Here is a 54,127-nt window from a genome sequence, read left to right as displayed (position 1 = left end):
AAAGTACAATTTTGATAATCTTAAACATATCAGGTAAGACTGATAAAATACTCTATTCTTAATAACATAACAAATGTGAAATAAGTATGAAAAAATGTTTAACGGGGGGGGGGGGTAAATATACTCCTATATTAAAGTCCACACTTCCATTATTACTTTTAAGCATGCTCTCAGGAGCAAATGTATATGCGGCTAATGACTCCAATTTGAAGGATGTGTCAATAACAATTAGTCAGCAACAAAAGAAAATTACGGGTGTTGTAACAGACAAAGAGGGAGTACCGGTTATCGGTGCCAATGTCTTGGAGAAGGGGACAACAAACGGAACTGTTACAGATGCAGACGGACGATTTTCTTTGGATATTTCTCGTAATGCAACACTACAAATTTCTTATCTTGGTTATAATACACAAAACATCGTGGTTGGTAATCAAACTACTTTTGCAGTAAAGCTCTCGGAAGATTCAGAAGCTCTGGATGAGGTTGTTGTTGTGGCCTATGGTACTCAGAAAGCCCGTGCGGTAACTGGTTCCATGAGCAAATTGAATAATGAGGAGCTGGAAGATATCCCAGTTCCGAATATCAGTCAGAAAATGCAGGGGAAATTCTCTGGAGTACAGATTACACAGGCAAACGGTGAACCCGGTGGTGGTATGGCTATCCGTATCCGTGGCGCTGCTTCAGTGAATGGCGGTAATAGCCCTCTTGTAGTAATAGATGGATTCCCGATCACTCCGAATGAAGGTACAGGACTGGAGTCGATAAGTCCTGAAGAAATCGAAAATATTACAATCCTTAAAGATGCTGCTTCTACCTCTTTGTACGGTTCCAGGGCTGCCAACGGTGTTATCCTGGTAACGACTAAAAGAGCAAAAGAAGGAAAAACTGATGTAGAGTTCAGTGCTTATTTCGGTGCAACACAAGTATCAAAAAGAGGACGTCCCGATGTAATGAATGCACAGGAATTTGCCCAGTTCAAAAAAGAGTATTATGAAGACCAGGCTAAGTATGAAGGCTATACCGGAGGAGTTCCCGAATGTTATCAGAATCCTTCTTCATTGCAGAATGGTACGGACTGGTACGATGTACTTTTGCAGACTGCATTGACGCAGAATTATAACCTGAGTTTGCAGTCAGGAACTACAAAAGTGAAATCGGCTGTGAACCTGAACTACAATAAGCAGGATGGTGTTATTATCAATACCTATTCGGAACGCTTCTCGGCACGTGCCAATAATGTCTATGAAGCTTCGGACCGTGTAACGTTTGGCTTGAATTTATCAGGTTCTTATATGAGCGGGCAGATTATTCCCGGATTGGGCGGCGGACGTAATATAATTGGTTCTGCCTTCTTGATGGATCCACAGTTGAAATACAAGAATGATGACGGGACATATCCGATATCTTATTCACAACCGGGTATGTTTGCCAATCCGAACTTCTATCTCGTGCTGAATGAACGCGACGATCCGAAAAAGAGAATGAGAGGTACTCTCAATACCTATGCAGATGTCAAAATTATAGACGGATTGAAATATCGTATCAGCGCAAATGCTGATTTGGGATCGGATCAAACCGAATCATGGGTTCCTTCTATTGCAAATGGTGCCATGTTCACTGCTCCTCCTCAACCGGCTGTCGGTTCTTATGGTACCAGTAAATATGTGAATTGGTTGATCGAGAATATGTTGACCTACAATAAGACATTTGCGGATAAGCATAATGTTGATCTTTTGCTCGGATATTCAACTCAGAAGACGACCTCTGAAAATGCAAAAATCAATGCATCAGATTATCCTGATGATGAAGTGGGTTGGTTCAATGCCGCCACAACAAAGGTCGGTGAAGGTGATAGAAGTTCATGGGCAATGATCTCTTATCTGGCACGTGCCAATTATGATTATATGGGTAAATACTTACTGTCTGTATCTTTCCGTCGGGATGGTTGTTCTCGTTTTGGTATGAATGCGAAGTGGGCTAATTTCCCCTCTGTTTCTGCCGGTTGGATTGCTTCGGATGAAAGCTTCATGGAGAGATTCGATAGGTTGAGCTATTTAAAATTACGTGGAAGTTATGGTATCGTAGGTAACTATAATATCGGTAACTATAATCATTTGGCTACAATCGGAACTTACAACTATGTCTTCAATAACGGAATTTCTGCCGGACGTGGAACAAGTGGTATCGGTAATGCGGACCTTACCTGGGAAACAACCAAACAGCTCGACTTCGGTGTGGATTTAGGATTATTCAATGACCGTGTATTCTTGGTTTATGACTACTATTGGAAGAAAACGGATGGTTTGTTGTATCAGATTGATATTCCTTATTCTTCCGGATTCGAAAACATCCAATCCAATATTGGTGAATTCAGATTCTGGGGACATGAAGTTGGCTTGGAAACGAAGAATATGACAGGCAAGTTTAAATGGAATACCAGCTTGAATTTGACATTTAACCGTAATAAAGCAATGAAGCTGGGTACGAACAATACGCCGATTGGCGGTAATAACAATCAGGAAGATTACAACCGTACGGAAGTCGGTAAACCATTAGGTCTGTTCTACGGCTACGTCTATGATGGCGTTTTCATGACTCAGGAAGAATATGAAGCCGGACCTAAACATGCCTCTTCTATGGTCGGTACTGTTCGTATGAAGGACTTGAATGGCGATAATGTTATTGATAATAATGACCGTACTTTTATCGGCGACCCGAATCCGGATTGTATTTTTGGTATGACTAATACTTTCTCATGGAAAGATTTTGATGCAAGTGTTGTATTTACCGGTTCATTAGGTGGAGACATTATAGACGGAACTTATGAATGGACGGAAAATATAGACGGTGTATTCAATGTTCGTAAGGAAGTTGCAGAACGTTGGCGCTCAGAAGATAATCCAGGTAACGGTAATATTCCGAGAACAAGAACAGGTACGACGGAATTATTCCGATATACCAATTCTCGTTGGGTATTCAAGAATAATTACATAACATTGAAGAATATCACGTTAGGATATACGATTCCGATGAAATCAAATCCTTATATCAAGGGAATACGTGTTTATGGAAGTGCTCAAAACCTGTTTACTGTAGGTTCTTATCCGGGAATGAATCCGGAAGTAAATAAGAATACAAGCGGATTATATCAGGGAGTGGATCATACAACATATCCTGTTGCCAGAATTTATACAATTGGCTTGAATGTTAAATTTTAAAGAGCATTAGAATATGAAAAAGTTAAATATATATATTTTTGCGGCAAGTGTGTTGTCTCTTTCTTCTTGCAGTGACTCTTTCCTGAATCTGACTCCTGAGACAACTATTACGACGGAAACGTTCTATAAGACTGCAGATCATTTCGAGCAAGCTACGGTTGCTTCGTATACAGGTTTGAGAAATATCGCCTTGAGTGGTATATTTATGGATGAGATGCGTTCAGATAATACATTCTATACCTACTATAGCGGTGATAGAGGTCCTTATAACTCGACTGAAAAACTAGCTTTGTTTTTAGATGACGAAACTGTCGGTTGGAGTCCGGACCGTTATAAAGGCGTTTATTCTAGTATTGCCAAGGTAAATACGATTTTGGGTAGACTGGATGCTTCCGAATTGACGGAAGAAGAAAAGAAAACGGTAAAAGCAGAAGCTTTGTTCCTGAGAGCCTTCTATTATTTCGATTTGGTACAGCATTGGGGCGGTGTTCCTCTTATGTTGCAAGAGGTTACTACCGAAGCAGAAGCTTTTGCTGCTAAATCTCCGGCAGAAGATGTTTATAAACAAGTACTTACCGATGTCTCGGAAGCGATTTCTTTGGGATTGCCGGTAGCAAGCACTTTCCCGCAGAGTGGCCGGGCAACGATGGGAGCTGCTAAAATGCTGCGTGCTTATTGTTATATGTCACAGCCTACTCGTGATTACAAAGCTGCTGAACAGGATTTGAAAGATATCACACAGATGAATTACGGTCTTTTGGACAGTTATGAAGCTGTATTTAATCCTGCCAATAAAAACTCGAAAGAATCTATTTTTGAAATACAGTACATCGAAGATGGCTCTAATGCAGGCGTACATAATGATATTCCTTGGCGTTTGATTCCGAAATGTAGTAATAATGACTTCCTGATGGGTATCACTTTTTCGAACTATGCAGGTACAAGCGGTGGCTGGTGCGTTCCTACGGAAGAGATGATCCAGTCTTACGAACCGGGTGATAAGCGTTTGGATGCTTCCATTGCTGTAGCAGAAGGTAAGACAGATGACGCTGAACAGTTTACTTGCGAAGAAGTCAAGACGGTATCGGATTTTACTCCGACAACTGGAAAAAATTTCTACTATTTCATCCGGAAGTATTATCATCCTCCTTATCAGTATGCTGGACGTGCTGGAGATAACTTCCCGGTTTACCGTTATGCGGGGGCATTGTTGTTGCTGGCAGAGAACTTGGTAGCACAAAATCGGAATGTAGAGGCTTTGCCTTATATTAACGAGGTAAGAACCCGTGCCGGATTGGAATCGCTGACCAGTGTTACAGCAGAGGATGTGGCTGATGAAATGCGTCATGAACTGGCCTTTGAAAACCATCGTTGGACAGATTTGATTCGTACGGGTAAAGCTATAGAAACAATGACTGAATTTGGAAAGACGATGAAGGCGAAGTATCAGTGGATTCTTCCTTCCGCATTTGAGGTAACGGGAAACCGTTTGGTATTCGCTTTCCCGTTAAGAGAAAGACAGATCAATTATTTGCTGGAACAGAATCCGGGATATTGATAAATAGGTAGTAGTGAGGAGATTGTTCTTTGTAACAATCTCCTTGTTTTGTTAATATTTTTATTAGAAAAATACCATGAAACATACTGGATTAAGGTTTATCTTCTTTTTACTGGTCATATTTCTTTGCTGCAATTCGGTTGCAGGTCAAAGAGTAGGTGACCTTAGTGACCTGTTTGTCTCACCACCGGATCATGCAAAGCCAAGGGTCTATTGGTGGTGGCTCTATAATCGTGTAAATGAAGGCTCTATTACTCGTGACCTGGAAGAGTTTAAGGCAAAAGGAATCAGTGGTGTCAATCTGATATGTACGGGTGGATATGCTGGGGAAGGGGCTTTATTAGGTGTTGAATGGCTGAGTCCTGAGTGGCGTGCTCTTTACCGGCATGCTGTCCGGGAAGCTAAACGTTTGAATATTGAAATAGGATTTAACCTGGCGGGAGGCTGGACCATGATGGGACCTTGGGTTACTCCCGACAAGGCTATGAAAAAAGTAGTTCAAAGTGAGCTGATTGTTATTGGTTCTTCGACCTTTACCGGGAAATTGGTTCAGCCTGAAACTGTTGACGATTATTATCATGATGTATGGGTTCAGGCATTTAAAGTAGATCGTGCAACAAAGGTGGTAGATATCAGGACTGCAATAGATCTTACAGATCGTATGAAGTCTGGTGGTGAATTGAGTTGGGAGGTACCGGAAGGTGACTGGCTGGTTCTCCGGACCAGATATACATTGACGGGACATCCTTGGAGCAGATGGTATGCGTATCCTAAAGGGGATACATTTGAAGGAGGAGACGGATATGAAATAGATTATCTGAGTACGGAGGCCTTAGATGAACATTTTGACCATTTAGGGGAATTAATTATCGAAGAAACCCGGCAGGCTGGCGGTAAGTTGGCTTACCTGTGGTCGGATAGCTGGGAATGTGGAAAACTAACATGGACGCAGGATTTTCCGGGTCAGTTTAAACGTTTCCGTGGATATGACTTAAAGCCGTATATGGCTGTATTAGCCGGATATACAATTCATGATTCTATCTTTTCAGCTCGTTTCCGGGAAGATTTTGACAGGACAATACAGGATTGTGTGGCAGAGAATTTTTATGGGCATTTTTATGATCTGTGTCATAAGAATGGAATGGATGTAGGAAATGAAGCCGGAGGTCCTAATGATACACCTCCCCAGGATGCACTGAAAAACCTGGGACGTTGTGATATTCCGGCAGGGGAGTTCTGGGTACATTATAAATTGCCGGAAGATGGAATGAATTCCCGTAAAAGTGCAAGACTTAATTTGAAACAAACAGCTTCGGCTGCACATATATATGGCCGGGGGGAAGCCCAGGCAGAAGCATTTACACAAATGGAACAGGACCGTACGCACTGGTCGCTGGGACCATATGACTTGAAGCCTTATGCAAATGATGCCTTCTGCGAAGGAATTAACCGGTTTATGTTACATCAGGCTACGAGCCAGCCGCCGGAAGATGGAAAACCGGGATTTGAATTTTGTGCCGGGCAGCATTTTACACCTAATCTAACCTGGTGGGAACAGTCTTCTTCCTTTTTCTCTTATTTATCTCGTTGCCAGTATTTATTACAGGAGGGTAAGTTTGTTGGCGATGTCTGTTTCTTTCTGGGAGAGCGGCCGCCGCTATTGGTCCCGCCTAAATATGTTGTACCGACTCTTGGTCCGGGATATGATTGTGATTATGCGAATGCAGAAGTTTTACTTACGCGGATGTCTGTCAAAGATGGAAGGATCGTTTTGCCTGATGGTATGAGTTATCATCTTTTATATCTTCAGAATTGCGTATCACCTCTGGAGGATATATGCAAGGCTGTAGGGCATTACCAGCAACTGGAAGTTTCGTCGGATCCATCGGATGCAATGTCTCCGGAGGTAATCAAAAAACTTCGACAACTGATAAAGGACGGAGCAACGGTAATCGGAGCACCTCCTAAAAGGTCGGCGGAACTTAAAGGATATCCGGATTGTGACGGGGAAGTACAGACGATTGCTGCAGAAATTTGGGGTGACTTGGATGGGAAAAACCGTACGGAGCGAAAATTTGGAAAAGGACGTATCATTTGGGGGAAAACAGCTCGGGAAGTCTTACTTGAAGACGGCATTTTACCTGATTTTTCTTATGTGGGACAGGATAATGAACCGGAAAAATTTGATTATATTCACCGCACAGATAAGGAATCGGAAATTTATTTTGTGATTAATCGTACGGGGCGTACGGAGATCGGGGACTTTTCTTTCAGGGTTACCGGAAAACAGCCTGAGATATGGGATCCGGTTACAGGAGAAATGAAAGAGGCCGGTTCTTTCATGCAAAAGGATGGAGTTACCAGTTTATCATTGGAACTGGCTCCATATGGATCATATTTCATTGTATTCCGCAAATCGATATCTGTGACCTGTTCAGGTAAAGATGGATTTAACTTCTTAAAATATCAAAAGATCGGAGATTTAAGTGAGTCGTGGCAGGTTATATTTGATCAGGCTTGGGGCGGACCGGGTAAAATTCATTTTGACAAACTTTCCAACTGGATAAACAGACAGGAGGAAGGAATTAAGTATTATTCGGGTAAAGCAACTTATCGGAAAGTATTTGATCTTGATAAGAAGAAAGCTGGATTGACTCATGCGGGTGAAAGACTTATTCTTGATTTGGGGGATGTTAAACATGTTGCAGTCGTTCGTCTGAATGGGGAGGAATTGGGTACCTTGTGGTGTTCCCCCTGGCGGATTGATATTACTGACTGGGTACAGGAAACAGGAAATATACTTGAGATAGATATAGTCAATTTATGGGCAAACCGGGTGATCGGAGACTGGAAACTACCGGTAGAGAAGCGTTTTACGAAAACACATGATGTTTTCCGTTTTGATATGCTTAGGGAAAGTACTCCATTGACCGATGCCGGGTTATTAGGACCGGTTAGTCTATTGAAGGGATTTTGATATGGATAACTTTTGGATTAGGTATGCTTGGTGTGTATCTGTATTCTTTGTTAACTAAATTCATTTTAAAGATGAGAAAAGATAATGTTTATTGGATGATGATTATGGCTCTCTTATGTTTCGTAAACATCCGGGTGTTAAGGTCTCAGGAAGGAACCTCTGGTTGTATGCCTGTAAATTTAAAGTGTGAGCATCTGATAGCTCCATTGGGTATTGATCGTCAGCTCCCTCGTTTTTCATGGTTTTTGAACGATGATAGGGAAGGAGCGAAGCAGACGGCTTATAAGATTACTGTAGGAAAGGATTCTGTCGCACTGGCTAAAGGGCGGAAGATAGTATGGCAGGAGGAAAAAAAGAACGGAGAGACAATGACTTGCTATAAGGGAAAAGCCCTGGAACCTTTTACTAAATATTATTGGGGTATTACTGTCTGGGACAAAAACAAGCAGAAATCCCGGAAAGTAATATCTTCTTTTGAGACCGGAATGCTGGAGCCTTCTAACTGGAAAGGTTCATTTATTTCAGACGGGCAGGATATGGAATCCCGTGAGACCCCTTATTTTCGTAAAATAATAAGGTTGGATAAGGATATTGAATCTGCAAAGGCTTATATTGTTGCTGCCGGATTATATGAATTGTCTGTCAACGGAAGTAAGGTCGGTGACCATTTCTTAGACCCGGCTTTTACCGATTATGACAAACGGTTATTGTATGTTACATATGATGTCACCGATCTTTTAAGTAAAGGAGATAATGCAGTGGGGATAATTCTCGGGAATGGATGGTACAACCATCAGCCGGTAGCTGAATGGTCGTTCCATAAAGCTCCGTGGCGTAGCAGACCTTCTTTTTGCCTGAACCTACATATAACGTATGCCGATGGGACAAAAGAGGTGCTGGTTTCTGATAAGGATTTTAAAGTTAAAGCCGGGCCGATTACATTCAATGCAATTTATCTGGCGGAGAATTATGATTTCAGGAAAGAACTGTCAGGTTGGAATACGGTCTCTTATGATGATTCTTCCTGGAAAAACGCAACGGAAGTTGTTTGGCCGAGTGCAAATATAACATCGCAGACCATGCATCCGATTCGTGCTACGGAATATTGTAAGCCTGTCGATCTGAAAAAGTTGAATGATACGCTTTACTTGTACGACTTTGGGCAAAACTGGTCAGGTGTGACGACGTTTAAGGCGAAGGGTGCGCCTGGAACAAAAGTGAAAATACGTCATGGCGAACAACTGGATTCCCGCAGGAAACGATTGTTTGATGATAATAATACCCAGTTTTATCAAAATGTAAACGAGCCTTTGAAATATGGTGTTCATCCTGAAGATGAATTGTTTCAGACGGATGTATTGATATTGGACGGCAAGGAAAACGAATTTACACCCCGTTTTAACTATAAAGGATTCCAATATGTGGAAGTCTCCTCGGATAAGCCTCTGCATCTGACGACAGAAAATATAACATCTCATTTTATCCATACGGATTCACCGGCAAACGGATCTTTTGAATGTTCGGATACGTTGATCAACAGATTATTGAGGGCTACGAATTATTCTTATTTATCGAATCTGGTCGGATATCCGACCGATTGTCCTCATCGTGAGAAAAATGGCTGGACAGGTGATGCCCATCTGGCTATTGAAACGGGCTTGTATAGTTTTGATGCAATTACCCTGTATGAAAAATGGATGGCAGACCATCGGGATAATATGTATGATGGAGGTAGGCTGCGTTGTATCATTCCTTCCGGAGGTGGGGAGGCGATATCGCTGACTGGACTTGCTCGATGACCCTTATTCCCTGGACCCTGTATGAATTTTACGGTGATCCGACTTGCCTGAAAGATAATTATGAAGCAATGAAGATGCATACGGATTATTGGCTGAATAAGTATCCGGAAGGGTTGATCGGAGATTACTGTCTGGGTGACTGGGTTCCTCATAAGTCGGTTGCAGATAAGGAACTGACAGCTTCTATTTATCATTACAAAAATGCAGACATCGTTTCCCGTACGGCCAAATTGTTTGGTTTCGAAAAGGATTATGAACATTATAAAGCGGCGGCCGAAAAAATAAAGAATGCGATTAATGAAAAGTTCCTGAACAGGGAAACCGGTATGTATGCAAATGGTTATCAGACAGAGTTGAGTATGCCTTTGTATTGGGGAATAGTGCCGGAAGAATGCACGCAGAAAGTGGCAGAACAATTAGCTAAACGTGTAAGTGCCGACAAGGATCATCTGGATGTCGGCATTATGGGATGTAAAACGATCCTCAACGCATTGACGGAAACGGGAAATGTAGAGCAGGCATTCCGTATGGTAACCCAACAGGATTATCCTTCATGGGGAAACTGGTTGCGCCAGGGAGCAACGACTCTTTACGAAAACTGGGATTACAACGGACTTGCTTGGGGATATTCCCAGAATCACATAATGTATGGTGAGATCGGTGCATGGTTTTATAAAGCCTTAGGTGGAATTAATGTCGATCCGCAGAACCCTGGATTCAAGAATGTGATACTGAAACCCCGTTTCGTGAAAGAACTGACCTATGTAAAAGCCTCTTATAATTCTCCTTACGGATTGATAAAGTCTGCATGGGAGAGAGTTGGCAACAACGTAATTTATAAAGTGACGGTTCCTCCCGGTTCAACCGCTACATTGTATCTAGAAGGAACGGATACGCCCAAAGAGTTGGTGTCAGGTTCTTATAGGTTTGAAATAAATAAATAATTATGGATATGAAAGGTATTTATTTACGACTGTTGTTTGTGTGTTTTTCTCTGATGGCCGTATCCTGTGGCTCCCGCTCATCGTTGGAGATTACCTGCTTGCAGTGTGAGAAGCTAAATGACCCGTTAGGGATCGATAATGTTTCTCCTCATTTCAGTTGGGTTTTAAGTTCGAAAGATCAGGGAGCCCGGCAAACTGCTTATCAGATATTGGTTGCTTCCGATAAAAAGTATTTATTGGAAGATAAAGCAGACCTGTGGGATTCGGGGAAGATAGATTCGGAGGCCTCCAATTGGATTTTGTATCAGGGGAATGCATTGAAATCCAAATCGTTTTCTTATTGGAAAGTTCGTGTTTGGGATGGAGAAGGAAATGTTACGGCATGGAGTGAACCGGCCTGTTTTGGAATAGGATTGCTGAATCCGGAAGATTGGAGCGCCCGGTATATCGGTATGGACCAGGATGGGGATAAGATGGAGTCTCCCTTATTGCGGAAAACGTTCCAAAGCAATGTTATTGGAGAAAAGATGTTGTTTCATGTCAATTCACTGGGGTATCACGAAGTTTATGTGAATGGGAAACCGGTAAGTGATGCGGTATTGACACCGGCCGTTTCCCAGTTTGATAAACGTTCCCTGATTGTGACTTATGATATTACACCATTTTTGCAGAAGGGCAGTAATGAGATCGTCATCTGGCTGGGCAAGGGCTGGTATCGGGACGGATTGCCGGGCGTGGTGGAAGGCGGTCCGTTTGTACGTGCCCAATTGGAATGCCGGGAAAATGGCAGTTGGACCACGGTTTTGGTTACGGATGATTCCTGGATGGCTTCTGAAAGCGGTTATGTGTCGACGGGAAACTGGAGGCCGCATCAGTTTGGCGGAGAGGTCGTGAATGCCGCCGGATTGCTTCCTGACTTAACCTCTTCTTCTTTGGATCGTCTGGAATGGGCGAAAGCGAAAGTTGCAGAAATACCGGCTCACAAAGTGACACCCCAGATGGCCGAGTTGAATCGGATTCAACAGGAATTTCATCCGGTCTTATGCCAGGCTGCCGGAGACACCGCCTGGATTTTCGACATGGGAAAGAACTTTACGGGATGGACGAAAATTAAATTCCCGATGTTGTCTTCCGGTCAGAAGGTAAGGATCAGCTATTGTGATTTTCTGGATGGGGATGGACAGTTCAGGGATGGACTTTATGAAGATTATTACATAGCCTCCGGTGAGGCAGGGGAACGTTTTGTTAATAAGTTCAATTATCATGCTTACAGATATTTGAAGTTGACGAATCTCGCCCAAGCTCCGGCTTTGTCTGATATAACAGCCTGCCTGGTTCATACGGATTATAGCGGAAGTTCTTCCTTCAGCTGTTCGGATGAAGATCTGAATGCGATTCATGACATGGTTCAATATACGCTCCGTTGTTTGACATTGGGTGGCTATATGGTGGATTGCCCGCAGATTGAACGCTTGGGTTATGGTGGAGATGGAAATGCCTCGACACAGACTGTCCAGACAATGTATAATCTGTCCCCTCTCTATATGAACTGGATGCAGGCATGGGCCGATTGCATGCGGGAATATGGTAGTATGCCCCATACGGCCCCCAATCCCTATAATGCGGGAGGCGGACCGTATTGGTGTGGGTTTATAATCACGGCATCTTGGCAAACGTATGTGAATTATGGTGATTCCCGTTTGTTGGAGCGTTATTATCCGTATATGAAAAAGTGGCTGGAGTATGTGGATAAATATACGGTGGACGGTTTACTTAAAACATGGCCGAATACGGAATACAGAAACTGGTATCTGGGTGATTGGGCCACTCCTGTCGGGGTAGACCAAACTAATATTTTGTCGGTAGATGCGGTTAATAACTGTTTTATATCCGTTTGCTATCAGACAATGAGCAAAATTGCCGGCATATTGGGTAAGGAACAGGATAAACAGGTGTATGCAACAAAGTACAAAGAACTGAACCCTCTTATCCATAAGACCTTTTATGATCCTCAGCAGAAAAGTTATGCCACAGGTACCCAGATCGATCTGATATATCCGATGTTGGTCGGGGTGACGCCGGACGATAAACAGCCTGATGTGCGGAATACTTTGTATCGCGTAACGGAAGAACGTTTTAAAGGACATCTGGCAACTGGTTTGGTCGGAGTTCCTGTGATAACAGAATGGGCTGTCAGGAATAAACAATCTGACTTTATCTATGGGATGTTGAAAAAAAGAGATTATCCGGGTTATCTGTATATGCTGGACAACGGTGCGACTACCACCTGGGAGCATTGGAACGGAGAACGTAGCCACATTCATAATTGCTACAATGGCATCGGCTCCTGGTTCTATCAGGCTTTGGCAGGAATTAATACGGATGAAGAGAATCCGGGTTATAAACATGTTATTATTCAGCCTCAATTGGTTAAAGGACTTTCATGGGTAAAAGCGGCAAAAGAAACGCCTTTAGGCTTGCTGGAGGTGAAATGGGAGAAAACCGATGCTTCTTTTGTCCTGGAACTGAATATTCCTGTCGGATGTGAAGCAACTGTTATGTTACCGGTTCGGGCAAAAACAGTTTTGGTTAACAATGAAATCTCCGGTAAATCGGATGCTTTGGAAATACCGTCCGGTCGCTATCGGATTACTTGTACTTTGTAAATGATAACGAAGGAATCGATAAATATCATTTTTATAAACTAAATTGTCAATTAATATATGAAAACACGAAATGTAATTAAATACTTGTCCTGTGCGATTGCGGGAAGTGCCTTGTCATTCGGTCTGACCGGTTGTCAGAGAAACAATGTGCAGACTAAGGATTCTTTTGCAACTATAGAAAAGGAATTTAAAGACCCGTCTGCGGATTTCAGAAGTGCCCCGCTTGCTGTGTGGAATAGTAAAGTTACCGAAGCGGAGGTAGAACGTACGATGCGTGAATTGAAAGATGCTGGCTTCGGAGGACTTTTTATACATCCCCGTCCGGGTATGATTACAGAATATCTGGGAGATGAATGGTTCTCTTTGTATAAGCATGCTGTCGAATTCGGAAAAGAACTGGGTATAAATGTCTGGATATATGATGAAAATTCGTATCCGAGCGGATTTGCAGGTGGTCACGTCCCGGCTGAAATGCCCGAGTCCTGTAATCAAGGACAAGGGTTGGCATTGACGAAGGTCGACTTGCTTCCGGAAGATACGAAGCCTTATTATATGTGTTTGAGAAAGGAAGGTGATACCTGGAAGGATATTACGACGGAAATAGCTAAATATAAAGGAACTAAAGGCGAATATTATCTGTATAAGAAAACTTATATGGGTAAGTCTGACTGGTACGGAGGTTATTCATATGTGGACCTGTTGGTTCCGGGAGTGACGGAAAAGTTCCTGGAAGTAACGATGAAGAACGGATATGAGAAAAAGTTCAAAGAAGATTTCGGCTCATCCATCAAAGGTATCTTTTCTGATGAACCGAACATCAGCAGTCCGGGCGGATTACGTTGGACGCCCGATTTATTTGAAGTCTTTCAGCAGAAGTGGGGATATGACCTGAAACCGTTATTGCCGTTGCTGGAGGAAGAAACAGGTGATTGGAAGAAGGTGCGCCATAATTATATGGAGACTTTGTTGCAGTTGTTTATCGACCGTTGGTCAAAACCTTTCCACCAGTATTGTGAAGAAAACAACCTGGAATGGACCGGTCACTATTGGGAACACGGATGGCCTTATATGAATGACGGACCGGATAATATGGCCATGTATGCCTGGCATCAGATGCCTGCGATCGATATGCTGTTCAACCAGTTTGATGAGAAAAGTCCTGTAGCGCAGTTTGGTAATGTCCGTTCGGTAAAAGAGTTGCGTAGTGTGGCTAACCAGATGGGATATTCCCGTACATTGAGTGAAACATATGGTGGCGGAGGCTGGGATGAAACCTTCAAGGATTTCAAACGGCTTGGCGATTGGGAATATGTCCTGGGTGTGAACTTTATGAACCAGCATCTGGCACATATGACACTGACCGGTGCCCGTAAATACGACTATCCGCCGGTATTTACTTATCATTCACCCTGGTGGGCCGATTATAAGTCGCAGAATGATTATTTTGCGCGCCTGTCACTGTTGATGAGTAAAGGGGCCCAGCAAAATGATATATTGATTATAGAGCCGAATGCCACTTTGTGGAGTTATTATTCACATACGAAGAGCAGTCCGAAACTGATGGAAGTAGGCCAGGCTTTCCAGGATTTTATCACGACTCTGGAAAAAGGCCAGGTAGAATATGACCTTGGTTCTGAGAATATCATAAAAGACCATGGGGCTGTTACCGATGGCAAGTTCGTTGTAGGTAAGGTCGCTTATACGACCGTTGTATTGCCTCCGATGATGGAGACATTGAATAAGCCGACATTTGATTTATTACAGAATTTTGTGCAACAAGGTGGCCGTGTGATAACTTTTTCTTCTCCGACGTTGGTTGACGGAGCAGAGAATGCTGCCTGGAAGACTTTGCTTGGCGGTCAGTCTGTAACGTCTGTTCCCCGGTTGACGAACGAGGTTATCCAAAACACATTTACTGATGCAGATTGCAAGTTCTCATTTAGTGGTGGTAATTTATTCCACCAGCGTCGTCAGTTTACCGACGGGGAATTATTGTTCCTGGTTAATTCTTCCATGGATGAGGCAGTGGACGGTACGGTTACCGTTAACGGAAAATCGGCTGTGCAAATGGATGCCATGAGTGGGAATATTTATACGTACCCATCGACAAAGGCGGATGGCAAACTGACCATGAAGTTCCATCTGGAACCGGCCGGAAGTTTATTGTTATATAGTTCGAAAGGTTCATTGAAATCTTATCCGGAAACACCGGCTGTTGCCGGCTCTACTCCGGTTCAGGCTGTTAGTCCGGTTCAGGTTACCCGCTTGAAGGACAATGCGCTGAATGTCGATTTCTGTGATGTGAGTGTAAACGGGAAAACTACAAAGAATGTCTATTTTGCACAGGCTGCCGATATCGCTTTCCGCGAATATGGTTTTGCGAATGGTAATCCCTGGAATACTTCGGTACAGTATAAACGGAATATTTTAGACCGGGATACGTTTAAAACCGGAGGTTTCACAACAACTTACCGTTTTAAAGTAAATGACAAGTTCGATTATTCAAACATGAAACTGGTATCGGAACGTCCCGAATTGTTTACTGTTAAGATCAACGGCGAACAGGTGAAACCGATACCGGGAGAATGGTGGCTGGACCGCTCCTTTGGTGTCTATTCGATAGGCAGTCAGGTGAAAACAGGTATAAATACCGTAGAACTGAGTGTGAGTCCGATGAGTATTTTTGCAGAGATAGAGCCGGTTTATATAGTGGGTGATTTTGCTGTTGTTCCTGAACAAACAGGATGGAGCATCAGTGCTCCGGTTGAGAATCTTACGTTAGGTAGCTGGAAGGCACAGAAACAACCATTCTATTCCTGGGGAGTAAGCTATTCCAAAGAATATGAGGTGAAGTCTCTTTCAACCCCGTATGCCGTTCAGTTGAATGACTGGAAAGGTACTTTGGCTGAAGTGTATGTAAATGATCAGAAAGCCGGAATAATCGCTTATGATCCGTATCGTCTGGATATAACACCTTATCTGAAGGAGGGTAAGAATAAAGTAGATGTCCGGGTGATCGGTAGCCATAAGAACCTGTTAGGCCCGCACTATCGCGATCCGGCTCCGGGCCTGGCTTCTCCGTGGCATTGGAAAGGTATAGAAAAACCTATTCCAGGTGATGAGTATCAGATGTTGGATTATGGTTTGATGACGGATTTTGATTTGGTATATTAATGGGCTTTTCTTAATTTGCGGAGACCTTTCAGAAAGTCATTAATTGTGAGGCCTTTTGAGGAGGCTTACTCTTCTCATGTGATGCTAATGACGACCTCGTATCGCTGCCGAGATAAAAGCGGACATCCTGTATCTGGTAATACGGTCTAAGTGCATTATCGTAAAGGTCGCTGTTGGAACAAATAAGGAGTAAAAAAGAATGCGGGGAAGAGTGGTAACACATCTTCCCTGCATTTGTTTATTTGGTCGATATTTGATCTTACAATGGTTCAGATTGGAGCATGCCTATTGATACGGAACAATCGGTTGTCCGGTAATTCTTATCCGATAACTCTTTTAAAAGCATCTCCATTGAATAATAGGAGTCTAATTTGAAAGTATCCTTTTTAACCGTATTGTTTTCCCAGATAAGCAGTTGGGGATTATCGGATGTCTTCCCTATGCCTATGAACCGATTGCCGGTAATTCTATTTCGCTTCGGTAAACTGTCATTCGGAATGTAATCTTTCAGATACGGATAAGTGGAAGAATAAGGCTCCTCCTTATAATTAATTTCTTTCAACCTCTTTTCAAACAGGCCGTCTTGGGCAATTAATGATTTTCCCCAGTTCTGTAATCTGTTGTCGGCATGAATTCCGATTTGTCCGTTGATGAAAAGATTGTTCTTATAAGTATTATCGGATCCACCTCCCATTAGAACTGCGTATTTGCCGGCCCGATAGAAAATATTATTCTCCACGGTTAATCCACCGGCTCCGTCATCGTGGTAGATAGCACAGGTGCTATATGTGTCGGGAATATCGGCAAACAGGTTGTTTCGTATTATTGTTCCGCATTCGGAAGGATTGCGGCCATAATAAAAAGCGCCTTGGTCTTCTACTTCCAGACAAACATCGTGAATGTAATTATTTTCAATCAGATGGTTATTTCCGTGCATCAGGATTGCCATACTTGGTGAATCATACATTTCACAATGTACGATTCGATTTCCGACTCCTGTTATATGCACTGCAGGACGGTAAGATTTTGCAATGCGGTTATTTGCATGGAAAAGACAGTTGCTAACAATGTTGTTTCCGGCTTGCAATGTTTTTCTGTCACCTCCTCCCATAGAAACTCCTCCGGCTCCCAGATTATAAAAAATGCAATGATCGATCTGGTTGTTATGTCCACCCTGCCGGTTAAAAGTCTGATTGGCGTAAAGATGTTGTTGCAGGCTTCCGGCTGTGCCGCGTACTGGTTTTCCATTACCTTCATGCAGGTACTCTTTGAAAGGACTGATTCCGTTTCCGATAATTACACCTAAATCTCCTGAGTTCCTGAAGGTACAGCCGCTGATGCAAACATTCTCTGTTTCGCTAAGCGAAAGGATTGTGCCCCGTGAATATTCGAAAGTAATATTCTTTATCTGTATATTTTCGGCTTGCCAGATATCAAAGAATGGCTCCTCCAGAATACTTAAATGTAATGAACCGATTTCAGAGTCCGGTGAGATAAAATAGAGTTTACCGGTAGTTCGTTCCAGAAAATACTCGCCGGGTTCATCTGTCTCTTCTTTTATATTAAAGGCAAACCATTTGTTCCAGGCATAGCCGGAATAGAATCCGTATAAAGTAGGTCCGGCGGTGGTGATTGTCTTTTTTTCTTTATTCAGGCTGGCAATTCTCAACGCATCGTCAGCATACCCATATTTGAAATAACCACTAATCCACATATCGTCGGTGAACTCCCAGGAAGATACCCGCAGGGAGTCATACTCCATAATTGCACCACGGTTTTTGAAATCATTATTACGGGGCACGGAGCCTTCATCAATGATTTTACCCATTCGGATCATCCCTTTGTTAGGCCATCGGGAGAGGTGCATGGGTTTATTGTTTATAAAAAATTCTCCCCACGAGTTGGAGAATGGTCGGGAAAAGCCGGTATTTTTAATTTTACCGTAATCGTGGATACCTGCTTTTTTTAAATCGATAACTTGTACTTCATTGTCTCCGATCCGGGATTGCCGGATGAGATTTACCGGTATCGGTTTCCCTCCCGAAAAAATAACACTCTCTTCCGGGTAGGCTGTAATTATCAGGTTCGATAAGGATTGGTCGATAAGAAATCCTTTATCGAAATAATATGTGCCTTTGCGGAAAATTATTTTGATTTGTTGCGTTCCGTCTTTTCCGCGTATTTTGTGAACTGCGTTTAAGGCTGATTCAACGTCCCGGAAAGGAGATTCGATGCTACCGTTGGCATTGGGTGTTGTTTCTATTGACTGGTCTACATATAAGATCGCTTCCTGTCGGCAAGACAGGAGCAAGATCAATAAACAGCTTATAACCGGATAATTTTTAAGATACATAACTCTTTCTCGTTTTTGTACAAAAGTAGTTTTCTTTACCGGAAATGAATAGCAAATTCTCGGTCAAACAATAGTACATATTTGTCTTGTTCGTATTTCCTGTTGTATTTATATTATTTTTGCATCAATATCAAAAAAGATAGAAGGGGATATCATTATGTTACAGAGGATACATATGAAATTTGTAATTTGTTGTTTGTTCTTATTGTCGGGCTGTCTTCACGGATTTGCTTTTAACGGAGATTTCCGGCAGCTGATCTATAATCAACAGGATGGATTGGCTTCGAATACGATCGATTTTATCGGACAGGATGCCGAGGGATATCTTTATTTCTGTACGAATAGAGGTTTGTCTATTTTCGATGGGAATATTTTTACCAATTATAATGCGCAGAATACTCCGGGGTTTTCTAATAATCTTACCGTTATTGTCGAATTGGATAATTATCATTTATTAATAGGCTCGCGCGATAAGGGACTGTTCCTTTTCGATAAGTATAAGAGTAGTATTCGCTCTGTCAAAGGTTGTAATGCCCAGATACAAAGTGTTAATACTATGTTGAAAACAGGAAAAGGGGAGATTTGGTTCGGAGGGGATGACGGTGCTTTGTGGTATGTGGAAGATTACAGGACATTACTGGCAGATTCTGATGGAATCGTATTTCATCGGGTCACTTACTCTTTCCCCTCTATAAATGCGTTGGCGGAGATCGATGGTATATTATTGGTCGCAACTCAATCGAATCAGTTAGCAATTATACATCGCACGCAGGATACTGTTATTGTTGAAAAAGCTGCAATGCCATTCGGGGCTGAATCCTCCCATTCTCTTCTTTTGAGAAATGGGAAAGAACTTTGGGTCGGAACAAATTCCGGCATTGTGGTTTTCCGGAAAAAAGGAAAGCGCTGGGTGGACGGCTCGTTGTTCGCTGAAGAAATAGGTCTTGTCCGTTCTATGGAGATTTGTGGCGACGAAGTTTATATCGGGACGGAGGGAAATGGACTTTTCGAGGTCGATTCCAATACGTTGTCTTATAGCCGGACAGAACAATCGAAATTACCTGTTTCCGGAATAAATCTGAATTATATTATTTCACTGAAAACAGATCATTCCGGCAATTTATGGGTCGGCACATGGTTGGGAGGAGTTGCCCGCTTTATGTTTGCTTCTCCTCTCTTCAGCCAATCTAAAAATAAGGAAAATGTACCCAGCTTATTTTCCAATGTGGTATGGACTGTTTGTAAAGATAAATACCGGTCCGGTTTTTTTCTGGGAACGCATGGTAGCGGCCTTTGTCATTATGATATGCAGGAGATGAGATTCCAAACGATCGATCTATCTTTTCGTTCCGTATGGACCTTATATGCAGATTCAGTAACTCCTTTTTTGTATGTCGGCACATGGGGAGAAGGTCTGCGGTTGTATGATATGGAAACGGGGAAATATATGCCTGCTTTTCCATCTGATATTGAACATGAACGTATATACTCCATTTCCCGTTTTAACGAACGTGAATTATTTATAGGCACTAGTGCAAATGGTGTCTGGTTATATAATGAAGATAGAAAGCAGGTTCGTCCTCTGGAGTTTCCCGGTGATTCCCTGTTGCAACTGAATGTTCGTTGCATCCAAAAGGATAAAGAGGATAAAGGGTATTGGATGGCTACGTTTAATGCCGGTTTGTTTCATTTTGATCTGGATCGGTCTGGATTTATTACAGATATGGAACATTTCCCTTTTATCGGTGAAGAACCCGTACAAGCGACTGCTTTATTTCAGGATGATAAACGTGTCTGGATTTGCATGACGAATGGACTGGCTTATTTGGAAAAGGGAGATTCGGAGCGTAAGGTCAAGCGTATCAGCCAACTTGATGGTTATTTCCTATCAGATATAGTGGAAGGTACGGATGGTAATTTTTGGATTTGTTCTCATGAAGGGCTTCTGTTTTTCAATCCGTTGAAACTTTATGTCAGTCGGTATTTGACGGAGTTTATCCATTATGGGATATATTCCAATAATAGGGATGGCTTATTAATCGGAACATCCGAAGGACTTTTTTCTTTTGACCCGGCTAAAGTAAAAGAAAGTCAAGGAAAAGGAAAAGCATTGATCCGCTCTCTACAAATGAACGGACAGGCTGTCGTTCCTGATGATCCGGAAGGAAAGGTATGGATAAACAAGGCGATTAATTATGTTGATACCTTGATATTGCCTCCCGGTAATGCTAATATCGGTTTTTTGCTTTCTGCCTTTTCTCCCTATGTTTACGGAGAGAATGTTTTATTTTATCGTATGGAAGGATTGGAAAATTATTGGAACAAGACCGGTTTAAATAATTCTTCTGCTGTTTATGGAAATTTGCCTTCCGGGAAATATACATTTCATGTCCGGCTGAATGATCCTGATAATTTTTCGGGAGAAAAAGAGTTGGTTATCATTAAAAAAGAATTCTGGTGGAATACAATTTATGCCAGAGTTGTTTATTGTGTATTGGTCTTATCAGTAGTGACTTATCTCATATTTAACTTCCGGAAGAGATATAAGAAGCGTTATATCAGAAGGTTGGAGGATATAGAACGACAAAAGGAGGAAGAAGTTTATCTACAGAAGATTCGTTTTTTTACCAATATATCTCATGATTTGAAGACCCCTTTAACATTATTGCTTACTCCGTTGAACGATTTGTTAAAACATCCGGAAATGCCTGAAACATTTCGTTCCAGGCTGCAATCCATGTATATGAATGGTGATCTGTTACTGAAAAAGATCAATAAAATATTGAACTACCGGAATACGGAAGGAGAAGACACGGCATTGTCTGTTGAGGTCTATTCTGCACATCAACTTCTTTATGAGATTATTACTCCGTTTAAGGAATATGCAGAACGGCAAGGACTCTTTTTTAACATTCATTCTCTGATTGAAAATAAAGTGACTTCTGCGATACATACTGACAGGAATAAGTTAGAGTCTATTTTGGAAAATCTGATTTCAAATGCTATTAAATACACACCTGAAGGAGGAGAGGTAGCTGTCAGTTATTCAATTGATAATGGTAAACTGGAATTAATTGTGGCTGATACGGGAGTAGGAATACAGGCAGTTGATTTGCCACATATATTTGATCGGTATTATCGTATTGCACCGGATAACCGGGGAACAGGAATCGGATTGTTTCTGGTAAAACATTATGTGAATTTACTGGAGGGAGATATTTCGGTAATCAGTGAACCTGGGAATGGTACCACTTTCCGTCTTTCCTTGCCTGTGGTTGTTAATGAGATGGAGAATAGTACCGACCTACAAGAAAATGGTGAAAACGGGACTTTGCAGGAAAAGGAGAATATTGTGCGTGTATTGATCGTAGATGATAATAAAGAGATGAGAGATTATTTGCGGCAACTTTTTTCTCCTTTCTATCAGGTCATGGAAGCCTCAGATGGAAAACAAGCTATGGAGATTGTCAGAATGGAATTGCCGGATATTATTTTATCGGATTTGATGATGTCGAAGGTGGACGGGCTTGTTTTATGCCGGAATATAAAAGGAGATATGTTGACATCTCACGTACCTTTTATTATTCTTTCTGCAAAAAATTCTGTCGAAACCCGTCTGGAATGTTGGGATGCCGGAGTCGATTTATTTGAAGAGAAGCCTTTTAACAGTCAGTTGTTATTAACGAAAGTGGCGAATCTGTTACGCAGCAGGAAACTTTTAAAATATAAATATCAGATAGCGATTCCCGTTTCAGTGTTGCATGATGAAAAGGAAGGAGGTGCTGAATCGTTGGAAGATCGTTTTTTGAAAGAGGTTAATGCTGCGATAGATAAACATAAAGATAAACCGGATTTGTCTGTTCGTGAACTTGGAGAAGAGTTACATATGCGGCATGATCAGTTATACAGGAAATTGAAAACGCTTACTGGGCTTTCTGCAAATCACTATATACGTACTTATCGGTTAAATTGTGCGGCGGCTATGTTAAGGAGCAAAAAATATATGGTGACGGAAGTTCTTTATAGCGTAGGGTTTAATAACCCTTCTTATTTTACCAAATGCTTTAAGAAGGAATTCGGAGTGCTGCCTTCGGAGTATGTCGCCCAAATGGAGGATAAAGATGATTCTGTGTTATGAATAACCGGAATTTGTGTTATCCGCTTTTTGATTTGTAGCAGTCGGTTTGGTTCAGCAGTATTACTTTTGGGATAGAAATTAAATCTATTAGTATGTTAAACAAAAGTATTTACTGTGGAGTCGTATCGGCAGTTCTTTTTTGTGCCAGTGTTGCGACGGAAGCTCAGGATAACCTGGTGGATAAAGATTTTTATGCCGCTATTGCCGAACGGGGACAGCAGACTATTGTCGGAAGACCGATGGATACTATTGCTCCGGTAGATTTACCGGTAGACAAATTATTGCCCTGGGCCGGAAACAAATCATTTCATTTTACTTCCTGCAAGAAAATAACAACTGCAGAAGAGATGAATGATGCCTTGGAAAAATTAAGAAACCGGTATTTATCGTTTTTGCAGGACCTGACTCCTGATTTCTGCGAAGAACGATTGAAACTTCCGATAGACAGTATGCAGTTTCGTTATGAACTCCCGGAAGATTGTGGGGATTTTAACCGGTTGTTGCAAGGAGAAGGAGAATGGAATGATATAGCAGTTCCTTATTATCATGGTCCTCAGGGTGTTTCTACAGCCTGGTACAGATCAGAAATAGATATCCCTGCCGATTTTTTTTCGAAGCCGGTCCTCATGCTTCATTTTAACGGAGCAGATTATTATACGGATGCGTATATCAATGGACATCATGTGGGTTTCCATGAAGGAATGTTGGATGATTTTGAATTTAATATTAAAAAATATGCCCGCCCGGGTAAAAATATACTTATGGTGAAGATCAGAAATGATTATTCCATGTTAGGAGGGGAAGGAACTCCGCGTTACTGGGGGAATAAATTGGCAGCCAGTAACAGTCCCGGCTGGGATGATCCTTTTTCCGGATGGACTTGCTGTCCGGCAGGTTCCGGAATATATCAGGAACTTTATATTGAAGCACGGAGTGAACCTTATATAGCAGATGTGTTTTGTCGCCCTTTGCCGGAACAATCTGCAGTAGAACTATGGGTGGAAGTCGATTTGGACCATGGAGAAAAGGCGGATGATTTTTTGTTAGAATATAGTTTATACGGCCAAAATTTTGAAAGTCGGGTAGTTGAAAAAGAGATAAAAAAAATACGAGTAGAAGGAGGTCGGGTACTAAACCGTACCTTGGTGTCTATTCCGGAAGACTTATTGCGTTTATGGGAACCTGATACCCCCTGGCTGTATCAGATGAGGGTTGCATTATATAATAAAGAAAAAAAGTTACTCGATAACAGGAAACAGCAGTTCGGGATGCGTCATTTTGTTATTGCGGAAGATAGTTCGCCAAAAGGAAGAATGTATCTGAATGGAAAAGAGATACGACTTCGGGGAACGAATACTATGGGTTTTTTACAACAAAACGTTATGAGGCGTGACTGGAAACAATTGACAGATGACTTACTGCTGGCTAAATTAACGAACATGAATTTTATTCGTACCACTCAGCGCATCGTGCAAAAAGAAGTGTATGAATATGCCGACCGTTTAGGCATGATGATGCAGGCGGATTTGCCTTTATTTGCTTATATAAACCAGAAACAATATACCGAAATATTAAAGCAGGCCGGGAATATCGAACGGGTATTGCGTAATCATCCTTCTGTGATTCTGATGAGTTATCTGAATGAGCCAATGGCGGAAATGAAAGCTCATGCAGTCAGCAGGTACGCTTATGAGCGTTTGTTCGATGCATTGGATATCGTTGTCCATAATGAAAATCCGGACCGGGCCGTAAAATATATTGACGGAGATTATCAGGCTCCCAGTAATGGTTATCCGGATAATCATTGTTATAATATCTGGTATGATGGGCATGGTATAGAATTGCCGGATATGTGCCGTGGTGCCTGGATGCCGGTGAGTAAAAACTGGATGTACGGGTGCGGAGAGTTTGGTGCGGAAGGACTTGATCCGGTCGGTTTAATGAAAAGGAGATATCCGGCAGAATGGTTAAAAAACGGTTCCGACGGCTCATGGAGTCCTGTTTATATGCGTGGAAAATATTCGGGTGAACAGACATTTCAGATGCATTGGAATTGGTTTGAGACACAGAAGACCATGGATGATTGGGTGAGAGAAAGTCAGCAGCATCAAGCCTGGGGGATACAAAAGGTCGCTCGTGCTTTCAGGCGTATGCCTCGTATGAACTCGTTTGCCATACATCTTTTTATTGATGCCTGGCCAAATGGTTGGATGAAGGCTATTATGGATTGCGAGCGTACTCCTAAACCAGCCTGGTTTGCTTACCGGGATGCTTTGACACCTTTGTCTGTACAAGTGGAGTCTGAGCGGAGTACTTTCTTCAGTGGAGAGGAACATCTTTTTCAAGTTTGGGTTTGTAATGATACGCCGACAAATCCTGATCTGGTTTTGAAATATACACTTGAATTGAATGGAAAAGTGATTAACAGCGGATGTGTCCCGGCTGAAATTCCTTCTATAAGCAAAGGTAGTACTTTTCAAGGTTTTATTCCGGTTGTAATGCCGGAAGTGAAACATCGGTCTTCTTTGGCTTTGCGTGTGGGGTTGTTCGATAAACAAGGAAAAATCTTTCATGATGAAGACGTTTTATGTACCGTTGAACCAGCCGTTGAGGCTAAAAGACGGATTCGTATATACCAAATCGGAGAAAGTAAGAATACAGAGGCTATCGTTCATGCTTTCGGTATCAGAAATGTTGTTAAACAAGGACCGATCGGTCCGCAAGATGTTATTATTGTTGCTGATAGTTTATCGGTTCACTCAAGGAAAGAAGAAATAAAAACTGCGGTAAAAGCAGGAGGGCATGTGTTAATTTTGAAAGAGGCTGTTCCGGTTTTAAGTGAACTTCTTGTAGGAGCATCCGTCGATTCGGTTGACAGTAAAAGTTGGATAGTCTTCCGTAATGCAAACCATCGTTGGTTGGCAGGCTGTAGTTCGACAGATTTGAAGTATACCTATTCTTCCGTGCAACTGGCTCCAGAACGACATCATTTTCGTTTATTCAATGCAAAAGGAATTACTCCGGTATTAACATATTGCGACCAAGCGGTTATCGGTGAAAAAAGAGAGGGAAAAGGAAATTGGATTATTTGTTCTTTAGAATTAAGTGGAAAGTTGGATACAACTCCTGTCCTCACACGGCTTATAGAGCGGATTCTTGAGAGGAAATAATGAACAATGCAATCATATACAGCTATTTATGAATTTATGTCATAAATCGTACCATTTTGTTTTAATGGGAAAGTCATTTGTTCTAACAGACCTGTCGGTCGATCAGATATATTTGCTTCCGGTAATTTAAAATTCAAATTTAATACTATGAACAGAGTTTTATTAATCTTGGGGATACTATTATGCACACTTGGTGACGGTATTGCCCAAAACATTCAGAGAGTAACAGGTGTAGTGTCTGATAAAGCAGGTATCACGCTACCCGGTGTTAATATTGTAAACCTGCGCAGTAAGGACGGAACTATAACCGATGCGAATGGTTTTTATTCGATAACGGCACAATCTGGCGATATGCTCCGCTTCTCTTATATAGGGATGGAGACTATTGATGAAAAAATAGCAAAGTCGGTTATGGATATAACGATGTCGGAAAGTAGCTTGGCTTTACAGGAAGTTGTTGCGATAGGTTATGGTACTTCTACAAAAAAGGACTTGACAGGTGCTGTTGCTTCGATCAAATTGGAAGATTCACCTGTAATGATGATGCCCAATAATAATGTGCTTGAATCGCTGAAAGGTTCTCTGCCCGGTGTGAATATTGGTATGGGCAGTTCGGCGGGGGCTACTCCGAGTTTTTCGATCCGTGGTCAAAATTCTATTAAAGCGGGAACATCGCCTTTGTTAGTTGTTGATGGCATTATTGGTGGAGATTTTGCACAATTGAATCCACAGGATATTGCAAGTGTGGATGTTTTAAAAGATGCCAGTTCGACAGCCGTTTATGGTTCCCGTGCAGCAAATGGTGTTATTATTGTTACTACAAAACGTGGAAAAACAGAAAAACCACAGTTGAATTTCAGTATGAATTACGGGATACAATCATGGACTCGTAAACCCGATTTGATGAATGGAGATGAATACAATCAGTTCGTAATAGATAAAGCTATTGCTGGTGGAATGACCGGTTCTGATCTGGAACTACAAAGTCTATTGAAACCAAAAGAGTATGATGCTTATATGGCAGGTTCTGAAATTAACTGGTATGACGAAACAACGCAAAGTGCTCCCACTCAAAGTTATCAGTTGAGTATATCCGGTGCGAATGAAAGATTTAATTATTATGTATCCGGGAATTATTTGAAACAAGAAGGCTTAATGATTGGCGATGATTTTTCGAGAGCTTCTGTTCTCGCTAAATTGGAGGCTGATTTGACAACTTGGATTAAAGCCGGAATCAATGTATCGGGAAACCGGAGAGATTATTCCGGTATGGCCCCCAGTATGTATAGTGCAACTTATATAGGGCCGTGGGGATTTATGAACTCTCAATATGAAGGTTATGAAAACTGGCAGGAACGTTTTCCCGGCGGTAATACTACATGGGGAAATCCTCTGTGGGAAGCATTTGCTATTGATGACAAAGATGTATATTACAATGCCAGTCTAAAAGGTTTTCTGGATATCCGTTTGCCTTGGGTAGAAGGATTAAGTTGGCGTATCAATGGGGCCTACAATTTAGGACAACACCAGGAAGCACGTTTTACTCATGAAGAACATTATGTAAATACCCTGAGAGAAAGCGAATTGATGAATCCTTCGCAATTTTTGAAAAATGCCAACGGTTATGCTAAAGATTCTGATAGCCATAGCTGGTTGATAAACCAAATATTAAATTATAACAAAACATTTGGAGAACATAAAATAGACCTTACTTTTATGTCCGAACGCCAGCGTTCACACAGTTCCGGCGTAAAAGCTACCGGTCAAGATTTTGAACAGGCTGGAACTACAGTCTTGGGATATAATTCTTTGGAAATGGGTAATGCGGAAAAAAGAGGCATTGATACATGGAAATCTTATGCATCCTCATTAGCTTATATGTTACGTGCTAATTATGTATGGCGTAACCGCTATCATGTTTCAGCAAGTTTTAGAAGAGATGGACATTCTGCTTTTGCAGAAGGAGAGAAATATGGTAATTTCACTTCTGCCGCCGTTGCCTGGACACTGTCTGAGGAATCATTCATTAAGCAGCTTGATTGGTTGAGTTATATGAAATTGCGTTTTTCTTATGGTGAAAATGGAAATCCGTCTATATCCAGTTACAGTACCTTTCCTAAAGTGGGTTCCGGTGCTTATATTTTCGGCAATGACTATCTGAAAAGTTTATATCAAAGTTCTTTAGCAAATAAAAAATTGGGATGGGAGCGTACAAAGGCCTTTAATCTAGGATTGGATTTTGGTGTATTTAATGATCGTTTATCAGGTAATTTCGAATATTATAATTCCAAGACAAATGATTTATTGATAGAACGCCGTCTTCCGATAACTTCCGGTTATACTAGTATTATGGACAATATGGGAGAAGTCGCTAACTGGGGTGTTGAAATAAGTTTGCATTCTAGTAATATCGAGACGAAGAACTTTGGGTGGACAACAGATCTTTCTTTTTGGCTAAACCGAAATAAAATTAACTCTTTATATGGGTTGGATAATGACGGAGACGGCAAAGAAGACGATGATTTAAGCAACAGCTGGTTCATTGGTAAATCTTTAGGTGCGATATATGGTTATGAATCAGATGGCATCGTACAGGAAAGCGATAAGGAATATATGGAAACATATAATATGGCACCCGGTGATATCAAAATTGTTGACAGGAATGGTAATGGTAAAATTGATCCGGAAGATAAGACTATTATTGGTTATTCTAAGCCTAATTTTACTATGAATATACGTAATACTCTTACATATAAGAATTTCATGTTATCTTTTAGCTTGGATTGGCTTGCAGGTGGAGGAAAGAATAATTATTTATTGAGCGAAAATTCAAAGGGGATGAATCCTGCAAAAATGCCGAACGCGAATTGGTTGAGTAATAAGGTATATTGGACCCCGAAAACTCCGGTCAATGATGTGCCTCGTCCGAATTATTCCGACTCTTACGGATATGGTTTTTATCAATCCAGAGCATTTCTCCGTTTACAGGATATTACATTAAGCTATGTGTTTGATAAAAAACTTTTGGACAAAACAAAGTTTTTCACTAATGCCAGAATATTTGTCAGTGGAAAGAATTTATTGACATTTACTGGATGGGACGGGCTAGATCCGGAAGCCGGACAGAGGATAGGAGAAGGCAGCCCCAGCTTTAAAACATATAACATTGGCTTAAATGTCTCATTTTAATTATAAATAAAAAAATCAGGAAGTTATGAAAAAAATAATTTATATGCTTAGTTTATTATGTTCCTTTTTGGGAGCATGCAATGATGATAGTTTTTTGCGAGAGAAACCAGAAGATTTTCTGACGGTGGATAATGCGTTCCTGAATATTAATCAATTTAGAACGGGCGTCAATCAGATGTATTCTCAAGTGCGTGCACTTTATAATAATAATGACAGTCGAAATGACTGGGTTTTGATGGGAATTGGCCTGGATGTTTTTACTGCTCCAACTCCGGATACAGAGGTTTCACAACCTGAATTTAATGATTGGAAGAAGGTGAATTCTTCCAATAGCATAGCAAGTGCATGGTGGCACTCGGGTTATAGTATTATTAAGAATTGTAATGAATTATTATTCCAAACAGAAAATCCGAACGTTGTATGGAATGTTAAAGGAGAAAAAGAAGAAATCCAAGCTGAGATTCGTTTCTTTCGTGCGTTTGCATATCGTTGTCTGGCTAATATTTTTGGAGGAGTTCCTATCGTAGATAAACCTGTTACAGAACCCCGGTTGGATTTTGTACGCGTAACACGTGCAGAAGTATATGAATTTGCCATTCAGGATGCCGAATTTGCGGCAACTTATCTACCGGTGAAATTAACACAAGATGGTCGTGTGGTCCGTGCTACGGCAGATCATTTGTTGGCTGAATTGTATTTGGCTTATTCAGACAATGGAGGGACGAAAAGTTATGATAAAGCGATCGAAGCTGCGTCTCGGGTGATAGATGGGAAAGACGGTGATTATGGCTTGATGAAGGAGCGTTTTGGACAACGTAAAGGTGAAGCCGGAAAGAACGTTTATTGGGATTTGTTCCGTATGGGCAATCAGAATTATTTGGAAGCAGGTAATAGAGAATGTTTGTGGGCTATCCAGTTTGCTTATAATACTCCCGGTGGTACTAATAAATGGGATCGTCCCCTGTTCGAACGTCATTTCTGGCCAAACTTCTGGCAAAAAGCTAAATTTGGTTATGATGGTGTTGCACGTGACAATACCGGGCGTGGTGTAGCGTTCGTTCGCCCGACTACTTATATGATTTATGACATTTGGGATAATTGTGGTGGTGACATCCGTAATTCGGAGGTCAATATTGCCAGAAAGTTTTACGCTCCATATGTTTTAAAAGGAGGGGTAGAGGTAAAAGATTATGATACGACTTATGTGACTCCAGTGGTTCTCACTGACGGAACAGAGATAGAAGTTCGGTTAAAACCTGGTGATGAAATTAAAAAAGAATGGTGGACATCCGCATCGGATACCATGACTTCTTATTTTCCACGTTTCTTTAAATTCGGGACAGATAAGCATATAGACGGTAAACCGGATAATGGTTTCGTGCCTGATTGGTATATTTTCAGAGTTGCCGATACCTATCTTTTACGTGCTGAAGCCTATCTGAAGGCAGGGAATAAGGGGGGAGCAGTAAAGGATGTCAATACTGTTCGTGAACGAGCTAAAGCTTCTTTGATCAATGAAAATCAGTTGGATATTGATTATATTTTGGATGAGCGTGCACGAGAACTTCTCGGCGAAGAGCAACGTTTTATGACACTTTCTCGAATGAATATGGTGTATCAACGTACCAAAAAATATGGAAGAAATGTTTCTGCGGCATCTATTCAGGAGTATAATAATTTATTACCAATTCCTCAATCGGCAATTGATTCTAATTTGGAAGCTGAATTGAGACAAAATGAGGTTATTAATTCCTGTTTTTTACCCCTCTAATATGGAAATAAATTGTGTTTCTGATATTAGAGGGGTTTTTGGTTTCTTTTTCCCAAAAATGAATCTTTTAACTCCTTGTGGCTTAACTTCCTCATTCGCCTTAATCATTTTTATTTTATTATGATCCAGTCTTTCTTTATATTTGTACCATCTAATTAATTATCAATTCTGAATAACATGGAAAACATCTCAAGAAGAACAGCCATTAAGACCGCATTAGTAGGCGGGGCAGCGCTTGCCGTATCAGGTCTGGAAGCAGCAAATCCCGCTAAAAAGAAAAAAGCAGAAACGAAAGAACCGCTGAAAGGGAATGTACGCCATTCCGTCAGTAAATGGTGTTTCGGTGACTATCCGTTGGAAGAATTTTGCGGAATATGTAAAAATATAGGAATCGAATCGATCGAATTGCTCGACCCGAAGGACTGGCCGGTTGTACAAAAGCACGGACTGACTGTCGCTATGTGCCAGGGAGCCGGTCTGGGTATTGACCGTGGATTTAACGATCCTAAACTGCACGACGAACTGGTTGCCAGTTATGAAGCGGTAATTCCCCAGGTGGCAGCAGCCGGATTGACGAATTTGATCTGCTTCTCCGGAAAGCGGAATGGACTGACTGACCTTCAGGGATGGGAAAACTGTGAGAAAGGATTGAAACGTCTGATGCCGCTGGCGGAAAAACATAATGTGGTCCTGACGATGGAGCTGTTGAACAGTGTAGGCCATAAAGATTATCAATGCGACCATACCGTTTGGGGGGTAGAATTATGTCGCCGTGTCGGGTCGCCAAACTTTAAACTTTTGTACGATATTTACCACATGCAGATCATGGAAGGAAATATCATCGAAAATATCCGAAAGTATCATGAATACTTCTCTCATATCCATACAGGCGGTAATCCCGGACGGGCGGAAATTGACGAAACCCAGGAATTATATTACCCGGCAATTATGAAAGCGTTGGTAGAAACCGGGTATAAAGGATTTGTGGGGCAGGAATTCGTTCCCCGCCAGCAGGATAAGATCGCTTCCCTGGAGAAATGTATTCGTATTTGTGATGTCTAGCTATATGAAGAAGACAAGAATTATACAACTCTGCTTCCTGTTGTTTGTTGTCGCTTTCGCAGGATGTAAAGGAAAATCCGGCTCGGAACAGGCTGGCGGTGCATTTACCCCGGGCGAACTGTGGCCGGATAATAACGGTGTGCATATCAATGCGCATGGCGGAGGAATCCTGCATGACGGCGATACTTATTATTGGTTCGGCGAGCATAAAACGGAAGGGACTGCCGGAAATAACGCGCTGGTGGGAGTTCACTGTTACTCTTCTAAAGATTTATATAACTGGAAAGACGAAGGCGTTGCTTTATCGGTTGTGACCGACGATTCTACACATAGCATAGCGAAAGGATGTATCCTGGAACGCCCTAAAGTAATTTATAATAAAAAGAATAACAACTATGTGATGTGGTTCCACCTGGAGCCTAAAGGAGCAGGGTATTCCGGTGCACTCAGTGGTATTGCCGTAAGCGATAAGGTGGCAGGCCCTTATAAATTCCTTCGTGCCGTGCGTCCGAATGCAGGTTCCTGGCCGACAAATGTACAAGATATTCATAAACAGAGAGTTCCTGAGTCTGATAGGAGCAAATTCACTGGCGGAAGTCTGCCGGCTCATCCGGACAGTCTGAATCTGCTGGGTCGTGATATGGAAGGCGGACAGATGGCCCGTGATATGAACCTTTTTGTTGATGACGACGGCAAGGCTTATCATATTTATTCTTCAGAAGAGAACAGCACATTGCATATCTCCCTGTTGACAGACGATTATACCAATTACTCCGCTACATATGCCCGCTTTTTCCCCGGACGTTTCATGGAAGCACCGGCGATGTTCAAACGTGACGGAAAATATTATCTGATCATGTCCGGTTGTACGGGGTGGGCCCCGAATGCCGGTCGTTCGGCTGTCGCACCTTCTATCTGGGGGCCTTGGGAAGAATTAGAGAATCCGTTTGTCGGTGAAGGCTCCGACCTTTCTTTCCATTCCCAGAGTACCTATGTATTGCCGGCTCCCGGTAAGTCCGGACAGTTCATCTATATGGGTGACCGCTGGACGCCCGAGAATGCAATCGACGGGCGCTACATCTGGCTTCCGATCCGTTTTGAAGGAGATCAGCCGATCATCGAATGGCAGGATAAATGGAGTTATTGATGTCGTTGTCCTGTTGTATTTGAAATTTAACAATATGTTTTTGTAAATTCATCGAAATCATACCGCTAAATTGATTTAATCTTCATTAATTTTGCAGCTTCGTTTTTGCGGGGCTGCAATTTTTTTGGCAGATAGGTGATCTTTATAATATGGATATATAATAAACATTTAAAATGAAACCAACATTATCAATTACCTCAAGGCAGTTAATGCTGAGAGAGATGCACGATTATTTAATGATCGCTCTTGGCATGTTTTTCTATGCTATTGGGTGGACCGTTTTCCTTTTGCCTAATGATATTACTACCGGAGGGGTACCTGGTATCGCCTCTATCGTGTATTGGGCGACCGGAATAAATGTGCAGTATACGTACTTTGCAATTAACGGCGGGTTGCTGATCGCTTCTCTTATTGTTCTGGGATGGAAGTTCAGTGTGAAAACTATTTTTGCCGTACTGGTGATGACTACTATCCTTCCCATTATTCAAAGTGCTACATCTAATCTGCATTTGTTGCAAGATCAACCGTTTATGGCTTGTGTCATCGGTGCTTCTTTCTGCGGAAGCGGTATTGGTATCGCTTTTTCGGCCAACGGCAGTTCGGGAGGAACGGATATCATCGCTGCTATTATAAATAAATACAGGGATATCACTTTAGGACGTGTTATTCTGATGACGGATATGATTATCATTTCTTCCAGTTATTTTGTACTGCATGATTGGGAAAAGGTCGTTTATGGTTTTGCCACACTTTATATATCCAGCTTTGTGCTTGACCAGGTGGTAAACAGTGCCCGCCAGTCTGTACAGTTCTTTATTATTTCCAAGAGATATGAAGAAATTGGACATCGCATCAATAAAGATCTCCACCGTGGTGTGACGGTGATAGACGGGACCGGAATGTACACCGGGTTGGGAGTGAAGATGATGTTCGTATTGGCCAAGAAGCGTGAGTCGACAACTATTTTCCGCTTGATTAAAGATATAGACCCGGAAGCATTTGTTTCTCAGAGTGCCGTCATCGGTGTGTATGGCGAAGGGTTCGACCATATTAAAGTAAAATAATTCGATATAATAGCTATATAGATTTATAAGGGTCCGGCTTCTATTCAGATACCGTCCTGTATATAATTTTCTGCCTTACTAACTGGTTGTCGATGGCTATCGGTAATATTATTTATAGCTGTCGACAATATTACTGATAGTTATCGATTATATTACCGATAGCTTTCGTAAACAGATTAGTAAGGCAGAAAATTATTTATAGAACCGGATGTTATTTCTGTTAGTACGCAATCTAAATCAATTATATTTAAAATTTCACCTTAGTTCTGTTAGAACTAAATCCCTTGCGCATGCAAATATAGTTCATTTTTATTATAATAGGTTAAATAGACAGGAAGAATGAATGTTTTAAGAAACATCTGTTAATAGCTGGAGAGCTATAAGCGCTCAAAATCATTGTTTGTTAGTAAAAACTAACGATATATGCCTCAGTTCTAACAGAACTATTTCCTAACTCTTTTAAGAGATAGATATATGTTTTAAGATAAATACTATTTATGGGTTTATGAATGATACAATCTTAATACTAATGCTTACTTAATTTTGATGTAATATGAGTGAAATACTATGTATCTATTTTTGCGCACCAATTATAGTTGAGACGCTATAACAAAATTATAAGCAATTGTTTATATGCAAATATCCGATGAGAAATTATGGGAATCATGTTTGACAGGGGATAAGGAGGCTTTCAAGGAAATCTATTGTCGCTTTTATTCTTTGTTGTATAATTATGGCTCCAAACTGGTTTCCGATAAAGATCTGGTAAAAGATTGCATTCAGGATATTTTCATTAAACTGATTCAGAACTATCCCTCTCTTTCTCCAACTCCAAATGTGAAAGGGTATCTGATCAAAGCCTTACGTAACAAGCTGTATGATGCATTGGAAAAGGAAAAACCGACTGATGATATCACCTTGTATGAAGAAGTATTTATAACAGACGAGTTATTCCCTTTACTCTCTTTCGACGATTCGGAAGCAGATGACCGTGCCAGACATCTCATGCAGGTTTTTTCTCTGCTGTCCTCCCATCAGCAGGAAATTATCTATTTATATTATGTAAATGGACTGAAGCATGAAGAAATAGCGGAGATAATGGGTATAAATTATCAATCCAGTAAAAATCTGTTATTCAGATCTTTATCCAGTCTTAAGAAATTATATCTGAAAAAAGATTGATTTTATTCAAAAAAAGTGAGTACCAAATGAGACCTCTCCCGTAATAGGGATAAAAGAGGTTACTTGTGGATAAAAAGCAAAACATATTAAATAAAAGATCATTTGAGCAGGCCGGGAAAGACCTACTCCGGAAAGTTCATGATGCAGAGTCTGATAACTTGCTGGAGGCACTGGCATCGTGGAAGGAGATTGAAGTCCGGACGACTCAGCCACGTACTTTATTCAGATTACGTTCCCGTTATATATTGTCTGTGGCAGCTTCAATAGCTGTATTTCTTTCTGTAGGCCTTTATTTTTGGATGGATACGAAGAGTGATACTTCTATGTCGCTTGCCTTGCTTGAAAACAACACATCGTCTTTGGCCGACGATGAGATTGTTTTGATCGAAAGCGATGATAAGATGCAATTGAAAGATGAATCATCGATCAAATATGATATGGATGGAAAATCGAATGCGGAACAGCATGTCGTAAAAAAGGAAATAACAGAAGAGAAGAAAGAGAAAAAAGAGGAAATCAATCAGATTATCGTGCCAAAAGGTCGGCGGGCGGACATTACTTTTTCGGATGGAACGAAAATGTATGTCAATGCCGGAACACGTGTTTTTTATCCGGCTGTCTTTAAAAAAGATAAGAGAGAAATACTTGTAGAAGGTGAGGTCTTTCTGGAAGTAGAGAAAGACCCTTCTCGTCCTTTTATTGTCAAAACCAACAGGTTTGAAGTAAAGGTACTCGGTACGCAGTTTAATGTTTGTGCATATAAAGAAGATGCTTTCACTTCTGTTGTGTTGGTTAACGGTAGTGTGGAGGTTAATTCCGGAAAGAATAATAGATCAGTACTCTCTCCCAATCAGATGATTAAAGTAAATGATAAAGGTACGGATATAAAGGAGGTAGATGTTTTTGAATATATCTGTTGGAAGGATAATATGATGATGTTGAACGGCCGGAAGGTTGGAGAGACACTGGATCGGTTATCCCGTTATTACGGTCGTAACATTTGGTATAATGAAGAGATTGGAAATATTCCTATTTCCGGGAAGTTGGATTTGCGGGAAAATATGGAAGATGTAATCAATATCATTTGCCAGTCAATGTTCCTTCAGTATAAGACAGATGCAAATAATAATATAATAATATCAAAATAAAATGCCTATGTAAAAGCCCTAGAGTTAAAAAAAAGAACCGAACGATACGGCCATATCACTCGGTTCTAAAGTTTCTTGTTTAATCTATTAATTTATGTATCAAAGAAAAAACGTTACAAATGTATGAAAAAGAATGAAGAATTCAGTCGAAAATCGACTCATTTTCTTAAAAGTGCATGTTTAGCCTTATGTCTGGTAAGTTATGGAGGATCTGCTATCTACGCAGCTTCTACTTATGCGGAACAAACCACGTTGACTGTCCGCATGAATAACCGGACTGTAAAAGATGTATTTTCTTACATCGAAAAGAACAGTGAATTTATTTTTGTGTACCATGGTTCAAACATCAATCTGAATAAAAAGGTGAATGTGGATGTCAATAATCAGACTGTTGAAGCCATATTGAAAAAGATGTTTGAAGGAACGGACATTGAGTATATCATCAATGACCGCCAAATCATCGTTCGCAAGAATGAAACAAACAAAAAGCAGGTAGCAGTCGTTGCTCCCCAGCAGGAAAAGAAAATCACCGTAACAGGTAATGTAAAAGATGCTACCGGCGAACCGTTGATTGGGGTAAATGTGATGGTAAAAGGAACTACCATGGGGAATATAACGGATGCCAATGGTAATTTCTCTCTATCGGATGTCGCTCCGAATGCAGTTATTAGTGTTTCTTATATTGGATATAAAACGCAGGAAATCGCTTTAAATGGTAAAACTGCAGTAAATGTGATTTTGAGTGAAGATAGCGAGGCTTTGGATGAAGTGGTAGTTATCGGTTATGGTACACAGAAGAAAGCGGACCTGTCCGGAGCTGTAGCTACAGTGCCGAAAAAAGTATTGGAAAACCGTCCGGTTTTGACCGTTGGACAGGCTTTGCAGGGATCGGTTGCTAACTTGACTGTTTCGATCGGTAGTGGACAAGCAACAGATTCACCTAGCTTTAATATTCGTGGTACGACTTCTATCAACGGTGGTAATCCGTTGGTTGTGATAGACGGTGTGGTTTCTTCAGCAGAAGAGTTAAACAGAATGAACCCTACCGATATCGGTAGTATTTCCGTTTTAAAAGATGCTGCGTCGGCTGCTATCTACGGTTCGCGTGCTGCATTCGGTGTGATTTTGGTTACGACTAAGACGGCAGGACAGGAAAAGTTGACAATTAATTATAATAATAATTTTGCAATGCGTAGGTTAACGGGGATGGCAGATGTAATTACTGATCCTTATATCGTAGCTTCCACCCGTAATACGATGTCTTACCCTTGGTATAACTTATACAATGAAGAACAATTGGCATATGCCAAGAAAGTTTCGGAAGATCCGAGCACTTCTCCTTATTATCTAAATCAGGATGGTACTTATTCTTATTTTGGTAGTACAGATTGGTTTGATGAGGCTTATAAGAATTTGGCATTTTCTACCAATCACACGGTCGATGTTTCAGGTAAGACAGATCGTTTAAATTATTATTTTTCTGCCAATTACAATTTTCAGGATGGTATGGTGAAGTACGGAACTGATAAATATAACCGTTATAACCTTCGTTCCAAATTGGATTTTAAATTGACTGACTGGTGGACGTTGGGTAATAATACCAGCTTTGTAAATTCAGACTATGATTCTCCGAACTATCTGGGAGATTCTTATTATTGGGAAGTAAACCGTATCAATCCGTTGGATGTGACTTATAATCCGGATGGTTCTTGGACAAAGGCTGGTAGTAGCGTATTCGGGCGTTTGGTAGACGGAGGTCGTTGGAACCAGCAGAAGACAACTTTCTCGACACAATTTACAACAAAGATCGATATTATCAAGGATGTTCTTTTTGTAAATGGTTCGTTCAACTATTCAACGAATAAAAATGCTGAAGAGGGATATTCTTTGCCTGTCGATTACTATGATGGTCCGGATAGACCGGCTGCTCAGCAAGACCCGGTATCTCAAGCTTACTTGAACCATACCAATGCACGTACACTTACATTTGATGCATATGCTACTTTCCACAAGTTGTTTAATGACAAACACGATTTCACGGCGATGGTTGGTTTCAACCAGGAAGATTGGCGGGATAATTATACCTCTGCGAGCCGTAAAGAATTGATTTCATCTTCTTTGCCTACATTGGGATTGGCTTCGGGTGATATGAATGTCGGACAACGAATCTATTCACTTTCTATGCGTAGTGTATTCGGCCGTTTGAATTATATTTATAACAATAAGTATATCTTGGCATTTAATGGTCGTTATGATGGAACATCACGTTTCCCACATGATGATCGGTATGCATTCAACCCTTCCGGTTCTGTGGCTTGGGTACTTTCGGAGGAAAACTTTTTCGAACCGGTACGAGATGTTGTTAATTTCTTGAAACTCAGATTCTCTTATGGTAGTTTGGGTAATCAGGATTTGAAAGAGAACTATTATGCTTATCTGGCTACTATGGGTTCCGGAAAGATATCTCAAATTTTAGATGGTAAACAACCGATAGGTGTTTCTGCACCGGGACTGGTTGCTGGTAACTTAACTTGGGAAAAAGTGACGACTGCCGACTGGGGAATGGATATTAATTTCTTAGATAACCGTTTGACTGCCACTGTCGATGGATATATTCGTCGTACAAAAGATATGTTGACAGGTGGTGCAGAGTTACCTAATGTTTTAGGAACCAGTGAACCTTTGGAAAATGCGGCAGACTTGAAAACAACCGGTTGGGATTTAACGGTTAGCTGGCGTGATAATGTGAAGCTGGCAGGGAAAACGTTGAATTACGGATTAAGCTTCAATATCGGTGATAGTCGTTCTTGGATCACTAAGTTCTCGAATGATACAGGGTCTTTGGATAGTTATTATGAAGGCTGGGAAATGGGATCTATCTGGGGGTTGGAAACAGAAGGTTTCTTTACTTCTCAGGAAGATATTGATAACCATGCCGACCAGACACAGGTCGCTTCTTATATCGGTACACGACCGATTGCACCGGGCGATTTGAAATTTAAGGATTTAAACGGTGACGGCAAAATTGATAAAGGCGCTTGGACAATTGATGACCATGGTGATTATAAGATTATCGGTAATAGTCGTGCCCGTTATGGTTTCGGGTTCAATATGAATGCAGATTGGAATGGTTTTGACTTGAGTCTGTTTGTACAGGGAGTTTTGAAAAAGAATTACAGTCCGAGTGGGGACTTGTATTTCTGGGGTATCTATGCACAACCTTGGACTAATATTACTTATGGTAACTATTATGATCGCTGGACAGAAGAAAACCCAAGTCAGGATGCTTATTTCCCGCGTTTTAAATCGTATGTTGCGGAAGGTGGAGCAGAAGCTGCTCTTACTCAGACCCGTTATTTGCAAAATGCGACTTATGCTCGCTTGAAGAACTTGACATTCGGATATACACTGCCAAAACAGTGGACAGATAAAGCAAATATCCAACGTTTACGTCTTTTCTTCTCTGGTGACAACTTGTGTGAAATAACAGGTTTGTATAAGCATTATAAACTGGATCCGGAATGTTTGGGTGGCCAAATGTATCCGTTGCAACGTTCTTATTCGTTTGGTTTAAATGTTACGTTCTAATTTTTAATTGCTGAAAGTTATGACTATTAATAAAAATATTATGAAAATAGCTGCGATAGGATTCGTTGGCATTTTAGGGTTAAGCGGATGTAACGATTCGTTTATGGACAAATATTCCGAGACTTCCATTACGGAAGAAGGTTTTTTCAAGTCGGCTGGTGATTTGGAAATCTATACAAATAATATGTACGGATATGTTACTTCCGATTATTGGGATGTCGCATCCGATAATGTGATATATGTAGAGGAGGCAAGTATCTATTCTAAGATGAGAGGAGAGCTGAATCCTGATAATGCAAGTGTATGGGGATGGGGTAGTATTCGCAATGTCAATTTTATGCTGGCAAGAGCAGATAAAGCAGAAGGTGATATGGCGGAAATTAATCACTATATCGGCTTGGCTCGTATGTTCAGAGCAAAGTTATATTATGATAAAGTATTGTCTTATTCGGATGTACCTTGGTATAGTCGTGATTTGCAGACTACGGATACGGAAGAATTATTTAAACCGCAGGATCCGCGTGCGTTGGTTGTTGATTCCATCATGGCCGATCTGGATTTCGCTGTAACTCATATGAAGGATGAAAGTGGTGCACGAACACGTTGGTATAGAAGTGGTGCATTGGCTATGCAGGCACGTATCGCCTTGTCAGAAGGTTGTTGGCGCAAATATCATTCGGAATTAGGACTGAATGATGCTGATCGTTTCTTTAAAGTGGCTGCTGATGCTTGTAAAGCGATTATGAATACAGGTAATTATGAGTTGTCTACCGGTGAAGGCGCATATGAGGCTTTGTTTAATAGTCAGGATCTTTCTTCTAATAAGGAGATGATCATTTTTGAAGATTACAGTAATGAATTAGGACGTAAGCATGGTGCCGGTGCCCGGTTTGATTGGACAACCGGCTTGTCACGCGACTTAATGGAAGATTATTATGTAATTGAAGATGGTAAGACAAAAAGATTTCAGGATGTGCCTGGTTATGATAAGAAAACATTTCTTGAGATCTTTGAAAACAGAGATCCCCGCCTGGGACAAACTTTCATGATGCCTGGTTTTATGCGTCCGGGTGAAACAGAACCTCATCGCCAGAAAATAACGATCGGTGGTTATCCGCAGGTGAAATATTCTCCGCTGACATTCGATCAGACAGAATGGGGTAAAGCCTATACAGACTTGCCATTGATCCGGTATGCAGAGGTCTTATTGATGTATGCAGAAGCGAAAGCTGAGTTAGGAGAATTAACTCAGGAGGATATTGATTTGAGTATCAATTTAATTAGAGATCGTGCCGGTGTGCCTCGGGCTACTTTGGCAGATTGGATGGCAAATGTCGACCCGGTTCAGGCTAATCGTTATCCGAATGTTACTTCTGCACAAAAAGGTGCAATTTTGGAAGTTAGACGTGAAAGACGTATTGAATTGGCTTGCGAAGGATTCCGTTATGCGGATTTAATGCGTTGGGGTGCTGGTAAGTTAATGGAAAAAGCTCCGGAGGGTATGTATATCGGTGAATTAGGCTATATTGACTTGACCGGTGACGGACAACCTGATTATGCAGTTGTGGCAACACAGGCAGATGCCGATGCTATTCCACAGGCAGATAAGGAAAAATATAAATTGAATATAGAGATTTTGGCAGGAAATACATTTGAACTGACTGGTGGAGATAAAGGATATATTCGTTTGATTTCTCAGGTTAATAAATGGAATTTTATTGAACCGAAGTATTATTATAGTCCGATATCAACAAAAGATATCGTACTGAACAAAAACTTAATTCAGAATAAATTTTGGACTAAATAGTCGGGAGCGCTTTTTTACTCTTTGAGTAGGAAATGAATATTATATATCTCAAAAGTTACATCTTTTATTTTAGGTGTGAACTTTTGGGATATATTTTTGAATCATTTTTATCTTTCTATCTTTGCGGTTGAATTACATTTAATATTGATAAATTATATACATGAAAACACAAAGTTTTGTTAGTATTACCTTGGTAGTACTTGTTTTGAGTGTTTTTATTTCTTGCTCTGAACAGAAAAAAGAACAACAACTCACTGTCCTTGCCTGGAACGTTTGGCATGCAGGGCATTCCAAAGCTTATGGACAGCAAGCCTGTGATGGGACGATCGGTATCCTGAAAAAAAGTCAGGCTGATGTCATCTTGATGGTGGAAACATATGGAGCCGCTCCTATGATTGCTGATTCGCTCGGTTATGATTATTATTTGATATCCAGTAATCTTTGTATCTTCAGCCGTTATCCGATCATAAAGAAATATACATTTCCGGATGTGATAGATACCTTCAATTTCGGAGGTGTAGAGATTGATATGGACGGGACTCCTGTCCGTCTGTTCGATACTTGGATTCACTATTTGCCGGATATGCGCCTTGTTCCGACCGATAAATCAGAAGAAGAAATATTGGCTTGGGATGATGCCGGAACACGCGATGAAGAAATCCGAAAGATACTCGGGGCTTTGAAACCAATGATTGCCGAATCAGATAGTATCCCTATCGTCATGGGCGGCGATTTCAACAGCCACTCGCATCTGGACTGGACAGAGGCGACCAAAGATATGTATAATCACGGTGGTGCCGTCGTGAACTGGACTGTCTCCAAAGAAATGCAGGCTGCTAACTTCAAGGATAGCTTCCGTGAGATTAATCCCGACCCGGTGAAGAATATCGGGACGACCTGGCTGACGGATGCCGATTCGCTGGAAACAGTCAATCGCCAGGATCGTATCGACTTCATTTATTACCAAGGAAAGACGATACAGGCAGTAGAGTCCCAATGCTATGACAATATTCTGGGTGAAACATTTTCTTTCAAAGGGGAAGACTTCTTTTATGCTTCTGATCACGGGTTTGTGTTGACAACCTTTACGATTAGAAAATAGAAAACTTACTACTAATATTCTAAATAAACACATTAATAACATGAAGAAAACAATCTTGAGCATCGCCCTGCTGAGCGGCATCGCTTCTTTTGCCAATGCAGCCTACACTGGGCATGTCTTTGTCGATAAAAACAACAATGGAGTATTTGATAAAGGCGAGAAAGCTATGGCAGGTGTTCTCGTTTCTGACGGTCTGAACGTCGTAAAGACGGCTGGCGACGGCTCTTTCACCCTACCCGGCCACGAACGGGAACGCTTCATCTTTATCACCACCCCTTCCGGCTATAAAACAAACAATAAGCATTATCACCGTATTGATGGCGACCAAATTTCGTACGATTTCGGGCTGCAACCCTATAGCGGAGGTATAAAATCCGACGGCAGTCATAAATATGTGCATATCGCCGATACGGAGATATTCAACACCGACAATCATGGTGACTGGGTATCCAACGTACGCGATTATACCTCCAACGAGGAGGCCGCCTTTATTATCCATACCGGCGATATCTGTTATGAGAACGGTCTGAAAGCCCATATCAAATTGATGAATACGGCCAATATGAACTGCCCTATCTTCTACTGTGTCGGCAATCACGACTGGTAAAAGGAAAATACGGTGAGGAACTGTTCGAAAGCATCTACGGTCCGGTCTTTTATTCATTTGATGCCGGTAGCGTGCATTATATTGTGACTCCGATGGCGGGCGGCGATTATCAGCCGGGCTATACGAAGGAAGATGTCTATCGCTGGCTGAAGAACGACCTGGCGCAAATCCCGCAAGGCAAGCCCATCGTCGTATTCAATCATGACTTGCTGACTTACGGCGACCAGTTTATCTTCGGTATCAACGACCAGGAACAAATTAACTTGAATGACCATAACCTGAAAGCCTGGGTATACGGTCACTGGCATATCAATTACATAAAGAAACAGGGTAACGTCTACTCTGTCTCTACTGCTACCCTGGACAAGGGAGGTATCGACCATTCTACCAGCGCTTTTCGCGTGCTGCACGTGGACAAGAAAGGTGATTTCACCTCTGAATTGCGTTACACTTATCTTGATAAAAGTATCCAAATCTCTACTCCGGCCGAAGGACAAGTTCCGGTATTGGCTTCGGGTGCTGTGCCTGTGACAGTGAATGTCTATTCGTCAGTCTCTCCCGTGAAAGAGGTTTCTTATTCTTGTCAGATAGATGGAAAGACATTTGTCAGCAATCGTAAGTTGAGCCAGGCTACGGACTGGTGCTGGAACTCCGAAGTACCCTTTACGGCTGCTCAACGTGGGAAGATGGCTACCCTGAAAGTAAGAGCACTCTTCAACAATGGCGAAGTGGCGGAAACCGAAACGGTATTCACCTACCAGCCAACAAATGTAAAACCGGATTTGTCAGCCGACTGGAATAACCTGTTAGGAACTCCCGAGCATGTTGCGACTGCTTCTTCGAGCGTAAACCCGCCTCTCGAAATGGCCTGGGTGAAGAATATTGGAGCCAATATCTATATGACTTCCCCATTGGTTTACAACGGTATGATTTATGTTGCCTCTGTCGATGAGAACCTGCAAGGTGATGCTCATATTTATGCCCTGAACGGACAAACGGGCGAGTTGCTTTGGAAATACCAGACACGTAATTCCATCAAAAACACTATCGCCATTGACAATGGTCGTGTGTTGGCACAAGACGCCCAGGGATATCTGTATGCCGTAGATGCCCAAAGCGGTAAATTAAGCTGGGAGAAACAACTGCCGGTAGCCGGCCTGCCTTCTTTGATCGAAGGTCTGGTTGCCTCCGACGGTGTTGTGTATGCCGGGACAGGCAAAGGTCTTTGTGCCATCGACACTAAAGACGGACGTGAGATCTGGCGCAATAAAGACTGGGGGCAGGGCGAAGGCACCACCACCACCTTCTCCGTAGGAAAGAATATGCTGATCGCCTCTTCCCAATGGCGTGCCCTCTACGGCAACGACCTGAAGACCGGTGAGTTGAAATGGACAGCCGACACTAACGGTCTGCGTAACCGCGGCGCATCGGCAGCCGTTCATGGTGACCTGCTCTACCTTATCTCCGACAAGTCTTTCTTTATCCTCGATGCCAATACAGGCCGTGTGATTGTTCGCAAGGAACTGCCTTTCAGTGTCGATGTAACCTCAACACCGTTACTGACAGATAAGGAGATCATCTTCGGCTCCGCAAAAGACGGTTTGGTCGCATTGGATAGCGAGACGCTAGAGATTAAATGGAAGTTTAATACCGGAGATGCATTGGTATATACTTCCCCTTACTCCCGTAAAGTATCTGCAACTATCGAGACAAGTCCTGTCTTATCAGGCAATACGGTTTATGTAGGAGCTTCCGACGGTACTATCTATGGCGTGAATAAGGAGACCGGAAGGTTTGCCTGGAAGCATGCGACAGGCGCTCCGGTATTCGGTTCGGTAGCCGTTTCGGGGAATACGTTGATAGCGGTCGATTTCGGAGGAAACGTGTATACGTTTGTTGCCGCCGAATAAAAGCTTGATACTAAGCTTTGAATAGAGAGGTGCGTTTCCAAAACGGAGGCGCACCTTTTGTTTGTATATGACTGGAGGATTCTATATCTTTGCATTATTACTGATTATAACTGTATTAAAGAAACCATTGAGATATGAAACGTTCTGAAGTTGTAGAGTTAATAAAAGAGACTATACGTCGTATTGCTCCCGGTGCAAAGACTATCTTGTATGGTTCGGAAGCACGGGGTGATGCCCGTCCCGACAGCGATATCGATCTTCTTATTCTGGTTGACGGTGATACAATGACACTGGCACAGGAAGAAGAAATAACGCTTCCTCTCTATGAGTTGGAGTTACGAACAGGCGTCTCTATCAGTCCAATGATCGTTTTAAAAAAGTTATGGGATAACCGTCCTTTCAAAACTCCTTTTTATGTCAACATTATAAATGAAGGGATTGTATTATGAAAGAAATATTGGATGAAGAAAGCCGGAAAGCTTTGATAGCTTACAGGCTTCAACGGGCTTATGAGACGTTGAAAGAGGCAGAGGTCATGATACGGGAATCATTTTATAATGCAGCCGTTAACCGTATGTATTATGCATGTTATTATGCAGCTGTAGCTTTATTACTGAAATATGATATTCAGACTCAGACTCATAATGGTGTGAAAACAATGCTTGGGTTGCATTTTATTTCTACAGGAAAGCTGTCATTAAAAATAGGCAAGACTTTCTCTACTCTCTTTGAAAAGAGGCAGAGTGGTGACTATGATGACTTTGTCTATTGCGACCAAAGCATGGTCGAAGAATTATACCCACAGGCCAGCCTGTTCATAGATTCTGTAAAAGAGATACTTACCAAACCTTAAGTCGGATAAGCATCTCTTAGGGAAAGTTTGGGGGAATTTATTTCAATTTAAATGCTACTTTATTGCGAATATCTGTTGAGGAAGCGCCGATCCATGCTTCGAACTTACCCGGTTCGGCTACCCATTCATGGCGGGCGTCATCGAAGAAACTCAACGCCTCTTTTCCAATGGTGAAGGTTACCTCCCGGGTCTCTCCCGGAGCCAGTTTTACCTTGCTGAAGCCTTTCAGTTCCTTTACAGGACGGGGCAGGGATGATTTCAAATCACTGATATATAGCTGTATTACTTCCGATCCTTCACGACTGCCAGTATTGGTGACAGGTAGGGTAATGGTAAGCGTTTCATCCTGTCCCATCACTTTCTTGTCGGCTATGGCCTTCCCATAGGCAAAAGTAGTATAGCTCAGGCCATGACCGAAGGAGAACAGCGGTTTTGTCTTTTCCTTGTCCGCCCAGCGATAGCCGACGAAGATTCCTTCGTTGTACTTCTGATCCACGATAGGGCTGCCGTAGTTGCGGGGAGTACCCGGATATTCGCCCAGCTTATGCGCACCTACATCCTGCAAAGAAGCGGGGAAAGTGAACGGCAACTTGCCGGACGGATTGACATCGCCCGTCAATACCGAAGCAATGGCACTGCCTGCTTCCGACCCCAGATACCATGCCTGCACGATGGCGGGGACTTCTTTCACCCACGGCATGGCGATGGCATTGCCTGAGATATTTACTACAATCAGGTTCTTGTTAGCCTTTGCCAGGGCGGTTATTACCTTATCCTGGCCGTAAGACAGACCGAGTTCCTTACGGTCTGCATCCTCGCAGTCCTGATGCGCGCTCTTATTCAGGCCGCCGATAAAGATGACGTAATCGGCCTCTTTGGCAACGGCAACGGCTTCGGCTATCAATTCTTCCGGCGAACGGCTGTCCTCCAGGTCCTGACCGGATTTCACACCATTGTATTCACCGCTCGGGTCGCCTACATAACCACGTGCATAAATGACTTCCGCCTGGTCGCCCACCCGTTTCCGGATGCCGTCCAGCGGGGAGAGTTCGTATTTTACTTTCAGGGAAGAAGAACCGCCGCCTACAGTCATCATCTTGATGGCATTCTCGCCGATGACGGCTATTCTTTTTGCCCGGTTCAGGTCGATAGGGAGCAGGTTATTCCGGTTCTGCAACAACACGATGCCCTCTTCACCGATACGGCGGGCTGCGGCAAAATGGGCTTCCGAGCAGAGCGAGCCGTACGGACGGTTTCTATTCATCGTAGTGCGGTAGGCGAGGCGCAGGATGCGTCTTACCTTGTCGTCCAGTTCTTTTGTTCCGACTTTGCCTTCACGAATCAGTTTCAGGTAAGGATCTGCCAGATAATAATTGTCGTAAGCGTTGCTGGCTCCGTTGGACAATCCGTTGGTCCAGCTTCCGAACTCCATATCGAGTCCGTTGGTGATGGCTTCCTGCGTGTTATGAACGCCTCCCCAGTCAGAGACGACAACACCGTCGAAACCCCATTCGCCTTTCAGTATGTCGTTCAGGAGGTACTGGTTATGGCAACCGTGCTGATTCTTGTACAGGTTGTAGGAACCCATGATGGCCCAGGCATTTCCTTCCTGGACGGCTGCTTTGAAGGCGGGGAGGTAGATTTCGTAGAGGGCACGGTTGTCTACGATGACGTTGGTCGTATGGCGGTTTACTTCCTGGTTGTTGAGTGCATAATGTTTCACACAGGCAGCCACGCCGTTCTGCTGGACGCCTTGCACATAGGGAACTACCATCTTTCCGGCCAGATAAGGGTCTTCGCCCATATATTCGAAATTGCGTCCGTTCAGTGGCGAACGGTAGATGTTTACACCGGGGCCCAGCAAGACCGTTTTATTCCGATAGCGGGCTTCTTCACCGATGCTTTTGCCATATAACCTGGCTATTTCCGGGTCCCAGCTGGCAGCCAGGCAGGTCAGAGCCGGGAAGGCTACGCAGGAGTCGTTGGTCCATCCCGCCTGCTCCCATTCATCCCATAAGACTTCGGGACGAATGCCGTGGGGACCGTCGGTCATCCAGAATTCAGGAATGCCCAGGCGTGCGACGCCCGGCGAACAAAACTTGGACTGGGCATGTGTCAGTGCTACCTTTTCTTCCAGCGTGAGGCGCGACAGGGCATCTTCCACACGTTCTTCAATGGGTTTGCTACTGTCCAGATAAGTGGGGACTTCCTGCTGTGCCTGCCCGAAACCGGGCAGCAACAACAGACAGCAAGCGATGTATTTAATCAGTTTCATATTGTTATTGTGTCTTTAAACCTAGTGAGCGGATATATTCGTTTTGTATGACGCATTGCTGTATACGGCTGTTCTCGATAAACTCCGTTAAAGCTGCTTTGGCTGTTTCCTGGTCCGGCCGGGCATCACGGATTTCCTGGTATGTACCCCGGGGAGCTTCGGAGAAGGCAACGACAGCGTCCCAGCCGGCCGGTGCTTTGATGCCGGCAAAGGAGGATTTGTCGATTTTCTTGTACGGCCAGAACGTCCAGCCGATATTGTTCTCTTCCATCACATGGCAGAAAGCGTTCTGCCAGGCTTCTGTGTTATGTCCGATTTCGCCCATATACATGGGGAGGTTTACCCGGTCGCGGAAGTCGATAATCTCCTGGATGGCTGCTTTGGAGGCGTTGCCTCCGTAACGATGGCAGGTGTACATGATTTTATCGTCGAAGGTGGAGTCGGTGAATGGGCTGAAGTTACCGTTCCACTGCGCGCCGCCCAGCAGGATGATATGGTTGGTGTCTGCCTCGCGGATGGCGGCTGTGGCTCGTTTATACAACGATTCCAGCTTGCCGTTCAACTCTTCCATATTGCTGAAATAGGGCGCGATAGGCTCATTTGCCAGTTCGTAACCGAGGATAACCGGCTCGTTCTTGTAATAGGCTGCAATCTTTTTCCAGATGTTGCAGAATAGCTGCTGGCTGGCTTCGCTCTCGAATAGCCAGGGATACCCGTAGCTGTCGTCGATGTTGTCACCGGTCTGTCCGCCCGGAGCGTCGTGCATATCGAGAATCAGGTAGAGACCTGTTTCGCGGCACCAACCGACTACACTGTCTATGCGGGCGAAACCGTCCTGATTGGCCGTCAATCCCATATAATCCTCGTCGGTGAAGAGTTTATAATGGAAGGGAAGACGGATGGTATTAGTACCGGTCGCCGCAATGAACCGTATATCGTCGCGGGTAATATAGTTATCTTTGAACGCTTTCCAGAATTCAGCGGTGAAGTCGGGACCGACCAGTTCGCAGAGCATCTGGTTGATGCGTCCCGGCGAATTTGTCTTGTTGAAGCCAAACATATACCCTTCCGGGTTCAGCCAGTTGCCAAGGTTCGTCCCTTTGATAAAGAACTTCTGCCCTTTGGAGGTAATCAGGTCGGTGCCGGAGATACGCATGAATGCTTCCGGCGGCAGGTCGGCCGTATCCGCATCTGTAGTGCCGGTGTGCTGCCGGCATCCGGTAACGGATACCAGCAGGAGCATGAGCATTAAATAGATATTCTTTTTCATGTCTGTTATTTTACTGTGAATGTTGTTTGTAATCCTTCGGCGCTGTTAGGGCCGACCCAGAGGTTAAATTCGCCCGGTTCGACTACTCTTTGCCGGTCGATGTTCCAGAAGGCCAGTTCTTCGACGGGGAGTGAGAAAGAGACTGTCTTTGTCTCACCCTGCTTCAGAGGAATCCGCCGGAAGCCTTTTAGCTCTTTGACCGGACGGGTGATGGAGCCGGCTTTGTCCTGTACGTACAGTTGCACGACTTCCGTGCCTTCATACTTACCGGTGTTTGTCAGGTCGAAGCTGATTTCCAGTGTTCCGTCGACAGCCAACTGATTCGTTGCCAATTGCAGGTTGTCATAGCCGAAGGTGGTGTAAGACAATCCGTAACCGAACGGGAATAAAGGGTCGAAACCGGCATCTATATAGAAGGATGTACAGCCCAGGGAGGTCTGTCCGGCTTCCTGCGGGATATCGTCTATCAATGTTTCCTGGCGGGAGGCGGGGCGGCCCGTATTGTTATGTGCATAGTAGACAGGTATCTGACCTACCATCTTCGGGAAGGTAACGGGTGTTTTTCCGCTTGGTACCGCTTTTCCGAAGAGCAGGTCGGCAAGGGCCGATCCGCCCATTGTTCCCGGATGGAAAGCGTAGAGAACGGCGTCGGACTGTTCGACTTCCTGTCCGATTGTCAGCGGACGGCCTGCCATAACCACCGTCACAAGCGGTTTCCCTGTCTTTGCCAGGGCGGCTATCAGTTCGCTTTGCGCTCCCTGCAAATGCAGGTCGGCTAACGAGTGCGCTTCGCCTGAGAGGATAGATTCTTCTCCGGCGCATACCAGTACGGCATCGGCACGCATAGCGGCATTCACGGCTTTGGCGATGCCGGCTGTATGCTTGTCGCGGCTATAACCTAATCCGGGTTCGTAGATGATTCGTACTTTATCGCCATACATCTCTTTCAAAGCGGTCAGAACCGTTTGCGTATGTGCTTTTTCTCCGTCGAATACCCAGGTTCCCATCTGGTCGTGGGCGGCATCGGCCAACGGGCCTATTATGGCAAGGGTACGTATCTTATCGGTAAAAGGTAAGGTTTCGCGGTCGTTCTTTAATAAGATAACCGATTGTTCTGCCGCCTCTTTGGCTTTTGCCAGGTGGGCGGGCGCATATTTTACTTGTTGGTCTGTGTCTGTATATGGATTATCAAACAGTCCCAGGCGGAATTTAAGACGGAGGATGTTACGGACTGCTTCATCAATCGCTGCTTCCGATACTTTCTTCTCCTTGACAAGTTCTTCCAGGTTACGGATAAACGTGCCGCTTACCATTTCCATGTCGATGCCGGCATTCACGGACTTCATGGCTGCCTCTTTCTCGTCTTTGCAGAAACCGTGGGAAATCATTTCGGCCGAGGATGCCCAGTCTGTTACCACCAGTCCGTCGTAATTCCATTCGCCGCGCAGCACATCTTTCAGGATGAAACTGTTCCCTGTCGAGGGAATTCCGTCGTTATCATTGAAAGAAGTCATGAACGTGGCGCATCCGGCTTTGGCAGCCGCTTCGAACGGAGGAAAATAGACGTTGCGCAGCTGGCGTTCGGGAATAAAGGTGGAATTGTAATCGCGTCCTCCTTCCGATGCACCGTAGCCAACAAAGTGTTTGGCACAGGCAGCAACAGCCGTCGGATTGTTCAGGGAATCGCCTTGGAAACCTTTCACCATGGCTACCCCCATCACGGAGCTCAGATACGGGTCTTCACCGCAGCTCTCGGCGATGCGTCCCCACCGTGGGTCGCGCGATATATCGATCATCGGGGCAAAGGTCCAGCGGATGCCGTCGGCCGACGCTTCGACAGCCGCCACACGGGCACCGTCTTCCACCAGTTGCGGGTTGAAAGTCGCCGCCTGTCCCAACGGGATGGGGAAGATGGTTTTATAACCGTGGATGACGTCGCGCGACATAAGCAGGGGAATACCCAGGCGGGATTCTTCCACTGCAATTCTTTGCGCTTTGTTTACCAGCTCCGGGTCGGTCAGGTTCAACAGCGAACCGACATTCCCTTCCCGGATTAACCCGGCCATTTCTTCCAGGCCGCCGAAAGGACTTAACTGGTTCATCTGGCCAATCTTTTCCTGCAAGGTCATTTGCCCTAACAAGGCATTCACCCGGCTTTCAATATCTCCTTCTTGGGTTCCCTGGGGTTCTGCGCATGATAAGAATGGCAAAAGCAGCAGGTAGACAGATAATCGTTTTATTTTCATGGCATAGTAAGATAAACAGGGATATCCTCCGGGATGAAACAGCTTATTTCATTCTTTGGATATCCCCTATTTAATAATCAATTAATATGGATTCTGAACAGTAGCTCCATGAGATGATTCAATTTCAATCTGGGGAATCGGAAGATACTTTTTGTTCTCGGTCCACTGCGGACGCTGCGGAATAGCAGCTCCTTTCCCAGTCCATTTCAGTTCGCCGTTGATAACCAGATTGAGAGGTTTTCCGTCTGCATTGGTTTTAACTTCGCCTTTCGGCTTGTCCTGCGTAACGGTACCATCCGTACAGACAAAACGATGGGCATCCTTTGTCACATAAATAGCACCGCCACCCGGTTTCAGGACTTCAGCGGCTTTACCGAAACGAATCAGGTCGAAATAACGTTTTCCTTCACCCAGTAATTCTACCCGGCGTTCCTGCATGATGGCTTCTTCGGAAATTGCTTTGGGACTCAGACCGGCACGTTCGCGTATCTGGTCGAAATAACCTTGTGCTTCTCCCGATTGGTGCGCCATGCCAGTTCTGCTGCAACCAGCAGAGTTTCTGCATAACGATACAGGTGGAAGTTGTTTTCCCAGTTCAGGTCCGCATCGCCAGCCTGGTCGGCCTTACCGCCCGGACGGCCCAGATATTTGCGCAGGAAATAACCGGTGTTCTGGTAACGTCCCGTATAATTCACGGCGATTCCCCTGTTCATCATTTCCTCCTGGTACGTATCCAGGTTCAGGACTGCTACATCCCGACGGATATCTCCCGGTTCGAAGGCTTCATATGCATCCTGGGTAATCACACAGAAACCCCAGCCACCTTCAAATTCGGTATATGGGCCATGTCCCGTTTCCTGACCGCCGACGTAAGTCAAACCATCCACACCAATCATAGCAGGGATGACAGTACCCCCACAGGCCCCAGCATCGCCCCAGCCGCGTTTACCACCGGCTGAGATGTAGTTGATATCGAGGATGATTTCATCGGACCATTCCGTAGCATAAGTGAACAGGTCGTCGTAGTCCGTAACCAGTTTATATTGTCCCGAAGCGATAACCTCTTTTACATAACCCAATGCTTTGGAGTAACGGCTTTCGTCTTTCTGATACATGACATAATCGGCATAGATCATGGCAGCGGCTGCCTGAGTCATTCGTCCGGCCCATGTTAGTTCACGTTTCATCGGAAGAATTTTGGAATCCAGCACCTCTTCCAGGTCGGTTACCATGTTATTGTATACTTCGTCTGCTTTCAACTGCTCTGCGATATACGGGAAAGTCAGGTTCTCCGTATAAAATGGAACATTCCCCCAGGTTTTCCACAATACCAGGTAATACCAGTCGCGCAATACCCGTCCTTCTGCGTTGTAAGACTTTTTATCTGCTTCGGAGATGTTTGCCTCTTCAGCATTGTCCATTAAGCGGATGGAGCGGTTGATGCCGGAGTAGGCAACGGTCCATGCTCCTTTTATGTCATTGGTAGGGCTACAGCCATACCAGGAGATTTCGTGAAGATAACCCTGGTCGGACGTGTCGCTACCACCCGGGTAAATATCATCGCTTGCAGCATCCCAGGCGAGGTTCAGAGGGAACCAGCCGTTATAGTAATCGAACCACTGCATCGGGTCGTAAGCGGCTGCCATGGCTTCTATCATTTTGGCATTGTCAGTATAATACCCTTTGATGGGCACACTGCTTGCCGGTTCTTCGGTTAAGAAACTGTCGCCGCACGAAACAAGTCCTGATGCAAGTAGTATGGCAGCGGCGAAAGTATATAGTTTATTCTTTTTCATATCGATTTTCCATTTAAAATCCAAACAAAGTTGGATAATTCATTATTAATTAACTTTTATAATTTATCTTTGTATCAGGATGTTAAGAGGAAGTAGGCTCTGCTGAGGAGCAA

The 54,127-nt window shown here is 43.0% G+C and carries 24 protein-coding genes and 3 pseudogenes; 22 read left to right on the top strand and 5 right to left on the bottom strand.

Annotated elements, in window-relative coordinates; genetic code table 11:
* Positions 1–164 precede the first annotated feature (164 nt).
* The 7 genes and pseudogenes from DXA15_RS11150 to DXA15_RS11125 all read left to right on the top strand — a co-directional run bounded on the left by DXA15_RS11150 (position 165) and on the right by DXA15_RS11125 (position 16,336).
* Positions 165–3,218, top strand: coding sequence for a TonB-dependent receptor (locus DXA15_RS11150; protein WP_233567179.1), 3,054 nt, complete (start codon positions 165–167; stop codon positions 3,216–3,218).
* Between the two features lie 13 nt (positions 3,219–3,231).
* Positions 3,232–4,776 (top strand): RagB/SusD family nutrient uptake outer membrane protein, encoded by a 1,545-nt coding sequence (locus tag DXA15_RS11145; RefSeq protein ID WP_128134060.1) that lies wholly within the window; start codon positions 3,232–3,234, stop codon positions 4,774–4,776.
* A 76-nt stretch (positions 4,777–4,852) separates the two neighbouring features.
* Positions 4,853–7,753 carry a glycosyl hydrolase gene (locus DXA15_RS11140; protein WP_128134059.1) on the top strand — a complete coding sequence of 967 codons (2,901 nt, stop codon included), beginning with the start codon at positions 4,853–4,855 and terminating at the stop codon, positions 7,751–7,753.
* 23 nt (positions 7,754–7,776) lie between these two features.
* Positions 7,777–10,172, top strand: a pseudogene (locus tag DXA15_RS11135) (family 78 glycoside hydrolase catalytic domain); the annotation flags it as partial.
* A 24-nt stretch (positions 10,173–10,196) separates the two neighbouring features.
* Positions 10,197–10,496 (top strand): alpha-L-rhamnosidase C-terminal domain-containing protein, encoded by a 300-nt coding sequence (locus tag DXA15_RS26355; protein WP_233567181.1) that lies wholly within the window; start codon positions 10,197–10,199, stop codon positions 10,494–10,496.
* Positions 10,497–10,504: 8 nt separating this feature from the next.
* Positions 10,505–13,162, top strand: coding sequence for an alpha-L-rhamnosidase (locus DXA15_RS11130; RefSeq protein WP_128134058.1), 2,658 nt, complete (start codon positions 10,505–10,507; stop codon positions 13,160–13,162).
* A 57-nt stretch (positions 13,163–13,219) separates the two neighbouring features.
* Positions 13,220–16,336, top strand: coding sequence for a glycosyl hydrolase (locus DXA15_RS11125; protein ID WP_128134057.1), 3,117 nt, complete (start codon positions 13,220–13,222; stop codon positions 16,334–16,336).
* A 259-nt stretch (positions 16,337–16,595) separates the two neighbouring features.
* On the opposite strand, the gene DXA15_RS11120 is transcribed toward DXA15_RS11125, so the two are convergent.
* Entirely contained in the window at positions 16,596–18,689 is a 2,094-nt protein-coding gene (locus DXA15_RS11120; RefSeq protein WP_128134056.1) for a right-handed parallel beta-helix repeat-containing protein, read from the bottom strand.
* A 175-nt stretch (positions 18,690–18,864) separates the two neighbouring features.
* Here DXA15_RS11120 and DXA15_RS11115 point away from each other — a divergent pair, with 175 nt between their 5' ends.
* The 15 genes and pseudogenes from DXA15_RS11115 (at position 18,865) to DXA15_RS11045 (ending at position 46,427) form a co-directional block, all read left to right on the top strand.
* The gene (locus DXA15_RS11115; protein WP_158579652.1) at positions 18,865–22,827 is read left to right on the top strand and encodes an ATP-binding protein; all 3,963 of its coding nucleotides are present in this window, start codon (positions 18,865–18,867) and stop codon (positions 22,825–22,827) included.
* A 92-nt stretch (positions 22,828–22,919) separates the two neighbouring features.
* On the top strand, positions 22,920–25,997 hold the full coding sequence (locus DXA15_RS11110; RefSeq protein WP_128134054.1) for a glycoside hydrolase family 2 protein: 3,078 nt from the start codon (positions 22,920–22,922) through the stop codon (positions 25,995–25,997).
* 147 nt (positions 25,998–26,144) lie between these two features.
* Positions 26,145–29,186, top strand: coding sequence for a TonB-dependent receptor (locus DXA15_RS11105; protein WP_128134053.1), 3,042 nt, complete (start codon positions 26,145–26,147; stop codon positions 29,184–29,186).
* Between the two features lie 25 nt (positions 29,187–29,211).
* On the top strand, positions 29,212–30,957 hold the full coding sequence (locus DXA15_RS11100; protein WP_128134052.1) for a RagB/SusD family nutrient uptake outer membrane protein: 1,746 nt from the start codon (positions 29,212–29,214) through the stop codon (positions 30,955–30,957).
* A gap of 177 nt (positions 30,958–31,134) precedes the next feature.
* The gene (locus tag DXA15_RS11095) at positions 31,135–32,019 is read left to right on the top strand and encodes a TIM barrel protein (RefSeq protein WP_009860359.1); all 885 of its coding nucleotides are present in this window, start codon (positions 31,135–31,137) and stop codon (positions 32,017–32,019) included.
* 4 nt (positions 32,020–32,023) lie between these two features.
* A complete protein-coding gene (locus DXA15_RS11090; RefSeq protein WP_128134051.1) occupies positions 32,024–33,166 on the top strand; it encodes a glycoside hydrolase family 43 protein in 1,143 nt (380 codons plus the stop codon).
* A gap of 173 nt (positions 33,167–33,339) precedes the next feature.
* Positions 33,340–34,230 (top strand): YitT family protein, encoded by an 891-nt coding sequence (locus DXA15_RS11085; protein ID WP_128134050.1) that lies wholly within the window; start codon positions 33,340–33,342, stop codon positions 34,228–34,230.
* A 633-nt stretch (positions 34,231–34,863) separates the two neighbouring features.
* Positions 34,864–35,412 (top strand): RNA polymerase sigma factor, encoded by a 549-nt coding sequence (locus DXA15_RS11080; RefSeq protein WP_009860356.1) that lies wholly within the window; start codon positions 34,864–34,866, stop codon positions 35,410–35,412.
* A 65-nt stretch (positions 35,413–35,477) separates the two neighbouring features.
* The gene (locus DXA15_RS11075) at positions 35,478–36,560 is read left to right on the top strand and encodes a FecR family protein (RefSeq protein WP_010801089.1); all 1,083 of its coding nucleotides are present in this window, start codon (positions 35,478–35,480) and stop codon (positions 36,558–36,560) included.
* Positions 36,561–36,683: 123 nt separating this feature from the next.
* On the top strand, positions 36,684–40,148 hold the full coding sequence (locus DXA15_RS11070; protein WP_009860354.1) for a TonB-dependent receptor: 3,465 nt from the start codon (positions 36,684–36,686) through the stop codon (positions 40,146–40,148).
* Between the two features lie 19 nt (positions 40,149–40,167).
* On the top strand, positions 40,168–41,955 hold the full coding sequence (locus DXA15_RS11065) for a RagB/SusD family nutrient uptake outer membrane protein (RefSeq protein WP_009860353.1): 1,788 nt from the start codon (positions 40,168–40,170) through the stop codon (positions 41,953–41,955).
* A gap of 160 nt (positions 41,956–42,115) precedes the next feature.
* Positions 42,116–43,057, top strand: a complete 942-nt coding sequence (locus DXA15_RS11060) for an endonuclease/exonuclease/phosphatase family protein (RefSeq protein WP_009860352.1) — start codon at positions 42,116–42,118, stop codon at positions 43,055–43,057.
* Positions 43,058–43,097: 40 nt separating this feature from the next.
* Positions 43,098–45,574: pseudogene (locus tag DXA15_RS11055) on the top strand (PQQ-binding-like beta-propeller repeat protein).
* Between the two features lie 134 nt (positions 45,575–45,708).
* On the top strand, positions 45,709–46,023 hold the full coding sequence (locus tag DXA15_RS11050; protein WP_046145927.1) for a nucleotidyltransferase domain-containing protein: 315 nt from the start codon (positions 45,709–45,711) through the stop codon (positions 46,021–46,023).
* Complete coding sequence (locus tag DXA15_RS11045) at positions 46,020–46,427, top strand: HEPN domain-containing protein (protein WP_046145928.1); 408 nt, start codon at positions 46,020–46,022, stop codon at positions 46,425–46,427. The genes DXA15_RS11050 and DXA15_RS11045 overlap by 4 nt, the downstream gene beginning before the upstream one ends.
* Before the next feature lie 37 nt (positions 46,428–46,464).
* Here DXA15_RS11045 and DXA15_RS11040 read toward each other — a convergent pair whose 3' ends face one another.
* From DXA15_RS11040 to DXA15_RS11025, 4 genes and pseudogenes are all read right to left on the bottom strand, one after another.
* Complete coding sequence (locus tag DXA15_RS11040; RefSeq protein WP_128134049.1) at positions 46,465–48,702, bottom strand: glycoside hydrolase family 3 C-terminal domain-containing protein; 2,238 nt, start codon at positions 48,700–48,702, stop codon at positions 46,465–46,467.
* Positions 48,703–48,706: 4 nt separating this feature from the next.
* Positions 48,707–49,972, bottom strand: coding sequence for a glycoside hydrolase family 5 protein (locus DXA15_RS11035; RefSeq protein ID WP_128134048.1), 1,266 nt, complete (start codon positions 49,970–49,972; stop codon positions 48,707–48,709).
* A 5-nt stretch (positions 49,973–49,977) separates the two neighbouring features.
* Positions 49,978–52,218 carry a glycoside hydrolase family 3 N-terminal domain-containing protein gene (locus DXA15_RS11030; RefSeq protein WP_128134047.1) on the bottom strand — a complete coding sequence of 747 codons (2,241 nt, stop codon included), beginning with the start codon at positions 52,216–52,218 and terminating at the stop codon, positions 49,978–49,980.
* Positions 52,219–52,299: 81 nt separating this feature from the next.
* Positions 52,300–54,014 (bottom strand): annotated as a pseudogene (locus DXA15_RS11025) (RagB/SusD family nutrient uptake outer membrane protein).
* Positions 54,015–54,127 lie beyond the last annotated feature (113 nt).

This window comes from Parabacteroides sp. AM58-2XD (genome assembly GCF_003463685.1).
Taxonomy (GTDB): domain Bacteria; phylum Bacteroidota; class Bacteroidia; order Bacteroidales; family Tannerellaceae; genus Parabacteroides; species Parabacteroides segnis.
This window is presented reverse-complemented; position numbering and strand designations above follow the sequence as displayed.

Excerpts from the sequence above, each read along its gene's own strand:
- DXA15_RS11150 (WP_233567179.1), top strand. The coding sequence starts at position 165 with ATGCTCTCAGGAGCAAATGTATATGCGGCTAATGACTCCAATTTGAAG.
- DXA15_RS11145 (WP_128134060.1), top strand. The coding sequence starts at position 3,232 with ATGAAAAAGTTAAATATATATATTTTTGCGGCAAGTGTGTTGTCTCTT.
- DXA15_RS11140 (WP_128134059.1), top strand. The coding sequence starts at position 4,853 with ATGAAACATACTGGATTAAGGTTTATCTTCTTTTTACTGGTCATATTT.
- DXA15_RS26355 (WP_233567181.1), top strand. The coding sequence starts at position 10,197 with ATGTATGGTGAGATCGGTGCATGGTTTTATAAAGCCTTAGGTGGAATT.
- DXA15_RS11130 (WP_128134058.1), top strand. The coding sequence starts at position 10,505 with ATGAAAGGTATTTATTTACGACTGTTGTTTGTGTGTTTTTCTCTGATG.
- DXA15_RS11125 (WP_128134057.1), top strand. The coding sequence starts at position 13,220 with ATGAAAACACGAAATGTAATTAAATACTTGTCCTGTGCGATTGCGGGA.
- DXA15_RS11120 (WP_128134056.1), bottom strand. The coding sequence starts at position 18,689 with ATGTATCTTAAAAATTATCCGGTTATAAGCTGTTTATTGATCTTGCTC.
- DXA15_RS11115 (WP_158579652.1), top strand. The coding sequence starts at position 18,865 with ATGAAATTTGTAATTTGTTGTTTGTTCTTATTGTCGGGCTGTCTTCAC.
- DXA15_RS11110 (WP_128134054.1), top strand. The coding sequence starts at position 22,920 with ATGTTAAACAAAAGTATTTACTGTGGAGTCGTATCGGCAGTTCTTTTT.
- DXA15_RS11105 (WP_128134053.1), top strand. The coding sequence starts at position 26,145 with ATGAACAGAGTTTTATTAATCTTGGGGATACTATTATGCACACTTGGT.
- DXA15_RS11100 (WP_128134052.1), top strand. The coding sequence starts at position 29,212 with ATGAAAAAAATAATTTATATGCTTAGTTTATTATGTTCCTTTTTGGGA.
- DXA15_RS11095 (WP_009860359.1), top strand. The coding sequence starts at position 31,135 with ATGGAAAACATCTCAAGAAGAACAGCCATTAAGACCGCATTAGTAGGC.
- DXA15_RS11090 (WP_128134051.1), top strand. The coding sequence starts at position 32,024 with ATGAAGAAGACAAGAATTATACAACTCTGCTTCCTGTTGTTTGTTGTC.
- DXA15_RS11085 (WP_128134050.1), top strand. The coding sequence starts at position 33,340 with ATGAAACCAACATTATCAATTACCTCAAGGCAGTTAATGCTGAGAGAG.
- DXA15_RS11080 (WP_009860356.1), top strand. The coding sequence starts at position 34,864 with ATGCAAATATCCGATGAGAAATTATGGGAATCATGTTTGACAGGGGAT.
- DXA15_RS11070 (WP_009860354.1), top strand. The coding sequence starts at position 36,684 with ATGAAAAAGAATGAAGAATTCAGTCGAAAATCGACTCATTTTCTTAAA.
- DXA15_RS11065 (WP_009860353.1), top strand. The coding sequence starts at position 40,168 with ATGACTATTAATAAAAATATTATGAAAATAGCTGCGATAGGATTCGTT.
- DXA15_RS11060 (WP_009860352.1), top strand. The coding sequence starts at position 42,116 with ATGAAAACACAAAGTTTTGTTAGTATTACCTTGGTAGTACTTGTTTTG.
- DXA15_RS11050 (WP_046145927.1), top strand. The coding sequence starts at position 45,709 with ATGAAACGTTCTGAAGTTGTAGAGTTAATAAAAGAGACTATACGTCGT.
- DXA15_RS11045 (WP_046145928.1), top strand. The coding sequence starts at position 46,020 with ATGAAAGAAATATTGGATGAAGAAAGCCGGAAAGCTTTGATAGCTTAC.
- DXA15_RS11040 (WP_128134049.1), bottom strand. The coding sequence starts at position 48,702 with ATGAAACTGATTAAATACATCGCTTGCTGTCTGTTGTTGCTGCCCGGT.
- DXA15_RS11035 (WP_128134048.1), bottom strand. The coding sequence starts at position 49,972 with ATGAAAAAGAATATCTATTTAATGCTCATGCTCCTGCTGGTATCCGTT.
- DXA15_RS11030 (WP_128134047.1), bottom strand. The coding sequence starts at position 52,218 with ATGAAAATAAAACGATTATCTGTCTACCTGCTGCTTTTGCCATTCTTA.